General features: G+C 48.6%; 60 protein-coding genes, 2 tRNA genes and 1 riboswitch (1 of these 63 cut by a window edge). Of the genes, 19 read left to right on the top strand and 43 right to left on the bottom strand.

What is annotated here, in order from left to right; translation table 11 throughout:
- Window positions 1–383: the 3' portion of a YkvA family protein gene (locus tag H6G50_RS19650; RefSeq protein WP_190720130.1), read on the top strand. Its footprint begins 25 nt before the window's first position; the window shows 383 of its 408 coding nt (coding positions 26–408); its start codon lies off the left edge, out of view; it ends in the stop codon at window positions 381–383.
- A gap of 129 nt (window positions 384–512) precedes the next feature.
- Here the strand turns inward: H6G50_RS19650 and H6G50_RS19645 are convergent, their stop codons facing one another.
- The 10 genes from H6G50_RS19645 to apcD form a co-directional block, all read right to left on the bottom strand.
- Window positions 513–845 (bottom strand): low molecular weight protein tyrosine phosphatase family protein, encoded by a 333-nt coding sequence (locus tag H6G50_RS19645; protein WP_190720128.1) that lies wholly within the window; start codon window positions 843–845, stop codon window positions 513–515.
- Window positions 846–1,069: 224 nt separating this feature from the next.
- Window positions 1,070–2,899, bottom strand: a complete 1,830-nt coding sequence (cobJ, locus tag H6G50_RS19640; RefSeq protein WP_190720125.1) for a precorrin-3B C(17)-methyltransferase — start codon at window positions 2,897–2,899, stop codon at window positions 1,070–1,072.
- Between the two features lie 153 nt (window positions 2,900–3,052).
- Entirely contained in the window at window positions 3,053–3,880 is an 828-nt protein-coding gene (locus H6G50_RS19635) for an ABC transporter ATP-binding protein (RefSeq protein WP_190720122.1), read from the bottom strand.
- Window positions 3,881–4,264: 384 nt separating this feature from the next.
- On the bottom strand, window positions 4,265–5,068 hold the full coding sequence (gene cbiQ, locus H6G50_RS19630) for a cobalt ECF transporter T component CbiQ (RefSeq protein ID WP_190720119.1): 804 nt from the start codon (window positions 5,066–5,068) through the stop codon (window positions 4,265–4,267).
- A 9-nt stretch (window positions 5,069–5,077) separates the two neighbouring features.
- On the bottom strand, window positions 5,078–5,422 hold the full coding sequence (locus tag H6G50_RS19625) for an energy-coupling factor ABC transporter substrate-binding protein (protein WP_190720117.1): 345 nt from the start codon (window positions 5,420–5,422) through the stop codon (window positions 5,078–5,080).
- A 5-nt stretch (window positions 5,423–5,427) separates the two neighbouring features.
- Complete coding sequence (locus H6G50_RS19620) at window positions 5,428–6,183, bottom strand: energy-coupling factor ABC transporter permease (RefSeq protein WP_190720114.1); 756 nt, start codon at window positions 6,181–6,183, stop codon at window positions 5,428–5,430.
- A 31-nt stretch (window positions 6,184–6,214) separates the two neighbouring features.
- Window positions 6,215–6,409, bottom strand: a riboswitch (cobalamin riboswitch).
- A gap of 44 nt (window positions 6,410–6,453) precedes the next feature.
- Window positions 6,454–6,526: transfer RNA gene (locus tag H6G50_RS19615), tRNA-Phe, on the bottom strand.
- A 146-nt stretch (window positions 6,527–6,672) separates the two neighbouring features.
- On the bottom strand, window positions 6,673–7,071 hold the full coding sequence (psb27, locus tag H6G50_RS19610; RefSeq protein ID WP_347239970.1) for a photosystem II protein Psb27: 399 nt from the start codon (window positions 7,069–7,071) through the stop codon (window positions 6,673–6,675).
- 206 nt (window positions 7,072–7,277) lie between these two features.
- Window positions 7,278–7,793 carry a hypothetical protein gene (locus H6G50_RS19605; RefSeq protein WP_190720110.1) on the bottom strand — a complete coding sequence of 172 codons (516 nt, stop codon included), beginning with the start codon at window positions 7,791–7,793 and terminating at the stop codon, window positions 7,278–7,280.
- Between the two features lie 359 nt (window positions 7,794–8,152).
- The gene (apcD, locus tag H6G50_RS19600; RefSeq protein ID WP_190720109.1) at window positions 8,153–8,638 is read right to left on the bottom strand and encodes an allophycocyanin subunit alpha-B; all 486 of its coding nucleotides are present in this window, start codon (window positions 8,636–8,638) and stop codon (window positions 8,153–8,155) included.
- Between the two features lie 253 nt (window positions 8,639–8,891).
- Between apcD and rlmD the strand changes: the two genes are divergently transcribed.
- Window positions 8,892–10,307: a 23S rRNA (uracil(1939)-C(5))-methyltransferase RlmD gene (gene rlmD, locus H6G50_RS19595; protein ID WP_190720205.1), complete on the top strand. Its 1,416-nt coding sequence runs from the start codon at window positions 8,892–8,894 to the stop codon at window positions 10,305–10,307.
- 175 nt (window positions 10,308–10,482) lie between these two features.
- A complete protein-coding gene (locus tag H6G50_RS19590; protein WP_190720107.1) occupies window positions 10,483–10,932 on the top strand; it encodes an ATP-binding protein in 450 nt (149 codons plus the stop codon).
- 4 nt (window positions 10,933–10,936) lie between these two features.
- Here the strand turns inward: H6G50_RS19590 and H6G50_RS19585 are convergent, their stop codons facing one another.
- Entirely contained in the window at window positions 10,937–11,230 is a 294-nt protein-coding gene (locus tag H6G50_RS19585; protein ID WP_190720104.1) for a DUF6439 family protein, read from the bottom strand.
- A 46-nt stretch (window positions 11,231–11,276) separates the two neighbouring features.
- Between H6G50_RS19585 and H6G50_RS19580 the strand changes: the two genes are divergently transcribed.
- Window positions 11,277–11,621 (top strand): DUF2203 domain-containing protein, encoded by a 345-nt coding sequence (locus H6G50_RS19580; RefSeq protein ID WP_190720100.1) that lies wholly within the window; start codon window positions 11,277–11,279, stop codon window positions 11,619–11,621.
- 466 nt (window positions 11,622–12,087) lie between these two features.
- Here H6G50_RS19580 and H6G50_RS19575 read toward each other — a convergent pair whose 3' ends face one another.
- From H6G50_RS19575 to H6G50_RS19560, 4 genes are all read right to left on the bottom strand, one after another.
- Window positions 12,088–12,597, bottom strand: coding sequence for a single-stranded DNA-binding protein (locus H6G50_RS19575; protein WP_190720097.1), 510 nt, complete (start codon window positions 12,595–12,597; stop codon window positions 12,088–12,090).
- A 160-nt stretch (window positions 12,598–12,757) separates the two neighbouring features.
- Complete coding sequence (locus H6G50_RS19570; protein ID WP_206756582.1) at window positions 12,758–12,913, bottom strand: hypothetical protein; 156 nt, start codon at window positions 12,911–12,913, stop codon at window positions 12,758–12,760.
- 129 nt (window positions 12,914–13,042) lie between these two features.
- Complete coding sequence (locus H6G50_RS19565) at window positions 13,043–14,773, bottom strand: diflavin flavoprotein (RefSeq protein WP_190720091.1); 1,731 nt, start codon at window positions 14,771–14,773, stop codon at window positions 13,043–13,045.
- Window positions 14,774–14,826: 53 nt separating this feature from the next.
- Complete coding sequence (locus H6G50_RS19560) at window positions 14,827–15,315, bottom strand: phosphate-starvation-inducible PsiE family protein (RefSeq protein WP_190720088.1); 489 nt, start codon at window positions 15,313–15,315, stop codon at window positions 14,827–14,829.
- Between the two features lie 464 nt (window positions 15,316–15,779).
- On the opposite strand from H6G50_RS19560, the gene H6G50_RS19555 reads away from it, so the two are divergent.
- The gene (locus H6G50_RS19555; RefSeq protein ID WP_190720085.1) at window positions 15,780–16,043 is read left to right on the top strand and encodes a hypothetical protein; all 264 of its coding nucleotides are present in this window, start codon (window positions 15,780–15,782) and stop codon (window positions 16,041–16,043) included.
- On the opposite strand, the gene H6G50_RS19550 is transcribed toward H6G50_RS19555, so the two are convergent.
- Window positions 16,003–17,733 (bottom strand): diflavin flavoprotein, encoded by a 1,731-nt coding sequence (locus tag H6G50_RS19550; protein ID WP_190720083.1) that lies wholly within the window; start codon window positions 17,731–17,733, stop codon window positions 16,003–16,005. The genes H6G50_RS19555 and H6G50_RS19550 overlap by 41 nt on opposite strands.
- A gap of 366 nt (window positions 17,734–18,099) precedes the next feature.
- Here H6G50_RS19550 and petC point away from each other — a divergent pair, with 366 nt between their 5' ends.
- Window positions 18,100–18,633 carry a cytochrome b6-f complex iron-sulfur subunit gene (gene petC, locus H6G50_RS19545; RefSeq protein ID WP_190720080.1) on the top strand — a complete coding sequence of 178 codons (534 nt, stop codon included), beginning with the start codon at window positions 18,100–18,102 and terminating at the stop codon, window positions 18,631–18,633.
- A gap of 132 nt (window positions 18,634–18,765) precedes the next feature.
- Window positions 18,766–19,830, top strand: a complete 1,065-nt coding sequence (gene mtnA, locus H6G50_RS19540) for an S-methyl-5-thioribose-1-phosphate isomerase (RefSeq protein WP_242032906.1) — start codon at window positions 18,766–18,768, stop codon at window positions 19,828–19,830.
- A 589-nt stretch (window positions 19,831–20,419) separates the two neighbouring features.
- On the opposite strand, the gene H6G50_RS19535 is transcribed toward mtnA, so the two are convergent.
- From H6G50_RS19535 to def, 4 genes are all read right to left on the bottom strand, one after another.
- Window positions 20,420–22,477 (bottom strand): DICT sensory domain-containing protein, encoded by a 2,058-nt coding sequence (locus tag H6G50_RS19535; protein WP_190720078.1) that lies wholly within the window; start codon window positions 22,475–22,477, stop codon window positions 20,420–20,422.
- Between the two features lie 232 nt (window positions 22,478–22,709).
- Complete coding sequence (locus H6G50_RS19530; protein ID WP_347239969.1) at window positions 22,710–23,939, bottom strand: PrsW family glutamic-type intramembrane protease; 1,230 nt, start codon at window positions 23,937–23,939, stop codon at window positions 22,710–22,712.
- Between the two features lie 66 nt (window positions 23,940–24,005).
- Entirely contained in the window at window positions 24,006–24,206 is a 201-nt protein-coding gene (locus H6G50_RS19525; RefSeq protein WP_190720071.1) for a hypothetical protein, read from the bottom strand.
- Between the two features lie 15 nt (window positions 24,207–24,221).
- Window positions 24,222–24,785, bottom strand: a complete 564-nt coding sequence (gene def, locus H6G50_RS19520; RefSeq protein ID WP_190720069.1) for a peptide deformylase — start codon at window positions 24,783–24,785, stop codon at window positions 24,222–24,224.
- A gap of 172 nt (window positions 24,786–24,957) precedes the next feature.
- Between def and H6G50_RS19515 the strand changes: the two genes are divergently transcribed.
- The gene (locus H6G50_RS19515) at window positions 24,958–25,899 is read left to right on the top strand and encodes a hypothetical protein (protein ID WP_190720066.1); all 942 of its coding nucleotides are present in this window, start codon (window positions 24,958–24,960) and stop codon (window positions 25,897–25,899) included.
- Window positions 25,900–26,166: 267 nt separating this feature from the next.
- Here H6G50_RS19515 and H6G50_RS19510 read toward each other — a convergent pair whose 3' ends face one another.
- From H6G50_RS19510 to H6G50_RS19470, 9 genes are all read right to left on the bottom strand, one after another.
- Window positions 26,167–26,340: a hypothetical protein gene (locus H6G50_RS19510; RefSeq protein ID WP_190720063.1), complete on the bottom strand. Its 174-nt coding sequence runs from the start codon at window positions 26,338–26,340 to the stop codon at window positions 26,167–26,169.
- 99 nt (window positions 26,341–26,439) lie between these two features.
- Window positions 26,440–26,841, bottom strand: coding sequence for a hypothetical protein (locus tag H6G50_RS19505; protein WP_190720060.1), 402 nt, complete (start codon window positions 26,839–26,841; stop codon window positions 26,440–26,442).
- A 26-nt stretch (window positions 26,842–26,867) separates the two neighbouring features.
- Window positions 26,868–27,845, bottom strand: coding sequence for a protein translocase subunit SecF (gene secF / locus H6G50_RS19500; RefSeq protein ID WP_190720058.1), 978 nt, complete (start codon window positions 27,843–27,845; stop codon window positions 26,868–26,870).
- Between the two features lie 50 nt (window positions 27,846–27,895).
- The gene (gene secD, locus H6G50_RS19495; RefSeq protein ID WP_190720055.1) at window positions 27,896–29,311 is read right to left on the bottom strand and encodes a protein translocase subunit SecD; all 1,416 of its coding nucleotides are present in this window, start codon (window positions 29,309–29,311) and stop codon (window positions 27,896–27,898) included.
- A 196-nt stretch (window positions 29,312–29,507) separates the two neighbouring features.
- On the bottom strand, window positions 29,508–30,491 hold the full coding sequence (locus H6G50_RS19490) for an alpha-ketoacid dehydrogenase subunit beta (protein ID WP_190720052.1): 984 nt from the start codon (window positions 30,489–30,491) through the stop codon (window positions 29,508–29,510).
- Window positions 30,492–30,569: 78 nt separating this feature from the next.
- Window positions 30,570–31,028 (bottom strand): NUDIX domain-containing protein, encoded by a 459-nt coding sequence (locus H6G50_RS19485; protein ID WP_190720049.1) that lies wholly within the window; start codon window positions 31,026–31,028, stop codon window positions 30,570–30,572.
- A gap of 234 nt (window positions 31,029–31,262) precedes the next feature.
- The gene (locus tag H6G50_RS19480) at window positions 31,263–32,204 is read right to left on the bottom strand and encodes a GDSL-type esterase/lipase family protein (RefSeq protein WP_190720046.1); all 942 of its coding nucleotides are present in this window, start codon (window positions 32,202–32,204) and stop codon (window positions 31,263–31,265) included.
- A 532-nt stretch (window positions 32,205–32,736) separates the two neighbouring features.
- The gene (locus tag H6G50_RS24275; RefSeq protein ID WP_242032905.1) at window positions 32,737–32,880 is read right to left on the bottom strand and encodes a type II toxin-antitoxin system HicA family toxin; all 144 of its coding nucleotides are present in this window, start codon (window positions 32,878–32,880) and stop codon (window positions 32,737–32,739) included.
- A complete protein-coding gene (locus H6G50_RS19470) occupies window positions 32,873–33,082 on the bottom strand; it encodes a type II toxin-antitoxin system HicB family antitoxin (RefSeq protein ID WP_190720043.1) in 210 nt (69 codons plus the stop codon). The genes H6G50_RS24275 and H6G50_RS19470 overlap by 8 nt, the downstream gene beginning before the upstream one ends.
- Window positions 33,083–33,202: 120 nt before the next feature.
- Here H6G50_RS19470 and H6G50_RS19465 point away from each other — a divergent pair, with 120 nt between their 5' ends.
- Together H6G50_RS19465 and H6G50_RS19460 are read left to right on the top strand one after the other, a co-directional pair.
- A complete protein-coding gene (locus H6G50_RS19465; protein WP_190720040.1) occupies window positions 33,203–34,822 on the top strand; it encodes an Hsp70 family protein in 1,620 nt (539 codons plus the stop codon).
- A gap of 38 nt (window positions 34,823–34,860) precedes the next feature.
- A complete protein-coding gene (locus tag H6G50_RS19460) occupies window positions 34,861–35,802 on the top strand; it encodes a hypothetical protein (RefSeq protein ID WP_190720038.1) in 942 nt (313 codons plus the stop codon).
- An 89-nt stretch (window positions 35,803–35,891) separates the two neighbouring features.
- Here H6G50_RS19460 and H6G50_RS19455 read toward each other — a convergent pair whose 3' ends face one another.
- Complete coding sequence (locus tag H6G50_RS19455) at window positions 35,892–36,173, bottom strand: YiaA/YiaB family inner membrane protein (RefSeq protein ID WP_190720035.1); 282 nt, start codon at window positions 36,171–36,173, stop codon at window positions 35,892–35,894.
- A gap of 423 nt (window positions 36,174–36,596) precedes the next feature.
- Between H6G50_RS19455 and H6G50_RS19450 the strand changes: the two genes are divergently transcribed.
- Window positions 36,597–38,060 carry an efflux RND transporter periplasmic adaptor subunit gene (locus tag H6G50_RS19450; RefSeq protein WP_347239968.1) on the top strand — a complete coding sequence of 488 codons (1,464 nt, stop codon included), beginning with the start codon at window positions 36,597–36,599 and terminating at the stop codon, window positions 38,058–38,060.
- Between the two features lie 256 nt (window positions 38,061–38,316).
- On the opposite strand, the gene H6G50_RS19445 is transcribed toward H6G50_RS19450, so the two are convergent.
- Together H6G50_RS19445 and H6G50_RS19440 are read right to left on the bottom strand one after the other, a co-directional pair.
- A complete protein-coding gene (locus H6G50_RS19445; RefSeq protein ID WP_190720033.1) occupies window positions 38,317–38,538 on the bottom strand; it encodes a type II toxin-antitoxin system Phd/YefM family antitoxin in 222 nt (73 codons plus the stop codon).
- Window positions 38,535–38,915 carry a type II toxin-antitoxin system VapC family toxin gene (locus H6G50_RS19440; RefSeq protein WP_190720030.1) on the bottom strand — a complete coding sequence of 127 codons (381 nt, stop codon included), beginning with the start codon at window positions 38,913–38,915 and terminating at the stop codon, window positions 38,535–38,537. The genes H6G50_RS19445 and H6G50_RS19440 overlap by 4 nt, the downstream gene beginning before the upstream one ends.
- 155 nt (window positions 38,916–39,070) lie before the next feature.
- Here H6G50_RS19440 and H6G50_RS19435 point away from each other — a divergent pair, with 155 nt between their 5' ends.
- The 3 genes from H6G50_RS19435 to H6G50_RS19425 all read left to right on the top strand — a co-directional run bounded on the left by H6G50_RS19435 (window position 39,071) and on the right by H6G50_RS19425 (window position 42,992).
- On the top strand, window positions 39,071–42,187 hold the full coding sequence (locus H6G50_RS19435; RefSeq protein WP_190720027.1) for an efflux RND transporter permease subunit: 3,117 nt from the start codon (window positions 39,071–39,073) through the stop codon (window positions 42,185–42,187).
- A gap of 68 nt (window positions 42,188–42,255) precedes the next feature.
- Window positions 42,256–42,669 carry a XisH family protein gene (locus tag H6G50_RS19430; RefSeq protein ID WP_199303251.1) on the top strand — a complete coding sequence of 138 codons (414 nt, stop codon included), beginning with the start codon at window positions 42,256–42,258 and terminating at the stop codon, window positions 42,667–42,669.
- Window positions 42,657–42,992 carry a XisI protein gene (locus H6G50_RS19425; protein WP_190720024.1) on the top strand — a complete coding sequence of 112 codons (336 nt, stop codon included), beginning with the start codon at window positions 42,657–42,659 and terminating at the stop codon, window positions 42,990–42,992. The genes H6G50_RS19430 and H6G50_RS19425 overlap by 13 nt, the downstream gene beginning before the upstream one ends.
- Window positions 42,993–43,032: 40 nt before the next feature.
- On the opposite strand, the gene H6G50_RS19420 is transcribed toward H6G50_RS19425, so the two are convergent.
- Window positions 43,033–43,308: a hypothetical protein gene (locus H6G50_RS19420; RefSeq protein ID WP_190720021.1), complete on the bottom strand. Its 276-nt coding sequence runs from the start codon at window positions 43,306–43,308 to the stop codon at window positions 43,033–43,035.
- Window positions 43,309–43,640: 332 nt separating this feature from the next.
- On the opposite strand from H6G50_RS19420, the gene H6G50_RS19415 reads away from it, so the two are divergent.
- From H6G50_RS19415 to H6G50_RS19395, 5 genes are all read left to right on the top strand, one after another.
- Entirely contained in the window at window positions 43,641–44,504 is an 864-nt protein-coding gene (locus tag H6G50_RS19415) for a class I SAM-dependent methyltransferase (protein ID WP_190720019.1), read from the top strand.
- 13 nt (window positions 44,505–44,517) lie between these two features.
- Window positions 44,518–45,225, top strand: coding sequence for an HAD family phosphatase (locus H6G50_RS19410; protein WP_190720016.1), 708 nt, complete (start codon window positions 44,518–44,520; stop codon window positions 45,223–45,225).
- Window positions 45,226–45,278: 53 nt separating this feature from the next.
- A tRNA-Ala gene (locus tag H6G50_RS19405) sits at window positions 45,279–45,351 on the top strand.
- A 240-nt stretch (window positions 45,352–45,591) separates the two neighbouring features.
- Complete coding sequence (locus H6G50_RS19400; RefSeq protein ID WP_190720013.1) at window positions 45,592–46,005, top strand: hypothetical protein; 414 nt, start codon at window positions 45,592–45,594, stop codon at window positions 46,003–46,005.
- 9 nt (window positions 46,006–46,014) lie between these two features.
- Window positions 46,015–47,220 (top strand): DUF6575 domain-containing protein, encoded by a 1,206-nt coding sequence (locus H6G50_RS19395; RefSeq protein WP_190720010.1) that lies wholly within the window; start codon window positions 46,015–46,017, stop codon window positions 47,218–47,220.
- Between the two features lie 243 nt (window positions 47,221–47,463).
- Here the strand turns inward: H6G50_RS19395 and H6G50_RS19390 are convergent, their stop codons facing one another.
- From H6G50_RS19390 to H6G50_RS19345, 10 genes are all read right to left on the bottom strand, one after another.
- On the bottom strand, window positions 47,464–48,411 hold the full coding sequence (locus H6G50_RS19390) for a F0F1 ATP synthase subunit gamma (protein WP_190720007.1): 948 nt from the start codon (window positions 48,409–48,411) through the stop codon (window positions 47,464–47,466).
- A gap of 98 nt (window positions 48,412–48,509) precedes the next feature.
- The gene (atpA, locus tag H6G50_RS19385) at window positions 48,510–50,027 is read right to left on the bottom strand and encodes a F0F1 ATP synthase subunit alpha (protein ID WP_190720005.1); all 1,518 of its coding nucleotides are present in this window, start codon (window positions 50,025–50,027) and stop codon (window positions 48,510–48,512) included.
- A 75-nt stretch (window positions 50,028–50,102) separates the two neighbouring features.
- A complete protein-coding gene (atpH, locus tag H6G50_RS19380) occupies window positions 50,103–50,660 on the bottom strand; it encodes an ATP synthase F1 subunit delta (protein ID WP_190720002.1) in 558 nt (185 codons plus the stop codon).
- Between the two features lie 8 nt (window positions 50,661–50,668).
- Window positions 50,669–51,184, bottom strand: a complete 516-nt coding sequence (locus tag H6G50_RS19375; RefSeq protein WP_190719999.1) for a F0F1 ATP synthase subunit B — start codon at window positions 51,182–51,184, stop codon at window positions 50,669–50,671.
- Window positions 51,185–51,222: 38 nt separating this feature from the next.
- On the bottom strand, window positions 51,223–51,657 hold the full coding sequence (locus H6G50_RS19370) for a F0F1 ATP synthase subunit B' (RefSeq protein WP_190719995.1): 435 nt from the start codon (window positions 51,655–51,657) through the stop codon (window positions 51,223–51,225).
- 85 nt (window positions 51,658–51,742) lie between these two features.
- The gene (gene atpE / locus H6G50_RS19365; RefSeq protein WP_190719993.1) at window positions 51,743–51,988 is read right to left on the bottom strand and encodes an ATP synthase F0 subunit C; all 246 of its coding nucleotides are present in this window, start codon (window positions 51,986–51,988) and stop codon (window positions 51,743–51,745) included.
- Between the two features lie 257 nt (window positions 51,989–52,245).
- Window positions 52,246–52,998 (bottom strand): F0F1 ATP synthase subunit A, encoded by a 753-nt coding sequence (gene atpB / locus H6G50_RS19360; RefSeq protein WP_190719990.1) that lies wholly within the window; start codon window positions 52,996–52,998, stop codon window positions 52,246–52,248.
- A 64-nt stretch (window positions 52,999–53,062) separates the two neighbouring features.
- A complete protein-coding gene (locus H6G50_RS19355; RefSeq protein ID WP_190719987.1) occupies window positions 53,063–53,503 on the bottom strand; it encodes an ATP synthase subunit I in 441 nt (146 codons plus the stop codon).
- A gap of 114 nt (window positions 53,504–53,617) precedes the next feature.
- Window positions 53,618–54,817 carry a class I SAM-dependent methyltransferase gene (locus tag H6G50_RS19350; RefSeq protein WP_190719985.1) on the bottom strand — a complete coding sequence of 400 codons (1,200 nt, stop codon included), beginning with the start codon at window positions 54,815–54,817 and terminating at the stop codon, window positions 53,618–53,620.
- Window positions 54,818–54,953: 136 nt separating this feature from the next.
- Window positions 54,954–55,490: a phycobiliprotein lyase gene (locus H6G50_RS19345; protein ID WP_190719982.1), complete on the bottom strand. Its 537-nt coding sequence runs from the start codon at window positions 55,488–55,490 to the stop codon at window positions 54,954–54,956.
- Window positions 55,491–55,948: the final 458 nt, after the last annotated feature.

The raw sequence follows: 55,948 nt of genomic DNA, 5'->3' as shown, positions 1-55,948 counted from the left end.
ACAATCGCCTCAAACAACAGGCGAAAAAACTCAAGCAAGAAACTTACGCGCTCTACTTGGCGGGGCGAGATCGCCGCGTGCCGTGGTATGCTAGATTGCTGGCGGTTGCGATCGCGGCTTATCTCTTCAGTCCGCTCGATCTCATCCCGGATTTTATTCCGATCCTTGGCTATCTCGACGATCTGATTCTCGTTCCTTTGGGGATTTGGCTGGTCTTGAAAATGATTCCACCAACGGTATTAAATGAATGTCGGCAAAGAGCAACACTTGAAATCGATCGCGACAAACCCAGCAGTTCAATAGTGGCTGCTATTATTATTAGCCTTTGGTTTATTTGCGGAGTTTTAATATTTGTTTGGATCGGACGAATGCTGAAGAAATAAGCGGTTATGAGAGGGGAAAATTAATTAATTTGCTCCGATCGCGTTGCTTGCTTGCAAATGTACATCTTTAAATATACCAAAGTCTTGGTTGGTGGGCGCTGCCCACCCTACTAATTTTTAATTTTACCCTTAAGTCTCAATCTTTAATATCGGTAACACTTTCTTTTTAAGCAACTCGACTAAGGCAGGATCCATATATTCATAGTTATCCGGAATATCTAAGCAAATAACCCGCTTATTTTTAAGCCATGCCCCAAACTTTGCAGATAATTTTTTCCGGTGAGACTTTTCCATCACAAAAATAATATCTGCCCATTGCACGGCTTCGCTGTCTAATATATTTTCTGCATCTCGATCCAATCCTGCCGAATCGACTTCTAATCCTTCATACTCAGAAAAGATAGCTTCTGCGGTTGGACTTCGCAAGCGATTTCGACTGCAAATAAAAAGAAGCTTTTTCATTTAAGGGTTTGGGTAGGTTATCCTGTAGCGAACAGAAAGTTTTTCTAAAATACGAAGTTAAGGTAAGGATTAGTAGGGTGGGCAGCGCCCACCATCCAGGATTTTTGTTCGTTTAGAAATATATACATTCACGTTTAGCGATCTATATTCCTACCTCGATTAATCGAGCAATGGTGCGTTACGCTCCGCTAACGCACCCTACTTTCTACTGTATTCATTAATCATTATTTATAATATCCTCTGGGTGTAATTGTCCAGTTGTTATAAAATCGCGTTGTCGAATTGCCGATAATAACTGTCGTTAGCATATCGATGGGAACGTCCAACATTTCTGCTAATGTTGTTTGAAAGATTTCTTCGTCGGGACGATAAGCAGAACGGACGATCGCGACGGGAGTTTTTCGATCGCGGTATTTCAGGAAAATATCGCGGGCGGTAACAATTTGTTGCGTGCGTTTTTGCGATCGCGGATTATACAATGCCGTGACAAAATCTGCCCGCGCCGCCGCTTCCAATCGCTTCTCAATAACGTCCCACGGCGTTAATAAATCGCTCAAACTGATGGCGCAAAAATCGTGCATTAAGGGCGCGCCAACGCGAGAGGCGGCGGCTTGCAGGGCGGTAATTCCCGGCAAAACTTGCACCTGCGGCGTTTTCCCATCCCATCCCCTCGCCTGCAATTCCTCAAACACTAATCCCGCCATCCCATAAATTCCGCAGTCTCCTGAAGATACAACCGCTACCGATAACCCCCATTCTGCTAACTCGATCGCGCGTTGCGCCCGTTCTCGTTCTTGGGTGATGGGGAAAGACTCGAAAATCTGCCCGGGATGGTGCAAGGGCTGAATGAGATCGAGGTAAAGCGAGTAACCGATAATTGCATCGGACGACGCGATCGCGGTTTGGGCGGCGGGTGTCATTTGCTCGAGTCCCCCCGGCCCGGTTCCCACTAACCAAAGTTGCCCCGTCCTGCCGATATATTCGCGTTTTGATAACGCTACAGCAACCGTAACGGCTCCCGTTCCGGGATTTACCTCATTTTTAGCGGAAAAGACTTGTTTTGGGGCAAGAAGCGCGTTTTGTTGGCTGATGAGGAGCGCCGCCGCTTCCGCAACGCTGGGGGTTCCGACTTCCCGTTCGACGATCGCGGAAGGGTTAGGAGTCGTCACGGCGCGCAACTCTTCGGCAGTAAAGGTTTTAAGCGCCCAATTGCGGCGATCGCACAACTCCAATAGCCCCGTTTCGTCGGCTTTGAGATCGAGGGTTGCAATCCCCGCGATCGCGTCTTCTGCGAGTTGATGCGCCTCAAAAACCCGCGCGATCGCCACCTCCATTAACTCTCGCGAGGTTCCCCGTTCGCACCCCAGCCCCACCCACAATACGCGCGGATGCCAAACAGCCTTATCCGAACTCGTTATGACTTTGTACGGCGTGATGTGCAGTTCGCAACCCCCCAACGCTTCCGAGGTAAAGGGCGAATTCTCGATCGCGCTTTCCCAAAGGCGAGAACCCGCTTGCTGAAAGACTGTCACTTGTTCGCCCCGCGCGATCGCCGCACTCACCGCCGTCCAATCGCCCTCGCCCTTCCTCCAACCGAAAGGAACGCCCAAAACATCAACTCCCGGCAATCCCAAACTCGCCGCAGCCCCCGTTATTACTGTCGTTGCGCCCAACTGCCGCGCGATTAACTCAGCGAGGCGATCGCCCCCGCCCTGATGCCCGCCGCACAAACTCACAGCGAACTTCCCCATCGGATCGAGAACCACAACCGCCGGATCGGTGGCTTTATCCCGCAGTAGCGGCGCAATTAAGCGCACGACAGCCCCCGCCGCCATGCCGAATACTAAAGCGCGCTGGTTGCCCCAAAGGGTTGCAATGCAGTCTTTTAAACTGCCGGAGTAAAAGTTCGCTTCCGGGACGCGATCGCCTTGCAAGCGTTCGGGCAGCCACAAACTCGCGCCGCTTTCTTGACAAAAACGTTGAAGCGTAACAGCAGCGTCGGGAGTTGTTGCGATCGCGGCGATGGGCTGAAAATCTTGGTAAGAGTTAAACATTGTGAATTATGAGTTATGAGTTATGAATGATGAATTATGAGTGGTGAACTACGAACTACGAACTACGAACTACGAACTACGAATTACGAATTACGAATTACGAACTACGAATTACGAATTACGAATTACGAACTACGAATTACGAATTACGAATTACAAACAGTACGATCGCAACTCCGATAGGGTTCGGGGGGGAGAGCGGCGATCGCGGTATGCTGGAGGGAGTGCGTACCAGCATTCTAGGAGGGTTGGCAGTCCTAACTGAAGTTCCTCCAGGAGATCGGCGCAACCGAAAAGATCGGGTGCAGGTGAGGAGTGCATCAATCGTCCTTCATGCAGCACGATCGCCCAATCCGCCCAAGCATAGGCGAGATCGAGATCGTGAGTTGCAATAACAATCGTCGTACCACTCGCTTGGATGCGATCGAGTTCTTCAAATAGATGGCGAGTTTGTCGGCGATCGAGGTAAGCTGTCGGTTCGTCTAGCAATAGCAGTTCGGGTTGCAACGCCATTACCCCAGCTAGGGCTACTCGTCGTTTTTGTCCCAAACTGAGGTGATGCAGCGGGCGATCGGCAAGTTCTTGAAGCGAAAAATCGAGCAAGGTTTGATGCAATCGTCGAGCAATTTCTGCTTCGGATAAGGGCAAATTGCACAATCCGTAGGAAATATCTTCGGCTACCGTTGCTGCTACTAATTGTTGTTCTGGATCTTGAAATGCTAAACCTATCCGTTGCCGCCAAAGATTGAGCATCCTTGCCTGATACTTTAACGGTTCGCCTTGCCAATAAATTGCTCCGGAGTCGCAACGATATAAACCATCAGCTAGAAATAAAAGCGTTGATTTTCCACAGCCATTATGACCTAAAATAACGGTCTTTTGTCCTGCCGCGATCGCTAAATTGATATCTCGAACGGCGGGATATTCTGTACCGGGGTAAGTGTAGCAAACCGAGCGAAATTCCAGGAGGGGAAGGAGCATTAATAATGGATAATGAATAATGGATAATTGATAATGAGTAATATAGCGCTACGCAACTCGGTTAGGACATTGGGTAGGGTGGGCAGCGCCCACCAGCAAAGATTTTTAGCGTTTAGAAACGTACATTTAAGACATTGGGTAGGGTGGGCAGCACCCACCAGCAAAGACTTTCAGCGTTTAGAGACGTACATTTAAGTTTTCAGTAGCGCTATAAGTGATGAATGGGGGGATTGTGAGTTATGAGTGATGAATCATGAGGGGTGAATGATGAATCATGAGCGATAAATGATGAATCATGAGCGATAAATGATAAATCACGAATTACGAATTACGAATTACGAACTACGAACTACGAACTACGAATTACGAATTACGAATTACGAACTACGAATTACGAATTACGAACTGTGATTCTAAAAGAATTAAGCCGATACATCCAACCAAAGATTCGATCGCGTAACGTTGAGAATAGTGATAGGACTGATGAGTATAAACTTTGAAATTTCCATTAAACCCACGAGCCGCTAACCCTAGAGAAAATTGTTGGTAGCGTTGCAGCGATCGCACTACCAATTGCCCGATTAGTAATCCCGTACTGTGAAGCCATCGCTGGCGAGTCCGATATCCACCCCGCGATCGTTGGGCTAATTCCAGTTGTAAGGCAACCTCCAGAAATAAAAATATAAATCGATACATCAGGAGTAAAAGATCGATGAGAAGCGAAGGCACGCGACATCGACGCATAATCGCTAATAATTCTGCAAACGGAATGGTAAACAGAATAAACAGCAAGCAAGAAACGCAGGCTAGCGATCGCATCGAGACTTCAACCGCTCGCATCAGTCCGGTTTGACTTATAAAAAAATACCAATCTCCTAACACAACCCCAGCTAACGAATTCGTCTGGATACGATCGAGTTGAGCGGCAGAGACTCCTTCGATAATAAGAGCGGGAAGACTCGCGAATAAAAAGAACATTATTACGAACAAAACCCGCCCGTAGATTTTAGCTGGAATGCGAGCGTAGCCAACGATCCAAACACTTAACCAAACAAAAATAAGTCCTTGAGCGATCGGGTGCGTCACCAACGCAATTGAGAGAATAACTAAAGCAAAAGTTAGCTTTTGTTGGGGGGGTAATTGTTTGAGGCGATTCGTATAGGCATAGGCATTGAGATCGTGGGGCATAAAATTAGACTAATAATCTCCGGAGTCGGCACGAGGGGGTTTTATTTGGGGTTGCCGTTGGGTATTGTCGCGCTCTGTTCTGCCCCGATATAGCCCCAACACATAGCCGATGACTCCCGCTCCCAGTCCAGCTTGTACGGCGAATAGCAGCGATTCTATCTCGCCGCTAGCAGGCGTGAAAACAGGTTTTACCCAAGGCTGATAGTTGGGATCGACTTCTTTAATTGCGGCGGTTGCTTCGACATCCGCCCCGCCAAACTCTGCATCTCGAAGTAGTAGGAGTGGCGCAATTGCCAAACCGACGACTGCCAACACCAAAAGCCAATTATTCCAACTTCGGTTTACTCGGTTCATGAATTTTATGACTCCTGCGCGATCGATTTTAGAACCTCTAATTCTTGGCGGTTGTAAGTCTGTAGCCAGTTCCACACCAATACGGTCAAGAATCCTTCGCTAATGGCTAAGGGAATTTGGGTTACGGCAAAAATTCCGGCAAACTTAACAAAGGATGCCAAAATACCGCCATTGGGTGCGGGGAAGGCGAGGGCTAATTGCACGGAAGTTGACACATAAGCTAGAAAATTGCCAAGGGCGGCAGCTAGGAAGATAGCTAGCGTTTGTTTTCCGGTAAAACGCGCGATCGCTCGATAGACGCTGTAAGCTACAAAGGGGCCCACAACAGCCATTGCGAAGCCACTCGCCCCCAATGTGGTTAGCCCTCCATGCGCTAAGAGGAGCGCTTGGAACAGCAGTACCAGTCCCCCTAAAACCGACATCGCAGCCGGCCCAAATAATATCGCTCCTAAGCCTGTTCCGGTGGGATGAGAGCAACTGCCCGTCACTGAGGGAATTTTTAGAGCGGAGAGGACAAAAGCAAAAGCCCCGGCTAGGGCTAGCAGCAGTTTGGTTTCGGGATGCTGGCGAGCGAGCTTAGAAAGCGATCGCATCCCCCAAAATAGAAAGGGAAGATAGACTAACCACCAAAAAATAGCCCAGCCTACAGGCAAAAATCCTTCCATGATGTGCATTGCATGAGCCGGTGCGGGCGATGCAGCAACTAAATAACAACTCAACCCGGCCATCAGCGCAAGGTTCCACCATTTATGCTTTTTCATCTTTGTCTGTACCTCGCAGACTTATAGATTCAACAGTTTTTTCCAATCCGGCGGGCATTCTGACTTACACAATCTTGGCTCTCCAGCTGAAGGTTCGGATAATTTCCACGATCGCTGGCACGCCAAAATTGGCTTACAGTTGCGGGACAGCGCCGGATTTGCACCGGACTTTCCCCCTTACGTTTGGTGGCGGCTCCCCACCAAAACCAAATTTTCTAATCCTACCACCTATTCTTAAATTGGCGTTCTGCGGCAAAGCGCCGCTTTTAATGCCAGGAGGCGGATTTGAACCGCCGACACGAGGATTTTCAGTCCTCTGCTCTACCAACTGAGCTATCCCGGCGCTTTGTGCTTTTTTGCACTCGGCTTAGCTATGTTAGCAAAAACTTTTTAACTTAGCAACTCTAATTTGGCATTTTTTTGGGGCATATCGGAGCCAACTCCAGGAAGAAGGGAATAATGCCCCGTATTTTCGCGATCGCGGTGCAACTAAGAATCGCGATTGAGAGCGAACTCAACCTGCTTGAACTCTTGCTTGAGACGCTTTTTCAACTTCTCGGGAATCGGACGAGTCCCGTAGGAGCTATAAAAGCCTGCTAGGCTGTTGACTGCCGTTTGCATCGTCGTAAACGAGCGCAGCGCTGAAACTTTACGATCTCTGCGGTAGCGCGCCGCATAGTCATTCATCTGGGTGCGAGCTAAACGGACGATATCGGCTTTGTTTTCAGCGTTATCGGCCGAGTCGATCGCGGTACCGAGACTTTGCAGCACGGTCAAAGTATCCTGAGAATAATTTCCCGTTAGCCCGGAAGGATTGTTTGCACAGCCCGCTAGGCCGACAACAACAATTAACATCAACGCGAGCAGGCGGGATAAGAAGGATTTAATGGGAACCATCTGTTTGATATTTAATTACAAAAACGCGAATCTCTAAATTCGATCCTATAGTCTAATGGTCTTTGCCGGTCAGTTCTTCTGGGGAAAATTTTGGGGTTTCGCTCGGTCTGTTTGAGCCGAAGGCAAGGACTGGTCTACTTCTTACGGTTATGAAGCGAAGTGCAAAATCAAGGAGAATTGGTAGAACTCGCTCGCACTCAAGGAACTCCGTAATGTTGATACAGCGATAAACCCGCCACATACCCAACCGCGCAGATAACGATAATCATTCCGAAGGAGTGCCAATCGCTGTATCCCGCCCAGCGCAATTCTAGGCGCGCGAGCAGTCCCGGCGCGAGCAAGCTCAGACCTTCTGCGACTAAATCGCTCCGCGTTAAGACCACGACCACCAAAAAGGAGATCACGATAACGGAGAGAAAGGCTTTGGTATCAGACTGAAGCCAATTGCCGAAGACGCTTTTGAGTTTGGTAATCGGGTGAACGAGGGCGAGGAGGAAAGCAGCGATACTGAGGAAAAGGGCGCTCCACGCAAATACCGGCCGATCGAGCCACAGACAAATCCAGGATTTCTCCAGTTCGGGCGCGCTGCAAACACCGGCACGCACCCAAAATTGCCAAGCTGCGGTGGCGCGCGCGACATACCAGCCCAAACCGATGTAGGCCAACAGAAGGAATAGCAAAGCCCAAACGAGTAAATTTTGGCTCGATTTCATCTTGGCAGCAGGACTAATCCCTCCAGCAGCGGTTGCGTGTAATGAATATCACAGTCTAGAGATGATCCCCCTCCCTCGATCTGCCTTTCACCTCAGCCATACTAATCGTTAACTGAACTCCACGGGAGTCAATCATAGGGAACACATGACGAGTTGACAGTTTCTTGACCGGAAGCTGTCTTTTTTTTTGATTAAGTTGGGCGATCGCGCGGCGGGTAACGCAACAACCCTCTTCCTTAACCTCGCGGTTGAGCGCGCGGGCTGGGTGGAAGGAGTGAGGCTGGAGCGCGGCACGCTGCGCGATCCCCTCTCAAATCTGCTTGGGGCTGCACCGATCGCGCTTTCTGCCCCAGCTAACTTCAAGACATGGCTTGGATCAGGTAATCGAAGTAGGGTGCGGTAGCTCTGGCATCTTCGCCCGTCAGCAGTCCCAAAGAGGCTTCTTTCAGGCAACGAATTGCTTCTGCCATCCCCGGCATGGGGACGTTGAGCGCATTATACATCTCGCGCGCGCCAATTACGCCGATGGATTCGATCGGTTCTTTGTCGCCGCACAGAACTCCGTAAGTGACGAGGCGCAAGTACCAGCCATAGTCGCGCAAACACTGAGCGCGCTCGCGTTGACCGTAAGCGTTCCCGCCTTGAGAGATATAGTCGGGACGCTTTTTCCACAATTCTTTGCTGGCGCGATCGACAATTTTCTTTTCGTTTTCGCCGAGGGTTTCAGCGATGCGGACTCGCTGTTCCCCGGTGGTCATAAACTCTTTGATACTCTGGAGTTCGCCACTGCTGGGGTAGCGGAGTTCGTCGTCTGCTTTGAGAATAACTTGGCTAACTACACTCATACTATCGAGGTGAATTTAATAACATTATGTAGTTTAGCGATTCGGTGGGACAGAAAGGAAGTAGGGTGATGGGGGATAGGGTGACGGAGGGATGGGGTGACGGGGGGATGGCGCTTCGGCAGGCTCAGCGTACCCGGTGATGGGGTGACGGGGGGATGGCGCTTCGGCAGGCTCAGCGTACTCGGTGATAGGGTAATGAGGGATAGGGGGACGGGGAATGAGAAAATTATTACAAATTATGAATGAGGACAAGATGGTCGAGTTAAAAGACAGCGAGAATCGAGACGAGATTTCGTCGCGCTGGCAGCAGGGAGAGTTAATCGAGGTGACGATCGCAGATCTCAATGATACTGGCGAAGGAGTCGGGCGCTTTGGGGGGCGCGTGGTTTTCGTTCCCGACACTGTAACCGGCGATCGCGTTTTAGCCCGCTTGCTGCGCGTCAAACCTCAGTATGCCGCCGCTAAGCTCGAAACCCTTCTGCACGCCTCCCCGCATCGGATTCGCCCGCGCTGCATCGTCGCGGATAAGTGCGGCGGTTGTCAGTGGCAGCACGTCAGCGACGAGTATCAACAACAAGCTAAGCGCGATCGCGTTGTCCAAGCCCTCACTCGCATCGGCGGCTTTGACAATCCCCCCGTTGCACCCATCCTAACGGCGGCTTCCTCCCTCAACTATCGCAACAAAGCCACGTATCCCCTCGGTATAAACGCGGCGGGCAACGTTCAAGCGGGGTATTATCGCACCGGAACGCACCAGATCGTCAATCTCAATCAATGTCCGGTGCAGGACGCACGCCTCAACCCCCTCCTCGCCGATCTCAAACAAGAAATTCAACAAGCCGGATGGTCGATTTATGACGAACGGACGCATCGCGGTCAATTGCGCCATCTCTCGTTGCGCGTCGGGCGGCGCACGGGGGAAATTTTAGCAACGCTGGTGAGTACGGAAAGGGATTTACCGGAACTCGGGGATCGCGCTCGGGCATGGATGCAGCGCTATCCGGCTTTAGTCGGCGTGGCGCTCAACCTTAACTCGGCGCGGACGAATGTTATTTTTGGGGAGGAAACGCGCTGTATTGCCGGACGCATTGAGTTGCGGGAAGTTTTTGCTGGATTGGAGTTTGATTTGCGCCCGGAGACGTTTTTTCAGGTGAATACGGAAGCAGCAGAGGCGCTGTTGGAGGTGATTTTCGATCGCTGGACTTTGCAGGGCGATGAATTTTTGCTCGATGCTTACTGCGGGATCGGTACGTTTACCCTCCCGTTAGCGCAACGATGCGGGCGAGCGGTGGGGATCGAGGTGCAAGCTGCATCCGTGCAACAAGCTCGACACAATGCAGAACTTAATGCGATCGCGAATGTCGAGTTTTTGGCGGGAACGGTAGAAAGCCAGATCGCCCACCTAGACGCGATCCCCGACCTCGTACTGCTCGATCCTCCCCGGAAAGGATGCGATCGCGCCGTTCTCGAAGCTCTCCTCGCCCTGCAACCCGCTCGCATTGCCTGCGTCAGTTGCAAACCCGCCACTTTAGCCCGCGATCTCCGCCTGCTGTGCCAAAGCGGACAATATCGGTTAGTCGCCGTGCAACCTGCCGATTTTTTCCCCCAAACGACCCATGTTGAAAGCGTTGCTTTTTTAGAAGCTCAGTTTGACCTACACAAATCTTAATTTGTCAAGAGTTCAAGCGTATATTTTCCGGGTTTTACAATCATTTTTTGCTATAATTAAAAGGAATTGTTCCACAACATTCTTATCAAGTCAGGGTTTGCCCTTAAGTAACTAAAAGTTAGCGCTATTCTAGAACTAACTGCTGCAAACATATAAAGCCTATGAGGTAAGGTGCGTGATTGCTATTTCTCTGCCTGTCACTCGAAGCAAATGGGAAACCTTGAGCTTTGCCTCTACGCTCTACCTTTGCCCAATTCTCGATTTACTCCTAGCCAATATTCCCCAGGAATGGCAGCCCGAACTGCGATTGGGACTTCAAGAAGCCCTCGTTAACGCTGTCGTTCACGGTAACAAACTCGACCCCAGTAAAATCGTGGAGGTTCAGTTTTCAATTGCTGAGGGGATTTATTCTTGGATTATTTCGGATCGGGGCGCGGGTTTTGAGGTGAATTGTAACTGTCCTGACGATCCAGAAGCGTTGCTTCCGGAAAATGAAGCCGAACAAGGACGGGGACTCTGCTTGCTGTATCAAATTTTCGATCGCGTCGATTGGAATTCGCAGGGCAATCAATTAAAGTTGTGCAAGCAGATCCGAGGGGGCAAGCAAAAAACCCCCCTATTCTAAAGATTTAAATTGCGTCAGTTGGCTTCTTGCCGTGCGTCGGGCAGGGTGGGGCGACGATGCTGCGATCGAGCCAGCCACTTGCCTGTTGCAAGCGTGCTAGGGCTTCTTCCGGGCGATCGTTGAGCAAAAAGACGATCGCGGCGGCAGCTTGTTGGGCGGCTTGGGCTTTGCGATTGGCTTTGAGTCGATGCCAATCGTTTGGTGCGATCGCGAGGCGTTCGGAAAGGGCGCGCGCAAGCTCTAAATCGCTCAATTGCTCGATCGCTTGGCTTTGGGATTGTGGGGAGGACTGAAGCATCGGAAAATACAGGGTAGGATGTGTTGAAATTCTCCTCTAGTTTAGAATGGTTGTCGAAGATCCAAACCGCCCCGACGACGAAGATTTAGACGAAGCGATCGCCCGATTGGAGCGATCGCTGCTCGAATTTAAGGAACGCTACTCTCAAGTTCGTCGCGATCTCCAGCGTCAAACCGAACTCCAGCAAGAACGGGTGCAATTGCGGGGATCGCGCAACACCGAGATGCGATCGCAACTCCGCGCGATCGAACGAGAACTCGAAAGTCTTGAAATTAACCTCGAAAGTCGTCTCTTTAACTGGCGCAGTCTTTGGCATCCTTTTTGGCAAGCCGTGCGTTTTGGCGGATTGGGGATCGCGATCGGCTGGGCGCTGAAAGCTTGGGCGGGATGAATTATGAGTTATGAGTTATGAATTATGAATTATGAGTTATGAATAAAGATCGCTATTACTGTTCTTTCTCCCCTCGCATTTTCCCCCTTTAGTAAGCTACTGTGTACACACATCTCGATCGCGGAACCGTTTCGGAACATTCCGATGTCTCAAGAGCCGATGGCTCGTTTCTCTTTCTCAATAAGCTTGAGTTGTTAAGAATCAACTCTGAATTGTGAAAGCCTTGCCTAGCAAGGCTTATACAGATTGGGGGTCTCAATTTTCTACTTGTGTGTACACAGTAGCTTTAGTAAGGGGGGTTAGGGGGGCTCGGGAGAGGGGCTGGGGGTGAGGGAAATCAAGATTTTCGGATAATGCACATCAGACGTGAATTATCAAGGGCGAATGCCATTCGCCCCTACAGCTTTTCCTGCTTGATGGATTCACAGCTTAAAGATTTTGTCAAGCCTTGCGACTCGACCGATTCCTAGAAGGGAATATCGTCTAAATCCGCATCGTCAACGGGGGCAGAAGATTTTGAAGCCACACTTGCCGGTTCTGCTGTCGTTCGACTGCGACTCGAGGCAGGCGTTTCTGTCGCTGTCGGTTTATTGTAACTGTCCATTGGGATCACGTTGTTCGGACGCGAATCAGAACTCGAAACCGTTGCCAAACCTTCTGTTCCGCTTAGTTTTTCAAAACTCGATGCTGTCAGTTCAGCCCGCTTTTCCTTAAAACGGTGCGCGCCGCCGTTGTCTTCTCGTTCTACCATCATCATTTTCAGACGACCCGTGAGAATGACGCGATCGCCCGCAAAATAATTTTGGTAGACTTCCTCAGCCAGATTTCCCCAAACCACGACCTTTAAGCTGGAAGGGGGGTCGTCTTCGCGCCCGCCATCAAACGAGACAAGCATTTCTGTTAGCGTTTGACCCTCCTGCGTTTTGCGGAGTTTGGGCGCATCCTGAATTTGAGCTATTAATACACAACTATTCATCTTTAAGTCTCGGTAACGTTTAACAATTACAACACTCTTTATACATCATACAATTGTACTATAAAGGGCGCTCGGCGAACCGCGATCGAGTCGGAGTATCGGTTATCTGACCTCATCGCCAGGGTTTCGCTGGCAGTCCTCGTTCTGTTGGGTAGCAGTTTTACAAGAGTTGCCCCAACAGGATTTTAGCAATTTTGAACGCGGAAACGCCGCTGCAAAAAGCAGAGGGCAGCGTTTTAAAAGCTTTGCTGGAAGGATTGATGAAATTTTTACCGAGTTGGGAGATGGGTTTCTTGGTTCGGAGAAAAAAAGTCAACAACGTTGTTAATTATTGATTTATTCAGAAAGTTTTACCTACAAAAATGTAGGGACGTTGTATACAACGTCCCTACTTTCAATCTAATCCGATTTAACCCAATCGGTAGGGAACCTGCTTTTTGTCGCGTCAGTAAGAACTGCCGGATTTGCGATGCGCGATCGCGGTTACGCCCGTCGCTTCCAAAACCTCGCCCTTATCAATCGTCGCATAAATCAACCAGCGATCGCCGCATTCCATCCGCTCCTGCACGGTACATTCTAAGTAGGCTAAAGCATCGTTTAAAATCAAACAGCCATTTTCCGCCGTGCGAGTTTCCAACTGAGTGAAGGGGTTTTCCCCAGTAGCAGCGCGATAGGAAAAATGCTTGCGAACGTCGCGCCCTTCTTTGAGAATATTAAGGACGAAGCGATCGCCATTCATCGTGAGTAAGTCGGCATTTTGATCTTCCGCCAGCGCCAGCATTAATCCCGGCGGATTGAAGGTTGCTTGAGAAATTAAGGACGTTAAAACGCCGTAATGGGTATCGCCGAGGCGGGTTGAAACGACGCACAAAGAACCGATAATACGTCCGACAGCTTGTTCGGTGCGATCGATTTGCGTTTCGGTTAGCGCTTGGCGAGGCGTTTGTAATTTCTTCTTTTTCTTCAGCGTTCGTGCGAATTCTCTCCCCGCTTCCTGACATTGTTGTAAGGTTTCTTCTGTGGGACTGAAACGCACTCGCAAGGGAGAAAAACCCAAGCGATAGTTTGCATCGAGTAACTTACTTTCCAATAAATCGATCGCTTCGCCACTCCATCCGTAGGAACCAAATATGCCCGCAAGTTTGGTTTTTGTGGCAGCAGAAAGAACGATTCCTAACGCCGTTTGAATTTGAGTCGGTGCGTGTCCGCCCAGCGTCGGAGAACCGATGATAAAGCCGTCGCAATCTTGCACGGCGCGGGTAATTTCTTCTGCATCCGCTTGTTCGCAATTAATCGCTTCTACCGCGAGATTATTCTCGATTAAACCTTGCGCGATCGCATTGGCAATGGTAGTGGTATTTCCGTAAGCCGAAGCATACAACAACGCCACGCGCAATTCTTGGGATTTTTGCTGTTGGCACCAGGTTCGATAGTCGTAACTAAAGCGGCTTAAACTATAGCGAACTAACGGCCCATGAGCCGGAGCATAACACTTTGCGGGAAAAACTCCTAACTTATCGAGGGCGGCTTCGACTTGCTTGGCTTGTCCGGCGTGGAGACAATCAAAATAGTAATGGCGATCGCTATCTAATTGCTTCCAATCTTCATCTAAATAGGCATCATTACAAAGGTGAACGCCAAAAAATTTATCAGTAAAAAGAATGCGACTGCCTGCATCGTAAGTGCAGAGTCCATCCGGCCAGCGGGGAGTCGGGACTGCGATAAACTGTAACTGATGTCCTGCGCCTAAATCGAGGGTATCTTGCGATCGCACGATTTCAATTTTTTCTGCCCATTGCGGATAAGCAGCTTTGAGTGCATTTGCACCGGGACGCGAACAAATAATTTTAGCTTTTGGGGCGCGCTCTATAAGGGTTATTAAGGTTGCGATCCGATTGGGATTGACATGACCGAGAATGATGTAATCCAACTCATCCCAACCGCCTAATTCTTTGAGGAAAATTTCAGTAAAAGATTCTCCGGGCGGATCGATCAGCGCCGACTTTTCCCCTTGAATGAGGTAAGAATTGGCAGTGGTTCCCTTTTGGCGAGCGTATTCCACCTCAAACTTGAGCCGATCCCAAGTCCGCGATCGCAACATCAAAGTTTCGGAGCCAATTTCTGTCATTTGTACGTCGCGAGGGCGAGTTGTTTGTGTTTCAGTAGGAATAGCCATGACGATATGAGTGAATAGTCGAGAATTAAGAGTTGATAGTGAAGTGTTAATCGTTAGTGAACGCGATTTTTCGCACGTCTAGAAACTTCATGTTCGGGGTCGATTCCCTCAAAAGTAGGGGGAAGCCACACTCGCAAAACCATTAAAGTTCCAAGAACGAGTAAGAAAGCACAAGTCGCTAAAACTTGCGTCCAATTCGTTTCAAGAACGCCGCGAACGATAACTTCTCGAAGCACTGAAACAATCGAAACTTCCACTGCAACGCCAATCGAAACCCGCTGTTCTTGTAAGTAAATAATGAGTAGACGAAAGAGTTCGACTAAAATTAGCAGCGAGAGGATATCGGCAGTAACAACATGAAAATGAATCGGTGGTAGCATTTCCATAAACATGGTGCGAATTTCGAGAACCATGAAGCTGAATAAGCCGATGCACAAAGATATAATAATTGCATCTTGAACGAGTTCTAAGGCTTTAACGATGCGGTTAATGCTAAACCAGCTTTCGCGCTGTGAAGGGGATTTATCTGCGGTTTCGTACATTTTATTCTCCCAAATTGTTTGAAGTTTTTGATGCTTTTGTAGCCATCTCGTAGGGGCATAACACTGTTATGCCCTCTGAGGGAATCGTGCATAATCAATAACAATTTTTATTGAAACTGTTAAAGCTAAAAAAGATTGCTAGTGGACTGAATAAGCGAATATTTATTGGTGGGCAATGCCCACCCTACTACATCGACAAGCTTAATTCGAGGGGAAAAGAGATCGCTGAAATCAAGACTTAGCAAAAGGTTTAGGAATTACGTTACCCCCAATTTTAACCTTGTCGATGTACTACTACTTTTACAATGCGGTTAATGCTGAACCAGCTTTCGCGCTGCGAGGGGGATTTATCTGCGGTTTTGTACATTTTATTCTCCCAAATTGTTTGAAGTTTTTGATGCCTTTGTAGCCATCTCGTAGGGGCATAACACTGTTATGCCCTCTGAGGGAGTCGTGCAAAATCAATGACAATTGGTATTGAAACTGTTAAAGCTAAAAAAAAATTGTTGGTGGGCGCTGCCCTTTCCATCGCTTTTTGGGTCGGAATTCGTACTGAAGAAGCAAAGATTTTCTGGTGGGCATTGCCCACCCTACAAATCTGGATTTTGGAGCGAAGTTATAAACGGCATTGCCCACCCTACGAATCAACTTGTCAATTATCCATTGTCCATTATCAATTATCCATTATTAATAATGGTTTCCGACCTTGCGATGGTGAACGGCAGTAACGGCATCTAACTTAGAAACTCGTCCGCTTGAAACGTTGCTGTAAACAATCCAATGATCGCTGCATTCAATTCGGCTTGAAACTTCGCATTCAAGATAAGCTAAAGCGTCGGCAAGAATGGGAGAACCATTACTCGCTGGATAGGTTTTGATGTCTGCAAAACGATCGCAACCGGGCGGAAAACGCTTGAGAAAATGTTTCATCAAGCTGTGATAGTTATCTTCCTCGAGGACATTCAGAACAAAACGATCGCCGGGATGCAATAATGATTCGATCGCGCGTTCCTTCCCGACTGCAATCGCCACGCCCAAAGGACTCATACTCGCCTGCATTACCCAGGAAGCAAACATAGCGCTAGAAACCCCATCTTTTTTGGCGGTAAGGATATATAAACCCGTGCTAATTCGTCCGAGGGCGCGTTCGAGGTTGTTATCGATAAACTTAATCTCTTTAATCGTGCGATCGCGCGTTAACCATTGCCCTAAATCCGTTCCTGCTTCGTCGCAAAGTTGCTCGAGAGTCGCATCAACAGATTGCTTGACAAGAATCGGCGGAAATGCTTCAATCAAACCAATTTCTTGGAACTTATTTCGTAACGGAAAAATTGGCTCATCTTCGCCCGTCCCCGTCTCAAATAAACCAATCGATTGGCGATTGTGGGCAGCGGCTAAAATCGTACTCAAAGCACTTTGCGCGTTCGCGTCGGATTGGGGCGGCATTCCAATAACAAGTCCGGCAGCTTGAGATACTAATTCTCGTACTTCTTGGGGATCGGCAGCACTGATATCGAGGGGTTCGACTTTAACGCCGCTACGAGAAATTCCCCGCGCGATCGCGTTAGCTAATGCCTCGCTTTCTCCTGCTTCAGTGCTGTATAATAGCGCTACAAAAGTCTCTGCTTTCGTTTGTTCGGCGCTCCACTGCTGGTAAGAATTAACCCAAGTCGAAAGGTGATGATGCAACAGTGGCCCGTGTCCGGTAGCAATGGTTTCAATCTCAAACTTTTCAATGCGTTTAATCGCCGAGAGAACGGAACGCGCATTCGGCCCCATCAAACAATCGTAGTAATATCTAAAATCCCCTTCTACTAATTCTGGATCCTCGTCGTACAAGCGATCGTCGCAGTAGTGCATCCCAAAGGCATCGCAAGTATAGAGCGTCTTCGTTTTTTTATCAAAGCTGAAGATAGTATCGGGCCAATGTAAGTTGGGTGCGGAGACAAATTCGATCTCGTGTCCGTTGCCTAAATCCAAGCAATCGCCACTTTTGACGATTTTCGATTTAAAGGGCTGATGCACCATATTTTCGAGGAACTGAATCGCCACTTTTGCCCCAACAATGGTGACTTGCGGTGCGAGATTCAGCACGTCTTGAATCAAACCGCTATGATCCGGTTCTGTATGACTAACAATTAGATAATCTAAAGTTGAGAGGTCAATTAGTCTTTTTAAAGTATCGAGATAAAGCGTCTTGAATTTGCGATGGGAAGTATCGACAAGCGCCGTTTTTTCGCCTCGGATAAGGAAGGAATTATAAGTCGTTCCGTTCTGTAAGTCGAACTCAATATCGAAGCGATCGCGATCCCAATCGAGCGATCGCATCGCCGTTGTATTTTCGGCAATTTCTACCGTTTGTACCGTTAAGCGCCCCGTAGAAGGCGTTTCTGCTAACTGTCCTGTGAGTGCAACCATACGCTGCTGCTGCTCCTAAGTTATAGTTGTTACTTTTCTTAACTTCTATAGTCGGGCTAATTCCGGAATTTGTAAAATGCAGATTCCTGAAGGGAAAGATTATCGATTTGTATGTATCAGTTTGATAAAACCAAGTTAAGCTTATAAAAATCCCCGTCCCAATTGAGCGCGATCGGGTTGCAAGCTCGCCGCAATGAAGCTTTTGTCGGTTTTCAACTCCGGAGTCAAGCTTAAAGCGCTTAAAAGCTATATATCCAATCAGTAATGTTTGCGCTATACTCTACATACATAGAGCAATCAGCCGGTTTTGAACCGCGTTCGAGCGCTGAGAAGTGCTTTATAACTTAACTCCAATTTAAAAATATTGTGGAAAACAGTCTTCCTCTTGAATCTCCCACCTTGTCTCGACGGCAGTTGCTTAACTTTCTCACCGGAACGGTGGTTGCGGCAACAGCGAGTGCTACTCTCTATCCAGCCGTTCAATTCTTCATTCCTCCGGTAGAAAGCAGTGAAGATGGTTCGATCCTCGCTAAGGATAAGCTAGGCAATCCGATTCCCGCTGGGCAAATCTTAGTCGAAGCGGCGGGAACGCGCGCTTTAATTGCCGGTTTAGCAGGAGAACCGACGTATCTAACCCTAAAAGAAGATGGTACGTTGGACGAGATAGGAATTGTCAATAACTGCACCCATTTAGGGTGTACCTTTCCCTGGAACGCGATCGACTCGCAGTTTCAATGTCCCTGTCACGGATCTCGCTATACGCCTGATGGTACAGTGGTTCGAGGGCCTGCTAACCGCCCGCTCAAACTTGTTCGCGTTACCGTTAAGGACGAATCGATTTGGATTTCCCCGTGGAACGATCTCGATCCGCGCACGGGTGCAAAACCTTGGTGGACTTAATTTGTTGGGTTAGGAACCCGATGCGGGTTGAGTGTCCAACCGCGGAGCGATCGCCCAATCCGCTAAAATTGGGATGAACCAGTCCGAATCGATAAGTTTGCTTCGGCATTCCCTCAATCTTAGTTTTTTACAATGCCTAACGCGCCCAGTACAATGGCTTCCGGCGGAATCGATCCCATTCGCTACGTTGAGAATCGAGTTGTATTAATCGATCAAACCCGCATACCCGAAACCACAACCTATTTAGAAATCGATCGCTGCGAACAGATGGCCGATGCGATTAAAACAATGGTAGTACGGGGCGCGCCTGCCATTGGCGTTGCCGCAGCTTATGGAATGTATCTCGGCGCGCGGGAAATTAACACCGAGACTCGCGAGGATTTTTTCGCCCAATTGGAGGAAATCGCCGCACAATTGCGCCAAACGCGCCCGACAGCGGTGAATTTATTTTGGGCGATCGATCGCCAATTACAAGTCGCCCGCACTGCTACAGTACCGCTAGCAGAAATTCCCGCCCTGCTGCTAGAAAGCGCGAAAACGATTCAAACAGAGGATGTGGAAACCTGCCGCGCGATCGGCGACAATGGCTTAATAGCGTTGCCCTCGCAACCGGAGAAGTTAACGATTTTGACGCACTGCAATGCGGGGGCGCTAGCAACGGCGGGTTACGGGACTGCCCTAGGGGTAATCCGTTCGGCGTGGCGCGAGGGACGCTTGAATCGAGTCTTTGCTGATGAAACGCGCCCGCGCTTGCAAGGGGCAAAATTGACGGCGTGGGAATGCGTCCAAGAGGGAATCCCGGTGACGGTTATTACCGATGGAATGGCAGCCCACTGCATGAAACAAGGGTTAATTGATGTGGCGATTGTGGGGGCAGATCGGATTGCGGCGAATGGAGATGCGGCGAATAAAATTGGGACTTATGGTTTGGCAGTTGTAGCGAAGGCGCATAACGTCCCGTTTTTTGTAGCAGCACCGTTTTCAACGGTAGATTTTAAGCTGACAACGGGGTCAGAAATTCCGATTGAGGAGCGAGATTCGGCGGAGATTTATCAGGTCGGAGAAACTCGAATTTGTACGCCCGGTGCGGAGTTTTATAATCCTGCTTTTGATGTGACTCCTGCCGAGTTAATTGCAGGCATTATAACCGAAAGAGGGCTGATAAAGCCTGAAGATTTATCTCGGTTTTCTCCATGATTTAAGAATAGTGCTGTAACATTTTTCGCAGATTCATATTGAATCTTATGCTTGTTATAGCGCCAAAATAAAAGAGTAATTGACTTATACCAGATTGATGGGTCGCTGCATAGAATGAAAAGTAGGGTGCGTTACGCTTCGCTAACACACCGTTATCCTGATAATTTAGGAAAGTTTATTCTAGGCAACGCAATTTTAAATTGGTATTATACCCGTTCTCATTGATTTTGCACTGTTACCCAGAATTAGGGCATTGCGGTGCAATGCCCCTACAAATAAAATTTATTTATTGTATTAGGACTGAGAATTGGTATTATACCAATTGAAGATGACGTTGCATAGACAGAATCGACTCCCCTCGGTTTTGGGCTGAGATAATGGTGCGTTACGCTTTGCTAACACACCCTACTTTTGATTCTGACTGGACTCCAAACATCTACAAAAACATAGCCGATAAAAACTGAGAAACAGATCGGTTTTGGGCTGAGATAATGGTGCGTTACGCTTCGCTAACACACCCTACTTTTGATTCGACTATCGAAATTATTCTCCTGAATCTCCCGATCTGAAGAGAATTTTAAGAGACTTCTTATTGTCGCTTTTTCGTCCTTCTTTGGCGGGTTCTGTTGGCGGAAGGTTTCACGGAACTCGCTTCGGGCGCGCGCGCTGTAGCCCCATTCTGCGGCTCGATCGCGCCTTCAGCCAGCGGAACCGTAAAATAAAACTTGCTTCCCTTATCTTTCCCTTCGGAAACTGCCCAAATTTCGCCTCCCCAACGCTTAATAATTTGGCGGCAAATCGCCAACCCCAAACCCGTCCCGCCCGCAGTCCGCTGCAATGCGCCTTCTTCTTGATAAAAGCGATCGAAAACGGTTTCAAGACTGCTCGGTTCGATACCGCGCCCATTGTCGGAAATGGCAATTTCTAACATTCGATCGCGATTTACCCGAGCCTCGATCGCGATTCTCCCGCCAACATCAGTAAACTTACAAGCATTATCGAGCAATTTTGCGAGGACTTGCACCAGCCACTCGCCATCGGCGCGAACGAGGGGAAAATTGCTGGTGAGGGGGGCAATAATTTCGGGTAATTCTTGTTTTGATTTGCGCGCAAAGGTATTGCTTAAAGAGAGACTAATGCACTCTTGAATATTGAGGTTTTCTGGGTTCCATTCGACGCGCCCGCTTTCCAATTGGGAGAGGGTGAGAAAGTCTTGAATGAGTTTTCGCATCCGCTCCGCATCGGCAAGGCCGGTATGGAGCATAACTTGTTGCAAGTCAGCAGACATATCGGGTTCGCTGGCTAAACTTTCCAGACAAACTTGTATGGTAGAGAGGGGAGTTCGCAATTCGTGTCCGACGATCGCAACCAGATTAGAGCGAGTGCGATCGAACGATTCGAGTTGTTCGTTGAGCGCTTCTAGGTTAGCGTAAGCTTCAGCTTGAATCAAAGCCACGCCGACTTGCGTTGCAATGGCTTCGACTAAACTAATTTCTTCTTTTGTCCATTCTTCTCGCGTCGTTCCGCAGTGGTGCAATTCCACCATCCCTTGCAAGCGATTGTTATAAAAAACGGGAACGCACAGCCAAGAAGAAATCCCGTATTGCCGGATAAACGGCTCGAGGGAGGCTTTCGGGGCGTTGGCGAGGCGCGGATCTTCTAGGGTATCGCTCGCGCAAGCCGTTGCCCGACGCTCTAAAACTTCCCGAAACAGCGGATTTTGCGCCACGGGCCAAGTTTCGCCGCGCGCGGAAGGAGCCTGCGACCCCAAATATTCATGGAGGATCTTAACCGTTTGCGAGTCTTCCTGACAGCGATAAATAATGCAGCGGCAAACGCTTAAAACTCGCCCCAACTGCTCGACAGCGATGTCTAGGACTTCTTCGGGATCGAGGGATTCGCGAATCGCCACCGTCATCAGATGAATGAGGCGTTCTTTTTGCTCTTGGGCAGCAATAGAACGGTATGCTTTCATCAGCTTGTACTGACCCGCTTGTAAGTAGGTGACGAGGCGTTGCACGAAGGGATCGGGGTTGGTTGCGGGCGAACTCGATGCTGGGGGTAAATCGCGCATCTTCTGGCTGGGGGAAGCGCTTAAGAAAATGTCGCGCGTCTGTTGGAGTTTGGGTGCTAATTCCGGGCGGTAGAGCGAGATGCGATCGAGTAAAATTTCGGCAGCTTTTAAACTGACGGTGCGATCGAACGTCCAAATTCCTTCAAAGCGCCGACTGTTTTCGACCGGCGAAGCCGCAATTTCCGCCGGACTGAGCGCTCGCTCCCGACAAATCAAACAATTGGCATACTGGGAATTCAGAACAACCAAATGCCATTCCTGCGTTAAAGCATCGGCTACATCGAAAGCAACGGATTCGTAAACGCCCGAGTCATTCCGAAAATCGGTTTCTGGTGCGCTCAGCACGTACACCCAAGCCGTTTTCTCCGCAATCCTTCGATAGCGATGAGCTTCTTGGCGATAGTAACGCTCTCGTTGAAAGGTGGCAACGATCAGGGGGACGTTCGTATCGGCTAAAACTTGGTCTTCCATCGCGTGAGAGAGCGCGATTAAGGAAGATTTGAAGTACAGTTGAGGTCGCAAATCGGGAAAGAATCGCAGCAACTCTGTAAGTACAGAAGTTGAAATACTCATCGACGCGGGTTTTCTCCTTACACGATCGATCCGAGCCAAATTCGTAGGCTACCATCATTATCTTCAATCTTACGCTCCTTAAGGGGCATTGCTCGAAAACGAGCGCTATACAATTCTTTACTTAAAAAAACTTAATTATAAAAGCTTGAATTTCGACAAAGGTAGCATCGTTATAGGAATTTCTCTATCTCGAATAACTCGCCACTTATCGTCGGCGACAGAAGCGGAATTATTACTTAGAAAAACGAGTGGCAAAATTTTGCGATCGCGTTGGCGATAAAATCCTCGCCTTCAGAATAGCCGCCGCCAAAAACGCATAGGACATTACGCCCACCAGCGCTAACAACAAACTGTTGTAATAACCGCTCGCATTCCACAACGCATGAAGAAAAGAAGCCGTCAGATATCCCACCAATAAAATCTGGGTGCGCTTGCTCGCCTTGAGCGCGCTCAGTCCGATGAAATAACCGAAATAGCCGCTATAAGCCATATGACCGGCAACCGACCCCAAAATGCGCGGAATCAGCAATTGCAGCCCCAACAACTGCCCCAACCCTTCCCCGGATTGCAACCTCGTATTTTGAATAATTGTCGGGATATACTGCCCCAAGGTTTCAATCAAGGTAAAACCCACCGCAGAAGCCGCCCCCAAAAGAATGCCATCTAGGGGTTCCATCACCCCAAAGCGTTCGCGCAGCCGCGAGGAACCCTTGAGCAATTGTCCCAGTCCAAAGGCAAAGAGAACGGGTAGGGCTTTGAGCAACTCTTCCATCAGGCCCGCCCCAAAAAACATCCGCACCAGCAAAGCGGGAAAGGCTATTTTTTCTCCCGGTACGGGCAGTTCTCCGGGTAAGAGGACTCGGAAAATTTGGGCAAACACGATCAGGAGCGGACTGACAACAATTCCTGCCGTTGCCCATCCGACAGCCATTAAAACCCACCAAGGCTTTTCCTTGCCGCAGAGTTGATAGACGTAGTAATAGGCCGCTCCGGCGAGATAGGCAGCGAATAGCAGGTTAAAGGCGACGGGTTGCCCGACGGAGGCAAACATGAGAACGACAAATACCACCGTCACCCCCGCCGGGAGCAAAAAAGCTTTTTGCATTAAATCGCGGCCGGTGGAGAGGATGGGGAAAAGCTGTGTAAAGGTTACATAGTCGGGATTCGAGGTGTTTGAAGCATCTTCGACCTCAAAAATGAACTCCGGGCCGTTTTTACCCAGGCTGAGGCGATCGCCGTTTTGGAGAGGTTGGCAGCGATGCAAGCGCTGACCGTTGAGGTAAGTGCCGTTGGCGCTGCCGAGATCGCACGCTTCCCAGCCGTAGGACTGAGGGCGAATAGCTAAGTGACGGCGAGAAACGCCGGTGTAAATTTTCGGGTCGAGAATGAGATGACAGACGGGTTCGCGTCCGAGGATGACTTCTCGCGTTTCCGGCAAGCGATAAGGGGGGAGAAGCGGCACACTTCCCCCCCCGATTGCTAGCTGCCGCAGAGATGCCTTCCTTAAGCTGCTCATTCTTCTGAGGACTTATTGATTGGCTTTGGTATCCCGAACGGCGGCCCAAAATAAGAGGGCGCTGATGGGAATGCTGGCGATGAGAATGGCTGCGGTGGTTGAAGTGCCGTAGGTGGGGTGGCCGTAACCGAGTTCAAAGACCGAGCCGACTGCCGCGATCGCGGCAACGCAAGACCCCATTAAAAATACACCACTTTTGGGTGTCATGCCCATAATGACTGCAATCTCCTATGCGATGGGTTTGACGGCGCTAACGGAAAAGTTGTACTTTTTCAACTCTTCGGTTAAGGCTAAGCTGTTGGTGACGCGATCGACAAACAGAACGCCGTGCAAGTGATCCATTTCGTGCTGAATCGCGCGGGCGAGGAGTCCATCGGTTTTGATGCGCCGGGGACGACCGCTTTCGTCCTTAAACGCGACTTCAATTGCGGTGGGGCGCACCACATCGAGATAGACGTTGGGGATGCTCAAGCAGCCTTCTTGGGCGGTACACAACTCTTTGCTCGCGCCTTTAATTTCCGGGTTGATTAAGATTAAAGGTTGATTGGCGGGGTTATCCGGTTCGCAGTCGATGACGATTAATTGCTTGTTGGCGGCGACTTGGGGGGCGGCTAAACCAATACCGTCTTTACTGTACATGGTTTCCAGCATTTTTCGGGCCAGTTGGCGCACGCTGTCATCGACCTTGGCAATGCGTTTAGCTGGGGAACGCAGGACGCGATCGCCGAGATAATGGAGTTCTAGGGGGGGGTTTTCTAGCTTTTTCTTTTCGGGCGCGACTAAGGTCGTCATAGTGCCAGGGAATAATTAACGCAGTGACTTGGCGGACATTTCACAGTCTCGAGGGAAGCTCGAGAGCCGCTTGCTTTCTCTCAATCTTAACAGTTCTTTGCGTTTACGAGGTTTTCGCTGGGTGGCTGTGGGGTGCGATCGCTTATCATAGAAGCAATACTAGGCGGAGTTCATGAGTACATACATACCGGAGAATGTACAAGCGTGTATCAAAAATATATCAGAGCCTCTTGATGCCAATCTCTTTCTTTATAGCGCGGATATCAGTCAAGAAAATGCCGACCTATTTGTAGAGGTTGTTAGGAGCGTATCGCATAAAAGGGAAAATGCAGTTTTAGTTCTGGCAACTTATGGCGGCGATCCTGATGCTGCTTACAGAATCACCCGATTCTTGAAGCAAGCGTATAAGACGTTTACGCTATTTGTCTTTGGATATTGCAAAAGTGCTGGCACTTTAATTGCGATTGGAGCGGACGAGATAGTAATATCAGACTTAGCTGAACTCGGCCCTCTAGACGTTCAGGTTCTTAAAGAAAATGATTTCAGACGTTCGTCCGGTCTAGATTTACAGAAAGCTTTAGATGTTCTGAGAGATGAAGTTTTTAAAGCTTTTGAAGTTTGTTTTATTGAAACTGTTTATCGCTCGGAAGGTGTCGTTAATATTAAACTAGCAGCCGATATTGCAAGTTCGATGGCAGTCGGTTTGTTGACTCCAATAGCTGGACAAATCGATCCCTTAAGATTGGGCGAGCTTTCAAGGTCTATGGAAGTCGCTTACGAGTATGGTATTCGCCTTAACCCTAGTTTAGGAGGTAAGATAAAAAAGCTCGTTGATGGATATCCTTCTCACAGCTTTGTCATCGATCGTCAAGAAGCAAAAGGACTTTTTCCTTCAGTTCGCGAACCTAGTAATGAGGAATTAATTTTAGAGCAAATTCTAGAACAATGCGTTAGATCGCCTACTTCTGAACCTTTAATATTTTCTCTTGATGAATTCATAGAAGATATTGTGCAAGAGACCCAACTGAACAATATTCAAGATGGAGATAACGATGAAAAATCAACAAACGATGATAACGATGCAGAATATTTTCCATCAGAAACCGAAGATTGATGATACTTTGAGAAAAATTCAAACTTCGAGAACGATCGCTCCTTTTACTGGAAGTCGCAATAGTGGCTTTACAGAAAAGAAGTTTGTCACTAAGGAAGAATTTGCGAAACGTCTTCGTTCAGTCGATCTGAGCAAAATTTCGATCCCTGGTTACAGAGTTAAAGAGCGGTAGAAAACTAGAATACCGTACCAATATTCTAGTTTTTAAGAAAGATTGCTTAGCGAGCGCGCATATATATGCGCGCTCGTTATTTCTGCTTCAACCCCTCAACACCCCAATCCTTGTCCCGGCGGCGGTACAAAAAAGCTCTGCGTTGCAGTGCCTTCCCGCTCGAGTTGTTCTAGTTTTGCCAATAAAGCGCGCGCTTCTTCATCGCCCGTAGCGCTTTTTGTCGTTAAATATTGTCTGAGTTGCTCGACAAATTCCCTTGAAAAATACATAGATTTAATTGATAATTGACAATGGATAATGGTTGATACAATAACTTTTAAGTTGAGAAAGCACCGCTCGAAAAACTATCTGGCGCTAATCCCTATCCATTATTCATTATTCACGATCGACTTCCAAAGCGGATGATTTTGTCCCGTTGCTCGAATCCGCATGACCTGGCGCTCTAACTGCTGTCGATATTGAGGAGAAAACCCAAAAAGGTGACGGTAAGTTTGCGCGAACAGAACAGCCGCGAGAATGGCAATACAAAACCCCAAAGCCAGACTCGGAATGGGGTCAAAAATAAGAGTCGTGCGGACGAGCGCCCAAGTCAAATAATCCAACCCTAAAGAAATGCGATCGCGCAGCGCCCAAAGACTTAATGGGGCAAGAATCAACCAGCAGAAACCGACAAATAACCACCGGCGACGCAGCGAAAACTGGTAAAGTTTCTGGACTTGTCGTTCGAGGTCGCGATCGCGATCTACGGGTGCAGTGGAACGATCGTTCATAAAATTTGGGTTGGGTTACACAGCACTTAGATTTTATCGATGGAATTGGCAGGGCGAGTATCTTGAGGTGTTGCTACTGCAAGCGTTTCCCCCTTACGACTGCGCCACCAAGCCAGCGTTGTACTGGCAATGAAAATACTGGAATACGCACCCGAAATAAAGCCAATAATTAACGCCAGTGCAAAATACTTCAAAGTTTCGCCGCCGAAGAAAAAGATCGCAATTAACGGTAGCGTCGTCGTCAAACTGGTATTAATCGATCGCGTTAAGGTCTGATTCACCGCATCGTCAACGATATTTTGGATCGAATCTTTACCGCCGCGCTCTGCGATTAATTCTCGCACGCGATCGTAAATGACCACCGTATCATTTACCGAAAACCCCGTAATCGTTAACAGCGCCACCAAAAACAAACTATCCGCCTCTACTGCAAACGGCGTTAACCCGAGAAAAGCAAAAAATCCCGCCGTTATCATTACGTCATGGAACAGCGCCACAATTGCCAAGATTGCATAATCGAGCTTAAAGCGAAAGCTCAAATAAACCGCAATCCCAACAAAAGAAATCACCAACGCCAACAACCCCGCCGAAAACAATTCGCGCCCCACCGTCGGCCCCACCGTATCGATTTGAACGGTTTTCGGGTCGAAGCGCCCGATCTCCTTACTGAGAGCATTTTGTAACTCGTTACGCTGTTCGGGTTTTAACTCCTTAGTGCGCACGGAAAGAGTATTCCCGTCGATAACTTGAATTGTGCTTCCTTCCAGCCCTTGCTGGGCTAAAACATCTCGTACTCGCGCCACCTCAATCGGTTTGTCGCACTGTCCCGCCACCGAGCAATCGAGCGCCAGTTGCAGTCTAGTACCGCCGATAAAATCTAAACCCGGACGCAGCGGCGCATTAAACCGCGTATAAGAAATCGCCATTGCTGCAAAACCGGCGATGGTGGCAACAATCGAAACCGTCCACCATAAACGTTGCAGTTTAATAACATTAAGTCTCATCTCAATCAATTACGAATTACGAATTACGAATTACGAATTATTCAGCCTCCCTAAGACCTCACCGAAGCCGGTAAATTCGGGCAAAATAATTCCGGTTTTTGGCGCACGCCGGGGAAGCCCAAAACGACTAATAATAAAAGCGTTCGGCTGCACGTCAGCGCCGTAAACATACTAATCAGAACGCCGATAAACAGCGTCACCGCAAAACCGCGTACCAGCCCCGAACCAAAATATCCCAACGCGGCGCAAGCAATCAAGGTCGTAACGTTACTATCCAAAATGCTCGAAAACGCGCGGTAAAAGCCAGATTCGACCGCCCGATACAGTTTTTGACCGTCGCGCAACTCTTCGCGGGTGCGCTCGAAAATCAGCACGTTTGCATCCACCGCCATCCCGATACTGAGGATAAATCCAGCAATCCCCGGCAGCGTCATCGTCACGCCAATTAAAGAATAAGCCGCTAAAGTCAGCAGCGCATAAATCGCCAGGGCAATGTTGGCAATCAATCCCGGCAGCCTGTAATAGACTCCCATAAAGACAAAAACCAGGACTAATCCCGCCAATCCAGCGATAATACTGCGGTTGATACTATCGCGCCCCAAGGTTGCACCCACCGTGCGGTTTTCTACCACCGCTACGGGGAAGGGCAGCGCGCCGCCACGCAGTTGCACGGCTAAATCCCGCGCTGTCTCGCTGGTAAAATTGCCACTGATGCTAGCTCTACCGCCTGCAATCCCTTGGGCGGCATATTCGGCACTCACGATGGGCGAACTAATCAATTCGTCGTCTAAGAAAATCCCAATCGTGCGTCCCGTTCCAGCAATACTTTTAGTAAGGTCGGCAAATTTTTGACCGCCGTCCGGGTCGAATTCAACGCTGACTTGCCAGCTATCGCCGCCGGAAGTCGTTCCAAAACCTGCATTGGCGAGGTTTTTTCCCGTTAAATCGACAGGTTCAAAGAGATTGAGAATCGTTTCATTCGTTTTTTGAAGCTGGGCTTTCGCTTCAGCGAGGGCGGCTTCGTCGGGCTGTTGCTTTTTATCCTCCAACAGCACTTGTAATTTAGCCTTGGCTAAGGCTAACTCTTGCCGCCGGACATCAAATTCGGCTTCCGTGCCGGGTTTTTGCGGGCGAAACTCGAGTTTTGCCGTTCCTCCTAAAACTCGTTCTGCCTGTTGGGGGTCGCTGACTCCCGGCAGTTGAACGAGAATTTTATCGTTGCCAGCGGTTTGCACGATAGGTTCGGCTACGCCTAAACCGTTAACGCGGTTTTCCAGAACCCGTTTAACATCGTTAAGGTTTTCTGGGGTAATGCGGGCAGAACCTTCGGCGGGCTGCACTTGAATGGTGAGTTGCGCGCCGCCTTTTAAGTCGAGTCCCAAAGCGAGAGGCAGTTGAATGAGGACGACGATCGCGGCGACAACTAAGACTAAAATTAAAGCGATTAACGAGCGCTGTTTTTGCATTACTTAAATAGTAAATAGTAAATAGTTAATAGTGCATAGTGAATAGTTATTAGGGAAGCGTTACGGTTTGGGAGTTCGCGCTCAGAGCGAGTGGGAAGCGGTCAATTTTGCAATCTTCTCTCTATCGCGAGAAATACAAAAGTAACTTGCTGCCTATAAAACGATCCACCATTCACTATTCACTATTCATTATTCACTAAACTTGTAGCGCCATCATTTTTTGGACGGCTTCAACAATTTGAGCGGGTTGGACAATGGTTAAGTTTTCGAGGATGCCGTTGTAGGGCGTGGGAATGTCTTGGGAGGAGAGACGCACGACGGGCGCATCGAGTTCGTCAAATAGTTGTTCGTTGATGCGCGACATCAGTTCTGCCCCAATTCCGCCGGTTCTCATGCACTCTTCAACAATGATGACGCGATGGGTTTTGCGAACCGAAGCGCCAATTGTTGTCATATCGAGGGGTTTGAGAGAAATTAAATCGATGACTTCTGGGTCGAAGCCTTGTTTTTCGAGGGTTTTAGCGGCTTGGATAGCGTGATGGCGCATCCGCGAGTAGGTGAGAATGGTGACATCTTTCCCCGGACGCACGATTTCGGCGCGGTCGAGGGGAACGAGATATTCGTGGTCGGGTAAGTTCTCCTTAAGGTTATAAAGAAGAACGTGCTCGAAGAAAAGGACGGGGTTATCGTCGCGAATGGCGGATTTGAGCAATCCTTTGGCGTTGTAAGGGGTGGAACAGGCAACGATTTTCAGTCCGGGAACGGCTTGGAAGTAAGCTTCTAAGCGTTGGGAGTGTTCGGCACCGAGTTGCCGTCCGACTCCGCCGGGACCGCGAATGACGACGGGAATTTTGAAATTGCCGCCGGAGGTGTAGCGCAGCATTCCAGCGTTATTGGAAATTTGGTTGAAGGCGAGAAGCAAAAAGCCCATGTTCATGCCTTCGATAATCGGGCGCAGTCCGGTCATGGCAGCACCAATCGCCATACCAGTGAAGCTATTTTCGGCGATGGGGGTGTCGAGGACTCGCAGGTCGCCGTATTTTTGGTAAAGGTCTTTGGTCACTTTGTAGGAACCGCCGTAATGACCGACATCTTCACCTAAGACGAAGACGCTGGGGTCTCGCGCCATTTCTTCGTCGGTTGCTTCGCGCAGGGCGTTGAAGAAGAGAGTTTCTGCCATTCATCTATCATCGGTAGGAGTCTTTGCAATCCTATCATTTTTCAGTTCGCTCGACGCGATCGCGCTTCGCGGCACTGCCTATCGCGCGTAGAGTTCGGGGATGCGATCGGGGCGCAAAAAATCACCGAATCCTTGGGGTAATTTAAAATCGAGATGGGGACGCTCCCAAAAGTAAGAAAATATCATTCCCGAATCGATTCCTGACCCTCGAACGCGAAAATCCCAAATATTTGGCAAATCTCCTTCTGCGCGCAACAAAAAGCAGTGACGATAGGAAATGAGTTTGCGCGGTTGCAACCAGCAGCTTTCAGCCACGCCTAATTTCCGCAGAATGGTGAGATTTCCAAGTCCGGATTCTTCCAAAATTTCTCGATGTAAAGCGCATTCTAGAGATTCTTGAGGTTCAACGCCTCCCCCCGGAATTTGAATCGGAGCGTCGGGACAATCGGGATGTTTAAACATTAGCAGTTCGTGAAACCCTTCGCGATTTTGGCGGAGAATGTAGGCAGCGACTCGAACTGTCGTATCGACTTTCATGATTTAGGTTTGGGTGAAAGGCGCTAAAATAAGCTAATGAGAGACTACTTATAAACCTTTTTTCTTGAGACCTGTAGAGACGTTATATATAACGTCTCTACAGTCCGGAAACGTAGTTTTTAGTCTTCAGTAAGTGCCGTCTTTAAGGAGCGAGTTTATTAATTAAATGTCCGCATTTTACCGTTCTACCAAAGCTTAATATTTGCTTTGATAATAGCTTTTGATAACAATTTTTTAGAGCTTCGCTATTTGCTTGGAAATCGCGCCCACCACGCGATCTCGCACTTTTTCATTGCCGAGGGGACTGAGGTGAATATGGTCGCGGTACAGGGTTTTGGGGTCGGAATGCGCGTTAAAATCTACGAGGAAATCGAGGTAAAATATATCTCGCTTGTTGACAAATTGTTTCACTCTTTCTCGCGCTGTTAATTCGTAATCTCGCGGGCCGGGTTTGCCGATTTCTCGTAGTAACGGAGTCATGGCGAGGATGAGTTGGGAATTGTTCGCGCGCGCGATTTCATTTAAGTTTCCAATTGCTTCTAAGTTTATCCCGACGCGATCGCCCTCTTCTTTGTGAATTTCTGCTAAACCGGGAATCGGTTTTTGCTTGACAAAATATTTCGTGTATGCTTCAACTAATGCTAAAGGCGGTTTGCGATCGGGATAGTTGCGATCGCGCCCGACTTGCAACGAACTCGGTTTTGTCCCAAACAAGTCATCGGTATTAATCAGCAACACCACGACTTGCGCCCCAAACAGTCCGAAGCGCCGGACGTAAGCCAGTTCGTTGCGCGGCGACCAAGAATTCGCCGACGCATTCAACACTTCCACCGTTTGCCCGCCCTGTTGCAACTGTTCTTGCATCAAGTAGGATATGGTTTGGGCGCGATCGGTCCACCAACCGCCATTCGCCACAGAATCGCCCAGCAGCAGCACTCGCAGCGTTCCTTCAGGGCGTTCCCGCGCGACAGAAGGACTCCGCATCGAATATTCGTTAATTTCAATGCGATTTCCCATACGACGGAGGCGTTGATTGGGGGCGAGGAGATAGCCAATTTTTTCATCGGCAATATATAACGGCGGGTTGCCAAATCCCCAAATTATCTTCAAACTGAGTTCGGCGAGGATGAAGAGGAGAAGCGGGATTGCGATGAGAAGTACGAGTAAGAGTTTCACGCGATGAGTTCTTCTGGTTAAAAGTGCGTTAGAAGGATTTGTCTTTTGACTTATACCAATTCCCAGTCCTGATGCACTAAATTTTATCTGTAGGGGCATTGCACTGCAATGCCCTAATGAGTGCGGAACAGTGCAAAATCAATGAGAACTGGTATTACGTTTGAATGGTACTGAAATAAGAGTTGAAAAATCGCTCAAAGCATTGATATTTTGTAGGGTGGGCAGCGCCCACCAGCCTTAAGTCCGTGCCATTCGACTTACGTTTTACTCAACAAAAACTGACAGATATAGCAGTTTTCACATGAATGAGGTACACCCAGCGGGCGAATACCATTCGCCCCTACGGGGCGACGTTCAATTGCGAGGCGACCTCGAAATCCGCGCCCCTACCGATTTCATTTTTGAATCTGTACCTCACGCAAACGAAAAACGCCATATTAAATTTTATTCCTCAACCCCACTGACAGACAATCGATAAACTCTTCAACTGTAACTTTGGCTTGTTTGAGAATGCAACTCAATGTTACAACTTTCAATTATTGAGGTAAGAAAATAACGCAGCCAACCGTACCTTGTTCATAACAACATGACTTCCCGTTTGACGAATCTGCTTGAATCCTAAATTTTCGAGTGCGCGAATCGCTTCTTTGCTTGAAATTCGCGGCAGCTTAGGCATAACTAACCTCAATGCTAGTCAGAAATCGCGGTGAAGTTGCTGGTACGGGAAATTCTTCTAAATAGAGTCGCGTTGCCTCTTTTAACCCTGTTATTGCCTCCTCTATCGTTTCGCCTTGGTCAATCGTTCCGACTTCAGGACATTCTGCAATATAAGTATCGTCTTCTTTATAGACTATGACTGTAAAACTTCTAGTTTTCATTTTCCAGGATTTTTTTACTGATTTCGCTCGCTCGCTCTCATCATTGGGTTTCATTTTAGCAAACTTACCTGCGCGATCGCTTAAAATAGATTGCTGCACTCAACCCCGCCCTTAAAGTCAATGTCTCAACCTACCACCTCAGCTTACGCGATCGATTTTGGCACGAGCAATACCGTTGTCGCCCGTTGGAATGCGGCGACGCAATCCGCCGAAACGGTAAGTTTGCCGGGACTTTCGCAGCAAATGAGCGAAAATCCGCCGCTGGTTCCGAGTTTGGTTTACGTTGAAGATGCGAAAGCGGGTAAAATTATTGCCGGACAGGAAGTTCGCGATCGCGGCTTCGATTTAACTTCCGATTCGCGATTTTGGCGCGGTTTCAAGCGGGGAATTGGCGCGCCGATTCCCGGTTTTTTGCCGGAGTTAGAGGGTGTAACTGTTGGTTTTGAGCAAGTTGGAGAATGGTTTTTAACCCGCATCATCGAACAATTGCTAGAAAGGGAACCGGCAGGAATTGAATCGCTCGTTTTAACAGTGCCGGTTGATAGTTTTGATATATATCGCAATTGGTTGAGCGGCGTTTGTAAAAATCTTTCTATCCCTCAAATTCGCCTTATAGACGAACCGACCGCAGCAGCCCTCGGTTACGAGGTAGCGGATAATAATGTTTTATTAGCGATCGATTTTGGCGGTGGGACGATCGATTTGTCGCTTGTACGTTTAGATTTGGGACAGGCGAACACCGCTCAGCCGCTCGGATTTATTCTCAAATGGGGTGAAAAATCTTTGGGAGAAAGTTCCGCTCAAAAAGTGAAGACGGCTAAAGTTTTGGCAAAAGTAGGGCAGTATTTAGGGGGTGCGGATATTGATAACTGGTTGGTCGATTATTTTGCCGAAGAACAGGGCGTACCGAAATCATCTTTAATTGCACGACTGGCAGAACGGTTAAAAATTCAACTTTCGACGCAATGGGAAGCAACGGAGGTTTATTTTAACGATGAAACCTTAGAAAGTTACGAATTAAGTTTAGAGCGAGAGCGCTTTGAAGAAATTCTCGATCGCCACCAATTTTTTCAGCAGTTAGACGATTTAATGGTGAAATTATTGCAACAAGGACGATTGCAAGGTATTGATGTTACCGATATCGAAACCGTGTTGTTAGTAGGAGGCAGCACGCAAATTCCTGCTGTCGGAAGTTGGGTAGAAAAATATTTCGATAGTCGCAATATTAAAGCGCACAAACCTTTTGAAGCGATCGCGTCTGGCGCGTTACAATTAGCGCGCGGCGTTGAAGTGAAAGACTTTTTATACCACAGTTACGGGATTCGCTACTGGAATCGTCGTGAAAATCGTCACGCTTGGCATCCAATTATTAAGGCAGGTCAAGCTTATCCAAGCAGCGCGCCGGTAGAATTACGATTGGGCGCATCGACGGACAATCAACCCAAAATCGAACTGATTATCGGCGAGTTAGGGGCAGAAACGGGCGCAACGGAGGTATACTTTGAGGGCGATCGCTTAGTGACGCGATCGCTCGGTAGCGGCGAAACGAGCGTGCGCGTGCTGAACGATACTGAAGAGGGCAGAACTATCGCCACTCTAAATCCGCCGGGATTTCCGGGCAGCGATCGCGTTAAACTCTTATTTTCAGTCGATTCGCAGCGATGTCTGCGGTTAACGGTGGAAGATTTGCTCGCTAATGAGACTTTAATGAGCGATCGCATCGTTGCAGAGTTGAGCTAGACTGAAACTTGCCGATCGCTAAACTGACTTCAATCATCATGTTTGCTCGACTTTCCGGGGTTACAATTGCATCGCTTTGGCTTGCTATGGCTGGCGTTCCCGCACGCAGCGCGATCGTATTCTATCCTCATCATATTAACTCCGCGCCCCCGCAGGGATCCGCTTTGCGGATCGCCCAAACTCCCACAACCCCGGAAGCGCCTAAATCTCCTGAATCGGAAACCCCTACACCCCCAGAAGCGCCTAAACCTCCCGAATCGGAAACCCCTACACCCCCCGAAGCGCCTAAACCTCCCGAATCGGAAACCCCTACACCTCCAGAAGCGCCTAAACCTCCTGAATCGGAAACCCCTACACCCCCAGAAGCGCCTAAACCTCCCGAATCGGAAACCCCTGCACCTCCAGAAGCGCCTAAACCTCCCGAATCGGAAACCCCTACACCCCCAGAAGCGCCTAAACCTCCCGAATCGGAAACCCCTACACCCCCAGAAGCGCCTAAACCTCCCGAATCGGCAGTCAGTCCCGGCAATTGGCAAGCATTTACCGCACCTCAAGGACGCTTCAGTATTGATTTTCCTGGAGTTCCTAACGAACAAGTCGAACCAGCAGATGTAGCAACGCGGCGATTAGAAACAGGAGCTTACATTTGGGAGTCTACCAACAGTCCGCTAGGATATGGTGCGTTTTATAAAGTTTTTAATGGTACGCCTACGAACGAACAAGCCAGAACTTTTCTCGATCGCTTTTTAGAAGATTTTGTCGCCAATGGAGTCGTTAGCGGTAAATTACTGAGCAATCGCGCGATCGCAATTAATAATTACCTCGGCAGAGAAATCGAAGTTGAAGGGGCTGAAGGGTATATTAAAGCCAGAATGTATTTAGTCGAAAATCGCCTTTATTTATTAACCGCCGTCGCTCCGAGTAAAACAACTTATCCGCAAGATGGCGATCGTTTCTTCGATTCCTTTAAGTTACGTTAATTGTTTTAAAATGGAGCAAAATAAGTAAGGGCGTAGTTGTGCTACACCCTTACAAAAAAAAGTTCAATTTTTTTTCCTCCAACAAAGATTTAACGCAAAGGACTGTGATCGTTGAGAATTTTTTCAACGCGGGCTTCTTCAATTTTAGAAACAATCTTTTTACCTTCGTGAATATCGCGTGTCGTCTTCGCTAAACTCATCGTCGAACCTACCGTAAATACCAACCCCATTCCCATATACCCTTTCGTCCAATTATCAACGGGCAAATAAACAATACCGATGCCCATTGCAGTAATAGAAATAATAAAAGATGCCCACGTTTGGAGAATCCAAGCGCTACTATGATCTTGAGAAGTAACTGATTTTTGCATTTCCCTTCATCTCCCCGTAAAAACTTGTCTCTTTTCAATTACAATCGTAACGAGATGCTCTTAAGAATCCCAAGGAAAATGGTGACAGTTTCTCGATTGGGTGGGAACAGAAGAACCCTCGTCTGCGTCTAAAGAATCAACGCTACATCCTCGAAGCATTGAATTAACAAGTCTTTTGGGTGAGTGCTGCCCCTCCGAACGCCTCCCCCTGCAACAACATTGGTTTGTGCCACACTAAAAACTGGTCTAATTTCTGCGATATGGGGGTTGACTTTATCAGTGGAGTGTGCATGAACAGAAAAACGCGAGAGGTAGACTGCTGCGTCATTTTTTTAAGTATTATTAAGACATAAAGAAATAAGTCTTAAAACTTTTAACTAACTGTTACATAACCCCGCTCCTATAGCACCCATAGAGAAAATCGTGGATTTCAACGCCCCAGAAAGAAAATCGACTCAAAACGGTAATGGCGCAACCAAGCTCGAAAATCGAGCGCTTAGCATCGAGCTTCAGCCCTTGCCGTCCTTCGTTCCAGAGTCGCCAAAACCCGCAAAACTTCCTTGGTATGCGGGCAGTCGTGGCATTTTACTAGGAATGCTACTCGGAGTCGGGCTAGCCTTCGGCGGCAGTCAACTCCTCGCCAAACGAGAAACAGCACCAAAAACGGTAACTCCCGCCCCTGCCACTCAAAAATCCCAAGCCCCCGCCCAAAGCGTTACTATCGCCGAAGTTAAACTCGCCTCCGTCAGCCGCACCTTAGCAGCTACGGGAACCGTCGCCGCCTTCGAGTTGTTACCCGTGATGGCACAAGCGACTGGATTGAAGATCGAACAAGTTTTAGTGGCGGAAGGCGATTTCGTTCAACGGGGACAAACTTTGGTACGCCTCAACAATGCAACCTTGCAAGCACAACTGACGCAAGCGCAAGCAGGAGTTGCCCAAGCGGAAGCGCGGGTTGCCGAACTGCGGGCGGGGAGTCGCAATGAGGAAGTAGCGCGGGCGCGAGAGGGCGTTCGCAGCGCCGAAGCGGGCGTGACGCAAGCCGAGTCGGATTTAAATTTAGCGCAGCAAAGAGCGCAGCGCAACCGCTTTTTGCAAGGAGAAGGAGCGATCGCGCGCGATCGCCTCGATGAAGTCCTTAACATCGAACGCAACGCCCAAGCTGCCCTCGCCCAAGCCCGCGCCCGCCTCCAGGAAGCGCGCCAGCAACTCGTTCAAGTCGAATCCGGGGCGCGCCCGGAAACCATCGCCCAAGCCGAAGCGCAACTCGCCCAAGCTAAAGGACAAGTGCAACTCGTCACCAGTCAACTTAACGAAACTCGCGTCGTCGCGCCCGCCAGCGGCAAAATCGCCACGCGCGGCGCTTATGTGGGAGATCTCACTTCTTCCTCTAAAAAGCTGTTCGAGATGATTCAAAACGGACGCTTGGAAGTGCAACTCAAGGTTCCCGAAACGCAACTCGCGCAAATCCGCCCCGGACAAAGCGTGCAACTTTCCTCCGATGCGGATAGTAAATTGAAGTTTAACGGGACGGTGCGCGAAATCGATCCCACCATCGATCCGCAATCGCGCCAAGCCACGGTTAAAGTGGACCTGGCTGATGCGCCCGGTTTGAAACCCGGAATGTTTTTGCGCGCCGCGATCGTGACTTCTGCGGCGACAGGGCTTACTGCACCCACGGCTGCAATTTTGCCGCAATCCGATGGCAGCGCGATCTCGTATGTCGTTCAACCGGATAATACCGTGAAGGCGAAAACTGTAAAGGCGGGCAAAATCCTTCCCAACGGACAGGTAGAGATTGAAAGTGGTTTAAGTTCGGGCGATCGCGTCGTTCTTAAAGGTGCGGCGTATTTGAAAGAAGGCGATCGGGTGGAAATTAAAAATTAAGCACTCAGGCAAAATTATTTACACATCGCCATAAGCCAAAAGCTAGGAAATTCAAGGGTTTCAGGATTTGCAAGTTATACCAGATTGATATGAAGCTGCATAGAATGAAAAGTAGGGTGTGTTAGCGAAGCGTAACGCACCGATTATCCTGAGAATTTAGGAGGGTTGATTCTAGGCAGCGCAATCTTAAATTGGTATTAGTAATTTATTTTGCTTAAATACTTAGCGCTTTCAATTAATAGCAAACCGTCACAAACTAAAACCTGGCTCGACTTTCTCGAATGGCTTCTAATATATCTGCCTTATTAATGGGAAGTTTCAGGCTTCTTACCTCAAAGGGCGATGATTTAATAGGTTGCTCCGGACGAATAATGAATACGCGCCCATCTCGAGATCTGAGTTTGACTTGACCTTCACTTAAGGCTCTTTCTAATAAAGATGAAAGTCGTTCTTGCGCTTGAAAATAAGAGTAGATCATGACGGCTCCACCTCAATGACTTGAATCCCCTCACGTTTAGCAATCTCAACCAGATTTTTGTCTAATGATATTAGTGGTAAACGATGTTCGATAGCGCATTGAAGGATATACGCATCATAAGCATAAATATTAAACTTTGCTGCTAATCGGACTGCCTCTTTTAAGTCAATCTCTACGATCTCCAACGGAATTTCTTGATAAACCTCTATGGCTTCAATAGCTTGTTGCAGATCGATGCGCGAACGTTTAAGCATCGCTGAAAAAGCATTACCAACTTCCCAATCAATTGAAGCTGGCGCAACGACTATCGCATCTTTCGTCATCTCAATTAACTTGGCTTTTTCGGCATCATTAGTAAATGTAGGGTGAATGACCATTCGTCTTTGCGAGGGTTAAGTTACGGCGAAGCTTGACTTTTTGGGTAAAATGCGCTCATCCAGAACTGCGCTATTACATCGCCAGTCGCCCTCAATTTTAAGTATTATTAAGAAAATCTGACAACCTCGAGTCTGCCCTACCGCAACCCCTCCCCATGTCCTTCCACGTTTCCTCCTGGTCGATTAAAAACCCCGTCCCCACGATTGTCTTATTCCTGATTCTCAGCATCGTCGGTTTCTTTTCCTTCCGTTCGATGGGAATCGATCAGCAGCCTAACATCGATATTTCTGCGGTTCAGGTGACGATCGCGCAACCCGGTGCGGGGCCGCAAGAACTCGAAACTCAAGTCACGAAAAAGGTTGAAGATGCCGTTGCCGGACTGGGAAATATTGAAGATATTTCTTCAACTGTCAGCGACGGACGCTCGACTACCGTTATTAATTTTACCCTAGGAACGGATAGCAACGAAGCGACAAACGACGTGCGGAATTCAATCAGTCAAATTCGCACTTCTCTGCCCCAAGATATTAACGAACCCATCGTTCAACGCCTCGAATTTGCATCGGGTTCAATTATGACTTATGCGGTACAAAGCGAGAAGCGATCGCTCGAAGAATTAAGCGATTTAGTCGATCGCACGATCGCGCGTTCCCTCCTCACCGTTAAAGGCGTTGCCCAAGTCGAACGAGTCGGCGGCGTTGACCGAGAAATTCGTGTCGATCTCGATCCGGCGCGCCTCCAAGCCTACGGGATTACGGCAACCCAAGTCAACGACCAAATTCGCGCCTTCAACGTTAACCTTCCCGGCGGACGGGCGGAAATTGGGGGCAGCGAACAGAATGTGCGAACCTTGGGTAGCGCGAAAACCCTCGAGGATTTGCAGGGGTATTTAATTAAGTTACCGAACGGCGATACGGTTCCCCTCACCAGTTTGGGGAAAGTTGAGGATGGTTCGGCAGATGCGCGTCAGGCCGCTTTTTTGAACGGTAAGCCGGTGGTGGGTTTTTCGGTATTGCGGAGTCAGGGCAGCACTTTGGTGACGGTGGCGGATGGCGTAACGGCGGCGGTGGAGGAGTTGAAGAAGACACTACCGCAGGATGTGAAGTTGGAGTTAACCTTTACCCGCGCGACGGCGATTCGCGAGACGTATAAAGCAACTATTGATTCAATTTGGATTGGCTGTCTTTTAACTGTCATTGTTGTCGGTGTCTTTTTGTTGGAATGGCGCGTAACGTTGATTACCGCCTTAGCGCTTCCGCTGTCGATGATTCCTACCTTTCTGGTGATGAAGACGTTGGGCTATACCCTCAATGGGATGACGCTGTTGGGTTTGGCGTTAGCGATTGGGAATTTGGTGGACGACGCGATTTGTATGGTGGAAAATATCGACCAACACGCGCAAATGGGTAAGAGTCCTTATCGGGCGGCGTGGGATGCGGCGCGCGAGATTGGCTTAGCAGTAGTGGCGACAACGGCGACGATTGTGGCGGTATTTCTGCCGGTGGCGTTTATGGGCGGCGTTCCGGGGCAGTTTTTTCAGCCGTTTGGAGTAACGGTGGCCGTTTCGACGATGTTTTCAACCTTGGTGGCGACGACAGTTACGCCGATGTTGAGTGCCTATTGGTTGAAACCGAAGAAGGAAGCACAGAATCGCGGGGAAGAAGAGTTTGCCACGAGTTACCAGCATTCGCATATTCGCAGGTCTGGGCCGTATCGTACTGTTTTAACTTGGGCTTTGCGGCATCGGATTGTAACGTTGTTAATCGCGATCGCGTTTTTTATCGGCAGTTTGCAACTGATCCCTTTTATCCCGAAAGGGTTATTTAATTCCGGCGATACGGGCGTGAGTACGGTAATGGTGGAATTACCCCCGGGATCGACGTTGGACGAAACAACGGAAGTGATGCAGGAACTCAATCGCAAGCTGCAAGCCAATCCAGCCGTCGATCGCGTCCTTGCCCGCGCGACCAGCGTCAATGCGGCTTCGGTATTCGTTAACCTCGTTCCTAAAGAACAACGCATCCATCAGCGCGAGTTTGAAAAGCAGATGCGAACGGAGTTTGCCAGCATTCCCGGCGCGCGTCTTGCCTTTCGCAGCGGCGGCGGCGGGGGTAGCGCCAAAGATGTTACCCTCGTCCTTAAAGGCGAGAACCCGGAATCTTTGCGTCAAACCTCCGATGCGTTGGAAAAACAAATGCGGGAAATTCCTGGCTTAGTCGAAGTCAGTTCGAGTTTGAGTTTGGTGAAACCGGAAATCGTGATTACGCCGGATCCACAACGGGCGGCAGATTTAGGCGTATCGGTACAAGCGATCGCGCGGACAGCTTCCCTTGCCCTCATCGGCGATAGCGACTCGAACCTCGCCAAGTTTAATTTGAGCGATCGCCAAATCCCAATTCGCATCAAAATCGCTACGAACGAACGGGAAAAACTGGAAACGCTGGAAAACTTGCGCGTTCCCGGCGCGAACGGTAGCCTCGTTCCCATTAGCGCCGTCGCAGATATCCGTTTGGGCAGCGGTCCCGCTGAAATTAAACGCTTCAACCGCAGCCGCCAAGTCACCTTAGAAGGCAACCTCGACGGACTCTCCCTGGGCAGCGCAATGAGTCAAATTCGCGCGCTTCCGGCGATGAAATCCCTCCCAGCGGATGTTTCTGAGGAGTCGGCGGGCGATGCGAAGATCATGCGCGATGTTTTCACCCGCTTCGGAACGGCGTTAGGATTTGCGATTATCTCAATCTATGCAATCCTCGTGCTACTCTACAACAATTTCCTCTATCCTTTGGCGATTTTGTCGGCGTTACCGCTATCGGTGGGCGGGGCATTATTGGGGCTAATGGTGGCGCAAAAAGAACTCGCGTTATTTGCCTTAATTGGCATCGTTTTATTGATGGGATTGGTGACGAAAAACGCGATTTTACTCGTGGATTTTGCCCTCGCCGCCGAACAGGAAGGAATGCCGCAGTTTAAGGCAGTGGTACAGGCAGGCGTTTCGCGTTTGCGCCCGATTCTAATGACTTCTCTTTCTACCGTTGCGGGGATGGTTCCCATTGCTTTGGAAATCGGCGCGGATGGCGAAGTGCGATCGCCGATGGCAATTGCGGTGATTGGTGGGTTTAGTACCTCAACCCTGTTAACGTTGATTGTGGTTCCGGTACTGTTTACTTACATCGATAACTTCGTACATTGGCTGGGGCGGAAATTAGGCGATCGCCAACAGCAGGAAGAACGGGCGGCGCGCGAGGAGAATGGCGAAGTTAAAACGCGATAGCGATCGCGAGCGTTTCAGTCGGGGATTTTCGAGCTTTAATTGTAAAGGGCGACGTTGAAATCGAGATAATGGCTAAAGATGTCTACCACGACACGGTTAAAAAGGCTTTAGAAAAAGATGGATGGACAATTACAGATGAATTATTTCGATTGACAATTGGCTCTCGTTCGGTATACATCGATTTCAGTGCAGAAAAGTTCATCGTTGCCGAACGAGAGGGACGTAAAATTGCAGTTGAAGTCAAGAGCTTTTTGAACCCCTCTCCTGTTAATGACTTAGAAAATGCCCTAGGTCAATATATTTTGTACAGAGATGGTCTCAAACGTTCTCAACCCGATCGCGTTCTCTATTTGGCAATTCCTGCTGAAGTTTATCTCGATTTTTTTCAAGAAGAAATTGCACAAATGGTGATTGAGGAGCAACACTTAAAATTAATTACATTTAACGCCAAAACCGCAGAGGTTGCAGAATGGATAGAGTAGAAGAATATCGAAACATTCTTTATAAAATCCTAGAAGCCCATCATCGCATTCCCTTCGGACATGGCGAAATAGAGAGCAAATTTATTGTAGACCGCGATCGCAATAATTTCGTCCTTATGAATGCCGGGTGGGATGGAGATCGCCGCATTCATGGTTGTGTCGTCCATGTCGAAATTATTGAGGGTAAAATTTGGATTCACCGCGATGGAATTGAAGATGGGATTACCGATGAACTCGTAGCGGCAGGGGTTCCTAAAGAGAACATTATTTTAGCTTTTCATCCGCCTTATATGCGCCAACATACGGGTTACGGCATTAGCTAATAGACATCTCCAGAAACCCCGATTTTTGTACAGCGACGCGCTAACGGCTAACCTTGGGAAGATGGGCGCAGTAGCGATTATCGACAACTTCGGAACGAATTTGCACGGGTTGCTGCCCGGAAGAGGTGGAAGAAGCTTGCATTTGGGGCTGAAAGGCTATCTTCTGGCAAACCCGTTGATTGCTGCCGAGATTGGCGTAACCCCAATTGTAAACATCCGCAACGGGAACCGCAGCATCCGCAGGCGTTAACAGCAGCGAATTGAGGAGTAGGGCGAGGGCTAAGCCCATCACGGCAAAAAGAACCTTTCTGAACATAGCGACTTATCAAAAATACTGCGAATAGAGATGCGTTGTTACTGATGAACGAACTGCGAACCGTTAGAGCGCAACACTTCAGAAGCGTGAAACTCTACTGTTAGAGTAAACACTTTTTAGTTCTTAGCGATCGCTAAATTTGGGACATTTCAACGGCAGTCAGCCGCAAACGGCAATGCCTACCCTCCCCCTGAAATCCTCTTAGCCGAGCAATGCGCAACTTAAGCTTTTTGTCAAGCTTATCTAACATTAACCGTCTCTTGAGGTGGCGCTGTAGCTCGTGAAAAACTAAAATGCTTAAAGATGTAAATTCTTTTACCCGATCGCACGCTATGCCCGTTCGTAAAGATACCCTGTGGGAAAGCTTTCTTAAGCCTATTGTCCTCTCCTTCCTCGACCAAGAAGAATTGCGGCGATTCTACCAGAGTAAAGACTGGGAAGCCGAGAGCGATCGCTTCTGTCAACCCAACCTCACCTATCCTGAATATTATCGCTCCCAAAACTTCCACGGTATCGAAGGCGGTTACTTAAATTCCGGTGCTGCGGTATCTTACGATCCCATCACTCAGTACGCACTGCCCCCTAACGAAACCTGGATTCGCCAAGACGCGATTAACAGCATCGGCGGCGAACCCCGACGCATTCTCGATCTCGGTTGCGGTACGGGTTCTACCACTCTCCTACTCGAAAAAGCCTTCCCCCGCGCTGAAATTATCGGATTGGACTTATCGCCCTATATGCTGGTTATGGCAGCCCATAAAGCTGCCGTCGCCGGTTCAAAAATCCACTGGCAGCACGGACTCGCTGAAGCCACCGGATTTGCCGATGCGTCCTTCGATCTCGTCACCGCCTCCTTACTTTTCCACGAAACCCCAGAACGCATCTCTCGTGAGATTTTACGAGAAGCATTCCGACTGCTGAAACCGAACGGACAAGTGTTGATTCTCGATGGCAACCAAAAGCTATTGCGTCATAGCGATTGGCTGACAAATGTTTTCGAGGAACCGTATATTAAAGAATACGCTCGGGGAAGTGTCGATGCTTGGATGGGCGCGATCGGATTTGAAGCCGTACAAACCCAAGATATCTGGTTAGTTCATCAAGCCTCGCGGGGAATCAAGCCCCTCGCAAGGACGACTTTTTCAACGATCGGCGATGCGTTTCCCGAAGCAATAGAAGGTTTTGCGCCTGCATAAGCAGCGATCTGGAATGACTTTAAAAGCGGTTTTATTTGATTTCAATGGGGTCATTATTAATGACGAAGCCATTCACGCGGAGTTAATTAGTGAAATCTTGTTGGGGGAAAATTTACGCATTCTGCCCCGCAATTATAGAGAATCCTGCTTGGGTCAGAGCGATCGCGCCTGCTTGACCAATCTCCTTGCCTTACAAGGGCGCGTTGCCGACGATAAAACCCTCAAACGCCTGATCGACCTCAAAACCTCATTATATCGGCAGCGCCTCGAAAGCCTGGAAACGCTGCCGATTTATCCCGTCGCCGACTGCCTCCAACAATTGCAACAAGCGGGGTTAAAGATCGGTTTAGTGACGGGTGCAGTTCGCTCCGAAGCCGCTTGGGTACTCGATCGCGCCGGTCTAGCTTCTTACTTTAGCATCATTGTCGGCGGCGACGAAATTAAGCGCAGCAAACCCGATCCTTACGGCTATCTCCTCGCCGTCGAACGCCTCAACCGCGCTTTTCCCGCCCTCGCCCTCGAACCGGCAAATTGCTTGGCGATTGAAGATACCTTCGCCGGACTGCAAGCCGCAAAAAGCGCCGGAATGCAAGCGGTAGGCATTGCCAATACTTACCCGTTTCATATGCTGCAACGGTGCAGCAATTGGACGATCGATTCCCTAGCCGATCTCGAACTCGATCGCATCCAAGACGTATTTGCTCGCTCTGGGGCAATATAAGTGCTAAAATAGAGGATGCTGGACTTTTTGAATCGGTACTCGGTTCGGAGCCTGGGGGATTAGCTCAGTTGGTAGAGCGCTGCGATCGCACCGCAGAGGTCAGGGATTCGAGTTCCCTATCCTCCATATATTGTTGTCGATTGACACATTATTTGTCATATTACTACTGGTAAAGTTTTAGTTATAGCGCTAACCAACTTGCTTAACACATTATCAAAGCCGAGAGAGACAAATGGCTTTAAGTACCTCGTCCTAACTTCAGGAGCTACGGCTATCAAATATGGCAATAGGGAATCGCTTATTTTAGTTTAACTGTAACAATTGTTTAAGTGTTAATATTGTTTTATATCCACAAAACAAAGGATAATGTATTCAAAACACTTTCCCGATGACTGTCCTCCATCGCAATCTGATATTGCATCGGGAGAGTTTTACAGGTTTATTAACAAGGCTCATGAAACACCCCAACCAAAAGATTTCTTATCTTGGCGACAAGAAAATCCAAAGAAGGAATGCCCTACGAGTATTCCCGAATGTCAAGCCTATGGTTTATCAATTCATTCATCATTGGATGATGCAAAAAATCTATCTATGAGAATTCCGCGTTTTAAAAAGATGAAAATAGCTAAGGGTAGTTTGAGCGAAGAAATGGGAAGAATACAACATACTCCCTCAAAGAATGAAAAATCACATCATACTTGGTGGATACCAGAGAATACAAAACCTTATAAGGTGTTTGAGATAATCGATCTAAAACAAGAAGATTCTAATAAAACATAAGTTATAAACATGAGCTTTTTGCCGGAACGAACAATATTAGGACAGATTGATATTATAGAAGTCTACGACTTTTATGACAAGCCAGTATTGTTTTCCTGTAAAAACAAATCTGGATTGATTTTTATTGTAATTTGTGTAGATAGTTCTGATGTTTCTGAGATATGGTTATATGCTCCCATGTCTTCATCTAGATTTCAAAACGTAGTTCGGGGTAAAGTTGAGCTTAGAGATATATTTAACAATACAGAAGATGGTTTTGTATATTATGTAAAAATTCCTCACGAAGAAGGGACAAACGTTGTTGTAGAAACTGTTAATTGCAATGAAATTCCAGATGAATATTTGCCAGAATTAGGGCAAGTTATTCAATCTGAAGATAATTGCGAGCGTAATAATCTTGAAACGGTTTCCATTCAAAAAAGAAGGGAAATAATTGATTTTACTTTACATTTTCCCGAAGAAGAAATTACAGAAGCTCCTGTCGGTAATTTGGGGTTAATTTTATCTTCATTACAAGAAACAATTGATGCTATCGGTCAAATCAAGCTAGGAAAATCAGAAAGCCATATCATACCACATGAAGTAAAGCAAAAGACTCAAGTTGTGATGTCTGGTGTATTTAGTGGCTCATTTGGAATGCGCCTGGAAGGAACTGTATATGAAGAAGATAGTTTAGGTTTAGGAGAGTCTTTCTTAGGGCAATGCTTAAAAGAATTTATCGAGTTAATAAATCTTGGGGCAAATACAGAAGAATTGCCAGCTAAATTAAATGTATTAAAAAAGAAAACAGCTTTTAAATATACGGAGTTTTTAACAGCTTTAACTAAAATTGGCATCAGTAAATTACACATAGATTGGGCTTCTCCTGGTCAAAAGGTACAAATGGGAGAAATAGAACAAGAAACTGTATTTGAAGTTCTTGATGTTATCAAGAATACTAAGTTAAGAGCAGAAACAGAAATTTGTGTAAATGTAAAATTGACTCATATTAATTATAGTAGGAAAATATTGACTTTACAAGAAGTCGGCTCTAAGAAAAAATACAAATGCTTTATAGCAGATTCAGCTATGAAAGATGTAGAAACTATTAGTAAAAGTGTGGTTTATGTAGCTACTATTCAAGAGTATTCAATTGTATCTACTGTTCTGAATAAGGAAAAGCACGAGTATGAATTATTAAGTTTAAAGTTAGCAGCAAAATCAGAAAGTCTATAAGCTTGAGATAATTAGGTTATTGCGTCAAATAATTATTCATGCTGCAATTTCCTGTTTAGCAACGTGAGTTCGATGACATCGAGCGCCTATGGAGGCGCGAAGCTGTGCACGTGGACCCTAGCGTAAGTTCGATAGACGAGAAATTAACAAGCCGATCGCAACAAAAAACTCTCCCTTAAAATAAAAGGAAGAGTTTTAAAAACGAATATTTCTCTGATCGAACCCAAGACTCGCGAACATTAATTACAGCGCGTTAGCACCGGCAACCACTTCGAGCAGTTCTTGAGTAATCGCAGCCTGACGGGCTTTGTTGTAAGATAGCGTGAGGTTCGAGGCGAGATCGCTGGCGTTATCGCTGGCGTTGCTCATCGCCGTCATCCGCGCTGCCAATTCGCTAGCTGCCGACTCTTGTAAGGCGCGCAGCAATTGGTTGTTCAAATACAACGGCAGGAGCGCATCGAGAATTTGCGCCGGATCTTGCTCGAAAATCGTGTCTTTGGGGAAAGGTTGAATCGGTTTTGCTGCGACTTTCTCCCGGGTGACTTGAAATTCGCCGCCGCGCGTGGTGAGGCGGAAAATTTCGTCATCCATAACTTCTAAACCTTGGGTAGTTAAAGGTAACAGGGTTTGAATGACGGGGCGAGAACTAATTAAGGAAACGAATTTGGTGTAAATCAGTTCGACGCGATCGACAGTTTCCGATAGAAATGCCGATAAAAGTACGTCGGCAATTTCTGCGGCTTCTTCCGATTTAGGAATTTGCTCGAGGTTGGTGTATTTGTCCAAAATCGGGGCATTGCGACGCTCGAAGTGCTGAACGGCTTTGCGTCCGATGAGGATATACTGATAGGCGATTCCTTCGGCTTCGAGTTCTCTGGCGCGGATTTCGGCGCGTTTAATAACGTTGCCATTGTAACCGCCGCAGAGACCGCGATCGCCCGACACTACTAACAGCCCGACAGTACGCACCGGACGCTGCGAGAGTAACGGCAAAGATACATCTTCAAATTGCAAGCGGTTTTGCAAATTGTAGAGGACTTCGGCCAAGCGATCGGCAAAAGGACGAGTCGCAATCACTTGTTCTTGGGCGCGACGCACCTTGGCCGCTGCCACCAGGCGCATGGCTTCTGTAATTTTTTGGGTATTCTTGACCGACTGAATGCGATCGCGAATCGCTTTAAGATTGGGCATCTTTCGGATTTTAAATTTAAAAGTTCGGCTTTTAGCTAAAAGTAGGGCAATCGGACCTTAATTCAATCGCTCCGATTGCCGTTACTTCCGATTTTCCTTTACGCAGAAGCGGCAAAGGTTTTCTTGTACTCGTTGATCGAGTCTTTCAGCATTGCTTCGGCTTCGTCGTTCAGTTTCTTCTCAGCGCCGACGCTTTCACCGTACTTGGGCTTGCTGGTTTGCAGGTACTCGCGCAGTCCGGCAGCAAAGTCCGTGACTTTATCAACCTCGATATCATCGAGATAGCCGTTCAAACCCGCATACACCAGCGCCACCTGTTCGGCAACGGATAAGGGGCTGTATTGGGGCTGTTTGAGAACTTGGCGCAAGCGCTGTCCGCGCGACAGTTGCGATTGGGTGGCTGCGTCTAAATCAGAAGCGAATTGCGAGAACGCTTCAATTTCAGCGAACTGCGCCAATTCTAACTTCAACTTCCCGGCCACTTGTTTCATTGCCTTGGTTTGAGCGGCCGAACCCACGCGGGATACAGAAATCCCTGCGTTAATCGCGGGGCGGAAACCGGCGTTAAACAAGTCGGAAGAAAGGAAGATTTGACCGTCAGTAATCGAAATGACGTTGGTGGGAATGTAAGCCGAAACGTCACCGGCTTGGGTTTCGATAATCGGCAGCGCCGTCATGCTACCGCCGCCCAGTTCGTCGTTGAGTTTGGCGGCGCGCTCCAGCAAGCGGGAGTGGAGGTAGAATACGTCGCCGGGATAAGCTTCGCGTCCGGGGGGACGGCGCAGCAACAGCGACATTTGACGGTAGGCTTGCGCTTGCTTGGAAAGATCGTCGTAAATTACGAGGGTGGCTTTGCCTTTGTACATGAAGTATTCGGCTAAAGCGGCTCCGGTGTAAGGCGCGAGGTATTGCAGCGTAGCGGGGTCGTTGGCGTTAGCCGCGACGACGATGGTATAGTCGAGCGCGCCGCGTTCTTCGAGTACGCCGACGACTTGGGCGACGGTAGAAGCTTTCTGACCGATCGCGACGTAAACGCAAATTACATCTTCGCTCTTTTGGTTCAGGATCGTATCGACAGCAACGGCGGTTTTTCCGGTTTGACGGTCGCCGATGATTAACTCGCGCTGTCCGCGACCGATGGGAATCATTGCGTCGATTGCCGTAATCCCGGTTTGCATCGGTTCGCATACGGAACGACGGGCGATAATCCCGGGCGCGCCGGATTCAAGCAGGCGGCTGTCGCTGGCGGTAATGTCGCCTTTGCCGTCGATGGGACGGGCGAGGGCATCGACGACGCGACCGACAAAGGCATCGCCGACGGGAATGGATGCGATTTTGCCGGTGGCTGTAACGCTGCTGCCTTCTTGAATGCCGAAGCCTTCGCCCATCAACACCGCACCGACGTTATCTTCTTCTAGGTTCAGCGCGATACCGATGGTGCCGTCTTCAAATTCGAGCAGTTCGCTGGACATGGCCTTGTCGAGGCCGTAAATGCGTGCGATGCCGTCGCCGACTTGCAGCACTGTTCCAACGTTGGCAACTTTTACGTCTTGTTCGTAGGATTCAATTTGTTGACGAATAATGCTACTAATTTCGTCCGGTCTGATACTAACCATAGATCGATTGTGGATTGTGGATTGTGGATTTTAAGATTGCGAGTTTTGCTGAAAAAACTTGACAATTTTTTGCGTTTATGCGTTGCCCTTTAAGCGTTGGGTCATCTGCCGCAGTTGTCCTCGGACGCTAGCATCCACGACTTGAGAGCCAACTTTGATGATGACCCCACCGATTAAATCGGGATCGACCGCTGTCTTAATTTCAACCGAGTCGGTACCCGCCATTGTTTTGACGCGATCGATAATTTGCTGCTTTTGCTCTTCGGACAGTTCTTTAGCCGCTGTTACTTCAGCCAGAGCGGTTTTGTTTAATTCTCGCAATAAGGCGAGGAATTGCTCCAGAATCTTATCGACGAGCGCGACGCGACGTTTATCGACGAGCAACATTAAAAAGTTACTCAGGTAAGGATTGCTTCCTTCTCCTAATACCCGGCGCAGTACGGCTTTTTTGGCTTCCGCATCGACGACGGGATTGGCGACAAAATCGCGCAATTCCGGCGATTCTTCCATCAGGGCGACCAAACCGCGTATCTGTTCGCCTAAAGCATCCGTGGAATTGGTCGATTGCGCGACATCCATCAGCGCGCGAGCGTAAGGCTCGGCAATTTCGCTGCTCAATAAACTCCCTTTCATACGACCTCCTAGTTACCGAATTGGGCGATACTGCGGTCGATGAGTTGGCTTTGGGCGGAGTCATCGAGAACTTCTTGCAGTCGGGCTTCGACGCGCTCGAGGGCGAGGGCGGTAACGCGATCGCGCAATTCTGCGATCGCGCGGTCTTGTTCGGTTTGCGTGTCCCGTGCCGCACCGCTTTTCAATCGCTCGATTTCAGCTTTGCCTTGGGCCAACACTTTATCCTTAGCCGCTTTAGCCGTTTCTTCGGCAGCTTTGCGAATATTTTCGGCTTCAGCTTGGGCCCGCGCTAGCTTCTGTTGAGCGTCGGCTAAAGAAGCTGCCGCATCGGAGGCGCGCCCTTCAGCTTCTTTAATTTCTCCTTCGATCCTCGCGCGTCGTTCGTCGAGCGCTTTGCTGATAAATTTAGGACCGAAGTACAGCAATAACCCGACTAAAATTCCCAGGTTAATCAGGTTAGTTTCAAAAATGTTAAAGTTGAGACCCCACCCCCCTTCATGGGCAAGGTATAAAATATTACTCATCGATCCCCACTTAGTTTATTTACGGTCATACCGAGGGGTTAGCGGTTTGCTAACTCCGGTCCCACGAGCTTTTCGAGAATCTGACGGCTGAGAGCATCAACTTGTGCTTCCAGCGCCCCAAACGCTTGGTCTTTTTGAGCGGCAATGTCCCGGGCGATTTTTTCCCGTTCGGCTTGCAACTCTTTCTGAGCGGCTTGCGTTTGCTCGGTGACGATCTTTTGTGCGTCAGCTTGGGCGTTGGCGACGATCTCTTGCGCTCTGCGACGAACGTCCACTAATTCTTGCTCGTACTGCTTCTCTAGAGCTTTCGCTTTCTCTAAGCGCTCGCGCGCCGAAGCGTTTTCTTTACGGATGTATTCGGCTCGTTCGTCTAGGACTTTACCCAAGGGCTTGTAAAAGAGGGCATTGAGAATTACGACGAGGAGCAAAAATTGCACTGCCATCACCGGCAGCGTTGCGTCAAAATCAAACATTTATTTCACAAATCCATCTTTGGACTCGACATCTTTGTAGAGTCACGAGCGATCGCGACTCTACAATGGTTAGCGTTGAGAAACCTTACGAGAAGGGGTTAGCAAATAACAGCACCAGGGCGATGACCAAGCCGTAAATGGTTAAGGATTCCATGAAGGCGAGGGTTAACAGCAGCGTTCCGCGAATTTTGCCTTCTGCTTCGGGTTGGCGAGCAATCCCGGCGACAGCTTGACCGGAAGCGTTACCTTGACCGATGCCAGGGCCGATAGCAGCTAAACCAATTGCTAATGCGGCGGCGATTACTGAAGCGGCAGCAACTGTAGGATTCATATTGCGTCTTTACCTTTGAGATTACAGAACTAAAGTTGAGTGGTTTAAAAAAATTGCCTTTTCGGACAATTTATTGAGTTTGGGGAGTCTTTATTAACTCCCAAAGTGCGAGGGCGGTTCTCGCAAGCCGGGATGCGTTATCGGGCGGCTGATTTCAACTGGCAATTTTGCCGTTTGAATTCTAGCGCTCTAGGGTGGCTCAACTCCTAAAGGTAGGAACTTTAGCGCTTCCAGATAACGATTGCTCGGAAGGCGCGTTAGTGTTCTTCTTCGCCGTGTCCTTCCATCGCTTCGTGAATGTAAGCCCCGGCTAAGGTGGCAAACACGAGCGCTTGGATGGCACTGGTAAATAATCCCAAAGCCATGAGCGGTAAGGGAATAAATAAAGGCACGAGGAACACCAGCACCGCTACCACCAATTCGTCCGCAAGAATGTTACCGAATAGACGGAAACTTAGGGAGAGGGGTTTGGTAAAATCTTCCAAGATTTTAATCGGCAGGAGGACCGGAATGGGTTCGATGTAGCTGGCGAAATATCCCAATCCTTTTTTGCTCAGTCCGGCGTAGAAGTACGCTAAGGAGGTGAGCAAGGCTAGCGCTACCGTTGTATTGATATCATTGGTAGGAGCAGCTAATTCTCCTTCGGGAAGCTCGACGAGTTTCCAGGGAATCAGCGCGCCCGACCAGTTCGAGACGAAAATAAATAAAAATAGCGTCCCGATAAAGGGAACCCAAGGGCGATAGTCTTTTTCTCCCAGTTGATTTCGAGCGAGTTCTCGCAAAAATTCGAGGGCGGATTCCATCAGGTTTTGCATTCCCGAGGGGATTCGTTGAATGTTGCGAGTTGCCGCGATCGAGGCGATCGCGAGCAGCCCCATGACGAACCAGGAGACGAGCAAGACCTGCCCGTGAACTCGGAAGTTTCCAATTTCCCAATAAAAATGCTTGCCAACTTCCAAAGAAGCCAGTGGCACTGAATTGAGAAGGTTCAAACTATCTAAAATTTCCATTCCGCGAGATTTACCTCAATCTCCAAATTTTGCGATTCGATCGTTCCCCAACACTGCTCGTTATCTATCTATCATCGGCAGGCAAAATTGCGGTCTGCACGGTATAGACGATAATCGCGGCTTTATAAGTCAGAAACCCTAAAAAGACGGGGATAATATGCAATTGCCCCCAGCGACTGGCGACAATAATTAGGACGCTAAAAAGCGCTAATCCTTTGACTCCTAGGCGCTGTTGGCTCGACCCCAAACGCTCGACATCTCGCGCCAACAGTTTCAAATAAACCACTCCCGTACAGGCTCCTACGAGGTAATTAAACGCAGTGTTGAGGGAGTAAAAGAGCCAGACGGCTATAAAAACGATCGCGGTGACGATCAGAGTGCTTCGCAACAATGTTTGCTGCAATTGATAGAACTCTTCCATCGAGTTTCCTGCGGTGGAGGCCGAAGTATTTTCTCGATCGCTCGTCTGGGGTGTTGGTTCAGTCGATGAGTTAGACGGATTCACGATGCAAAAGCGCGTTTGTCAATCGGATTAATGACTCGATCGCTCGCCAAGCCAAAAGCAATCTTATCACAGTGGCGTGACAATTCTTAAGAATCTCTAAATTTCTCGCCAACTCTAGCAAGCAAGCAGAATCAGTTGTCGCTGTTGCAGCGATCGCGCCCCCTCCAAATCCAAGCCCGTTGCTTCTAACAATTCGCCAACGCTTGCCCCTCGTTCCGGCGCGCAAGCCTCCAGAAAAGCAAACTCAGCTTCAGACAAACTCACAATTTGGTAATTAAAATCAAAAATATTGCGACTCGGCCACCCTTCCAAACAAGGACTGCGTTCTGGAATCGCTCGCCGCAGCGCTTCGTCGTCGGACCAATCGCTAATCTCTAAAGGCGGACGCGCTAAGAAAAACTCGTAATGGGCGACGCTCGGATCCAGCAGTTCGACGAGGCGATAGCGATCGCGTTCTCCCAAATGCTCAGATCTGGCCATCAATTCCGCATCTGCCCCAATTAACCGCTCCAACTGCCAAAACTGCGGGTTAGAAAATCCCAAAAATGTCAACCCCGAAGTCTCGATTAGATCGAATAATGTCTCGATGTTGTAATCGATCTCCTGGGGATGGACGTACATATCTGCAAAGGCTTCGTCCCGATGATTCTCTAGCGACCATCGCTCCCGATCTTGCTTGACAATCGGATTATCTTGTGGTAAGGCGCTGAATAAATGACGACCGACTTTCACGCCGTCAGTATAATCGCCGCGCCGATCGCCTTGTAACAGCGCGATCGCTTCCTGCATCAAACGAATTTCTCTGCGTCCCAACTCAGCATAAACAAAAATATGCAGCAAACCGCCGGGAGCGAGCTTAGACGCGATCGCTTGCAACCCCTTAACCGGATTCGGCAGATGGTGCAACACGCCCACGCAATTAATCAGATCGAACTCTCCCGGCAACGCTACCGCCTCTTCCAACGGCATCTGCAAAAACTGTACGGGTTTCTCGCGCCCTTCCAATACCCCAGAACGGCGACAGCGTTCCTGTGCCACTTCCAGCGCCTTCTCGCTCAAATCGATCGCGACGACTTCCGCTTGCGGGTTGAGGTGAATCAAATAATCCGTTCCCGAACCCGTCCCGCACCCCGCATCGAGAATGCGAACCGCCTCCCGCGCCGGTTTGCGTCCGGTACAAAAGTTGTAAGCTGTTTGCCAGTTCCAACGCCAGTTATATCCCGGCGGTGCCTCGTCGGAGAGCGGATCGGGGGGGAAAGGAAAGGTATTGTAGAGTTTGGCAACCGCTTGGCTAATCGCTTGAGAATCAGACATCTAGGTCAAGAGTAAATAGTAAATAGTGAATAGTGAATAGTGAATAGCGAATCGACTGCTTCTGTCAAACAAGCCTAGAATGCGATCTTTTAGCGATTAACAGGCTCTTCTCCACTCGTTACCTCTCCTGATGCCCTTACCCGATCCGCTTTTCTAAGTATTGACCGATGGTTAGCTGTTCTCCCGCGCGGGAAATAATGGTTTGACGGGTACGATACTGTTCTCCAATGAGTTTGAGTTCTTCCTCAAACAAGGAACCTTTGTATTCGGTTCGTAGGGTCATGGTGTCGGCATTGATGAAGGAGAATGTAGCGGTGACGGGTTTGGTTGTGGCAAATCCGCGATCGCGGTATAAAATATTGTCCTTTACGCCAAAGACGGTCGAACCTTTGCTGGGTTTGCGCTGCGTACCGGTATAGTTACTTTCCCAGGTGGTTTTCGCCCCTGCAACAAAGGCTAAATCTTCGAGTTCGTGCAACGCAGCTAACTCGATAAGTTCGGGACTCCCTGCTTCGAGAAAAGAGACGCTTAAGAAGCTTTCAACTTCTTCTACTTTTTCGCTTTGTAGGGTGTAGTAGCGTCGTTGGGATTTCCATTGCCCGTGAGAGCGCTGGAAAAACGCGATCGCTAAAGATTCGGGGGAGACTCGAACGTTAGGGATTAATGCGTTCATAGACTGGAAAACCTCACCGGTCGGGTTTAATGGGTTAGGGCGTACTTTAGTCAAGAGTTAAATACAGAATTTAACCATTCTTAATATTGTAAGCCCAACTTCAGAAAACTGCCCTCTGCGAAAAGACAGAATTTAGGAGCAATAGCACGACAACAGGGTATTCTGTTTCGCATTAATCACTTTCTGAAGTTCTCCAGATTTTGGCAGACTTACCATTATTTTCTGTAAGTATTGCTACCTATTGCGTTCCTGGGTGCAAAGTTCGCGGGAGTTTTATTTTTTTGAAAGGGGAGGGGACAAAAGCGTAAGAACGAGCGGTAAGCAGTTTAAATTGACATCCTCCCCGACCCAAAGGCACGGGGATTCCTAAACCTCACGCGCCCGTCCATATTTTTGAGGAGACCTCAAAAACGAGGACGCTACGACTTAGGTTTCTGCTTCATAGCACCAGCCTTCAC

The sequence above is a fragment of the Oscillatoria sp. FACHB-1406 genome, assembly GCF_014698145.1.
Taxonomy (GTDB): domain Bacteria; phylum Cyanobacteriota; class Cyanobacteriia; order Cyanobacteriales; family Spirulinaceae; genus FACHB-1406.
This window is presented reverse-complemented; position numbering and strand designations above follow the sequence as displayed.

Bases quoted from the DNA above. Each gene is read 5' to 3' on its own strand.
- H6G50_RS19645 (WP_190720128.1), bottom strand. From the start codon at position 845: ATGAAAAAGCTTCTTTTTATTTGCAGTCGAAATCGCTTGCGAAGTCCA.
- cobJ (WP_190720125.1), bottom strand. From the start codon at position 2,899: ATGTTTAACTCTTACCAAGATTTTCAGCCCATCGCCGCGATCGCAACA.
- H6G50_RS19635 (WP_190720122.1), bottom strand. From the start codon at position 3,880: ATGCTCCTTCCCCTCCTGGAATTTCGCTCGGTTTGCTACACTTACCCC.
- cbiQ (WP_190720119.1), bottom strand. From the start codon at position 5,068: ATGCCCCACGATCTCAATGCCTATGCCTATACGAATCGCCTCAAACAA.
- H6G50_RS19625 (WP_190720117.1), bottom strand. From the start codon at position 5,422: ATGAACCGAGTAAACCGAAGTTGGAATAATTGGCTTTTGGTGTTGGCA.
- H6G50_RS19620 (WP_190720114.1), bottom strand. From the start codon at position 6,183: ATGAAAAAGCATAAATGGTGGAACCTTGCGCTGATGGCCGGGTTGAGT.
- H6G50_RS19605 (WP_190720110.1), bottom strand. From the start codon at position 7,793: ATGAAATCGAGCCAAAATTTACTCGTTTGGGCTTTGCTATTCCTTCTG.
- apcD (WP_190720109.1), bottom strand. From the start codon at position 8,638: ATGAGTGTAGTTAGCCAAGTTATTCTCAAAGCAGACGACGAACTCCGC.
- rlmD (WP_190720205.1), top strand. From the start codon at position 8,892: ATGGTCGAGTTAAAAGACAGCGAGAATCGAGACGAGATTTCGTCGCGC.
- H6G50_RS19585 (WP_190720104.1), bottom strand. From the start codon at position 11,230: ATGCTTCAGTCCTCCCCACAATCCCAAAGCCAAGCGATCGAGCAATTG.
- H6G50_RS19580 (WP_190720100.1), top strand. From the start codon at position 11,277: ATGGTTGTCGAAGATCCAAACCGCCCCGACGACGAAGATTTAGACGAA.
- H6G50_RS19575 (WP_190720097.1), bottom strand. From the start codon at position 12,597: ATGAATAGTTGTGTATTAATAGCTCAAATTCAGGATGCGCCCAAACTC.
- H6G50_RS19565 (WP_190720091.1), bottom strand. From the start codon at position 14,773: ATGGCTATTCCTACTGAAACACAAACAACTCGCCCTCGCGACGTACAA.
- H6G50_RS19560 (WP_190720088.1), bottom strand. From the start codon at position 15,315: ATGTACGAAACCGCAGATAAATCCCCTTCACAGCGCGAAAGCTGGTTT.
- H6G50_RS19555 (WP_190720085.1), top strand. From the start codon at position 15,780: ATGACAATTGGTATTGAAACTGTTAAAGCTAAAAAAAAATTGTTGGTG.
- H6G50_RS19550 (WP_190720083.1), bottom strand. From the start codon at position 17,733: ATGGTTGCACTCACAGGACAGTTAGCAGAAACGCCTTCTACGGGGCGC.
- mtnA (WP_242032906.1), top strand. From the start codon at position 18,766: ATGCCTAACGCGCCCAGTACAATGGCTTCCGGCGGAATCGATCCCATT.
- H6G50_RS19535 (WP_190720078.1), bottom strand. From the start codon at position 22,477: ATGAGTATTTCAACTTCTGTACTTACAGAGTTGCTGCGATTCTTTCCC.
- H6G50_RS19525 (WP_190720071.1), bottom strand. From the start codon at position 24,206: ATGGGCATGACACCCAAAAGTGGTGTATTTTTAATGGGGTCTTGCGTT.
- def (WP_190720069.1), bottom strand. From the start codon at position 24,785: ATGACGACCTTAGTCGCGCCCGAAAAGAAAAAGCTAGAAAACCCCCCC.
- H6G50_RS19515 (WP_190720066.1), top strand. From the start codon at position 24,958: ATGAGTACATACATACCGGAGAATGTACAAGCGTGTATCAAAAATATA.
- H6G50_RS19510 (WP_190720063.1), bottom strand. From the start codon at position 26,340: ATGTATTTTTCAAGGGAATTTGTCGAGCAACTCAGACAATATTTAACG.
- H6G50_RS19505 (WP_190720060.1), bottom strand. From the start codon at position 26,841: ATGAACGATCGTTCCACTGCACCCGTAGATCGCGATCGCGACCTCGAA.
- secF (WP_190720058.1), bottom strand. From the start codon at position 27,845: ATGAGACTTAATGTTATTAAACTGCAACGTTTATGGTGGACGGTTTCG.
- secD (WP_190720055.1), bottom strand. From the start codon at position 29,311: ATGCAAAAACAGCGCTCGTTAATCGCTTTAATTTTAGTCTTAGTTGTC.
- H6G50_RS19490 (WP_190720052.1), bottom strand. From the start codon at position 30,491: ATGGCAGAAACTCTCTTCTTCAACGCCCTGCGCGAAGCAACCGACGAA.
- H6G50_RS19485 (WP_190720049.1), bottom strand. From the start codon at position 31,028: ATGAAAGTCGATACGACAGTTCGAGTCGCTGCCTACATTCTCCGCCAA.
- H6G50_RS24275 (WP_242032905.1), bottom strand. From the start codon at position 32,880: ATGCCTAAGCTGCCGCGAATTTCAAGCAAAGAAGCGATTCGCGCACTC.
- H6G50_RS19470 (WP_190720043.1), bottom strand. From the start codon at position 33,082: ATGAAAACTAGAAGTTTTACAGTCATAGTCTATAAAGAAGACGATACT.
- H6G50_RS19465 (WP_190720040.1), top strand. From the start codon at position 33,203: ATGTCTCAACCTACCACCTCAGCTTACGCGATCGATTTTGGCACGAGC.
- H6G50_RS19460 (WP_190720038.1), top strand. From the start codon at position 34,861: ATGTTTGCTCGACTTTCCGGGGTTACAATTGCATCGCTTTGGCTTGCT.
- H6G50_RS19455 (WP_190720035.1), bottom strand. From the start codon at position 36,173: ATGCAAAAATCAGTTACTTCTCAAGATCATAGTAGCGCTTGGATTCTC.
- H6G50_RS19445 (WP_190720033.1), bottom strand. From the start codon at position 38,538: ATGATCTACTCTTATTTTCAAGCGCAAGAACGACTTTCATCTTTATTA.
- H6G50_RS19440 (WP_190720030.1), bottom strand. From the start codon at position 38,915: ATGGTCATTCACCCTACATTTACTAATGATGCCGAAAAAGCCAAGTTA.
- H6G50_RS19435 (WP_190720027.1), top strand. From the start codon at position 39,071: ATGTCCTTCCACGTTTCCTCCTGGTCGATTAAAAACCCCGTCCCCACG.
- H6G50_RS19430 (WP_199303251.1), top strand. From the start codon at position 42,256: ATGGCTAAAGATGTCTACCACGACACGGTTAAAAAGGCTTTAGAAAAA.
- H6G50_RS19425 (WP_190720024.1), top strand. From the start codon at position 42,657: ATGGATAGAGTAGAAGAATATCGAAACATTCTTTATAAAATCCTAGAA.
- H6G50_RS19420 (WP_190720021.1), bottom strand. From the start codon at position 43,308: ATGTTCAGAAAGGTTCTTTTTGCCGTGATGGGCTTAGCCCTCGCCCTA.
- H6G50_RS19415 (WP_190720019.1), top strand. From the start codon at position 43,641: ATGCCCGTTCGTAAAGATACCCTGTGGGAAAGCTTTCTTAAGCCTATT.
- H6G50_RS19410 (WP_190720016.1), top strand. From the start codon at position 44,518: ATGACTTTAAAAGCGGTTTTATTTGATTTCAATGGGGTCATTATTAAT.
- H6G50_RS19400 (WP_190720013.1), top strand. From the start codon at position 45,592: ATGTATTCAAAACACTTTCCCGATGACTGTCCTCCATCGCAATCTGAT.
- H6G50_RS19395 (WP_190720010.1), top strand. From the start codon at position 46,015: ATGAGCTTTTTGCCGGAACGAACAATATTAGGACAGATTGATATTATA.
- H6G50_RS19390 (WP_190720007.1), bottom strand. From the start codon at position 48,411: ATGCCCAATCTTAAAGCGATTCGCGATCGCATTCAGTCGGTCAAGAAT.
- atpA (WP_190720005.1), bottom strand. From the start codon at position 50,027: ATGGTTAGTATCAGACCGGACGAAATTAGTAGCATTATTCGTCAACAA.
- atpH (WP_190720002.1), bottom strand. From the start codon at position 50,660: ATGAAAGGGAGTTTATTGAGCAGCGAAATTGCCGAGCCTTACGCTCGC.
- H6G50_RS19375 (WP_190719999.1), bottom strand. From the start codon at position 51,184: ATGAGTAATATTTTATACCTTGCCCATGAAGGGGGGTGGGGTCTCAAC.
- H6G50_RS19370 (WP_190719995.1), bottom strand. From the start codon at position 51,657: ATGTTTGATTTTGACGCAACGCTGCCGGTGATGGCAGTGCAATTTTTG.
- atpE (WP_190719993.1), bottom strand. From the start codon at position 51,988: ATGAATCCTACAGTTGCTGCCGCTTCAGTAATCGCCGCCGCATTAGCA.
- atpB (WP_190719990.1), bottom strand. From the start codon at position 52,998: ATGGAAATTTTAGATAGTTTGAACCTTCTCAATTCAGTGCCACTGGCT.
- H6G50_RS19350 (WP_190719985.1), bottom strand. From the start codon at position 54,817: ATGTCTGATTCTCAAGCGATTAGCCAAGCGGTTGCCAAACTCTACAAT.
- H6G50_RS19345 (WP_190719982.1), bottom strand. From the start codon at position 55,490: ATGAACGCATTAATCCCTAACGTTCGAGTCTCCCCCGAATCTTTAGCG.